General features: G+C 63.6%; 58 protein-coding genes (2 of these 58 only partly in view). 24 read left to right on the forward strand and 34 right to left on the reverse strand.

The window, feature by feature from the left end; translation table 11 throughout:
* The 6 genes from pmbA to KSS90_RS05265 form a co-directional block, all read left to right on the forward strand.
* A protein-coding gene (gene pmbA, locus KSS90_RS05240) for a metalloprotease PmbA (protein ID WP_217868475.1) crosses the window boundary here: on the forward strand, positions 1 to 337 show its final stretch. 1,010 nt of this gene lie to the left of the window's left edge; 337 of the gene's 1,347 nt are visible here — the last part of the coding sequence; its start codon lies beyond the left edge, outside the window; its stop codon occupies positions 335 to 337.
* 191 nt (positions 338 to 528) lie between these two features.
* Positions 529 to 930, forward strand: a complete 402-nt coding sequence (locus KSS90_RS05245) for a FagA protein (RefSeq protein WP_217868476.1) — start codon at positions 529 to 531, stop codon at positions 928 to 930.
* Positions 923 to 2,299: a class II fumarate hydratase gene (locus KSS90_RS05250; protein WP_217868477.1), complete on the forward strand. Its 1,377-nt coding sequence runs from the start codon at positions 923 to 925 to the stop codon at positions 2,297 to 2,299. The genes KSS90_RS05245 and KSS90_RS05250 overlap by 8 nt, the downstream gene beginning before the upstream one ends.
* A gap of 25 nt (positions 2,300 to 2,324) precedes the next feature.
* Positions 2,325 to 2,786 carry a DUF2753 family protein gene (locus tag KSS90_RS05255; protein ID WP_217868478.1) on the forward strand — a complete coding sequence of 154 codons (462 nt, stop codon included), beginning with the start codon at positions 2,325 to 2,327 and terminating at the stop codon, positions 2,784 to 2,786.
* Between the two features lies 1 nt (position 2,787).
* On the forward strand, positions 2,788 to 3,405 hold the full coding sequence (locus tag KSS90_RS05260; RefSeq protein WP_217868479.1) for a superoxide dismutase: 618 nt from the start codon (positions 2,788 to 2,790) through the stop codon (positions 3,403 to 3,405).
* A 5-nt stretch (positions 3,406 to 3,410) separates the two neighbouring features.
* Positions 3,411 to 4,304 (forward strand): ZIP family metal transporter, encoded by an 894-nt coding sequence (locus KSS90_RS05265; protein WP_217868480.1) that lies wholly within the window; start codon positions 3,411 to 3,413, stop codon positions 4,302 to 4,304.
* A 32-nt stretch (positions 4,305 to 4,336) separates the two neighbouring features.
* Here the strand turns inward: KSS90_RS05265 and KSS90_RS05270 are convergent, their stop codons facing one another.
* The 10 genes from KSS90_RS05270 to KSS90_RS05315 all read right to left on the reverse strand — a co-directional run bounded on the left by KSS90_RS05270 (position 4,337) and on the right by KSS90_RS05315 (position 11,339).
* Positions 4,337 to 4,609, reverse strand: a complete 273-nt coding sequence (locus KSS90_RS05270; RefSeq protein WP_217868481.1) for an HPr family phosphocarrier protein — start codon at positions 4,607 to 4,609, stop codon at positions 4,337 to 4,339.
* A gap of 20 nt (positions 4,610 to 4,629) precedes the next feature.
* Positions 4,630 to 5,484 (reverse strand): RNase adapter RapZ, encoded by an 855-nt coding sequence (gene rapZ, locus KSS90_RS05275; protein ID WP_217868482.1) that lies wholly within the window; start codon positions 5,482 to 5,484, stop codon positions 4,630 to 4,632.
* A 2-nt stretch (positions 5,485 to 5,486) separates the two neighbouring features.
* On the reverse strand, positions 5,487 to 5,951 hold the full coding sequence (ptsN, locus tag KSS90_RS05280; protein WP_217868483.1) for a PTS IIA-like nitrogen regulatory protein PtsN: 465 nt from the start codon (positions 5,949 to 5,951) through the stop codon (positions 5,487 to 5,489).
* 12 nt (positions 5,952 to 5,963) lie between these two features.
* Complete coding sequence (gene hpf / locus KSS90_RS05285; RefSeq protein WP_023629086.1) at positions 5,964 to 6,272, reverse strand: ribosome hibernation-promoting factor, HPF/YfiA family; 309 nt, start codon at positions 6,270 to 6,272, stop codon at positions 5,964 to 5,966.
* Between the two features lie 78 nt (positions 6,273 to 6,350).
* Positions 6,351 to 7,847, reverse strand: a complete 1,497-nt coding sequence (locus tag KSS90_RS05290; protein ID WP_217868484.1) for an RNA polymerase factor sigma-54 — start codon at positions 7,845 to 7,847, stop codon at positions 6,351 to 6,353.
* A gap of 174 nt (positions 7,848 to 8,021) precedes the next feature.
* Entirely contained in the window at positions 8,022 to 8,747 is a 726-nt protein-coding gene (gene lptB, locus KSS90_RS05295) for an LPS export ABC transporter ATP-binding protein (protein ID WP_023629084.1), read from the reverse strand.
* Positions 8,748 to 9,272, reverse strand: a complete 525-nt coding sequence (gene lptA, locus KSS90_RS05300; protein WP_023629083.1) for a lipopolysaccharide transport periplasmic protein LptA — start codon at positions 9,270 to 9,272, stop codon at positions 8,748 to 8,750.
* Positions 9,259 to 9,831, reverse strand: a complete 573-nt coding sequence (gene lptC, locus KSS90_RS05305) for an LPS export ABC transporter periplasmic protein LptC (protein WP_102682719.1) — start codon at positions 9,829 to 9,831, stop codon at positions 9,259 to 9,261. Before lptC ends, lptA begins: the two co-directional genes overlap by 14 nt.
* An 8-nt stretch (positions 9,832 to 9,839) precedes the next feature.
* Positions 9,840 to 10,364, reverse strand: coding sequence for a KdsC family phosphatase (locus KSS90_RS05310; RefSeq protein WP_217868485.1), 525 nt, complete (start codon positions 10,362 to 10,364; stop codon positions 9,840 to 9,842).
* Positions 10,365 to 11,339 (reverse strand): KpsF/GutQ family sugar-phosphate isomerase, encoded by a 975-nt coding sequence (locus KSS90_RS05315; RefSeq protein WP_217868486.1) that lies wholly within the window; start codon positions 11,337 to 11,339, stop codon positions 10,365 to 10,367.
* 245 nt (positions 11,340 to 11,584) lie between these two features.
* On the opposite strand from KSS90_RS05315, the gene KSS90_RS05320 reads away from it, so the two are divergent.
* The 14 genes from KSS90_RS05320 to KSS90_RS05385 all read left to right on the forward strand — a co-directional run bounded on the left by KSS90_RS05320 (position 11,585) and on the right by KSS90_RS05385 (position 22,589).
* Positions 11,585 to 12,394 carry an ATP-binding cassette domain-containing protein gene (locus KSS90_RS05320; RefSeq protein ID WP_217868487.1) on the forward strand — a complete coding sequence of 270 codons (810 nt, stop codon included), beginning with the start codon at positions 11,585 to 11,587 and terminating at the stop codon, positions 12,392 to 12,394.
* Positions 12,394 to 13,191, forward strand: a complete 798-nt coding sequence (gene mlaE, locus KSS90_RS05325) for a lipid asymmetry maintenance ABC transporter permease subunit MlaE (RefSeq protein WP_031315029.1) — start codon at positions 12,394 to 12,396, stop codon at positions 13,189 to 13,191. Before KSS90_RS05320 ends, mlaE begins: the two co-directional genes overlap by 1 nt.
* A complete protein-coding gene (gene mlaD, locus KSS90_RS05330) occupies positions 13,191 to 13,676 on the forward strand; it encodes an outer membrane lipid asymmetry maintenance protein MlaD (RefSeq protein ID WP_217868488.1) in 486 nt (161 codons plus the stop codon). The genes mlaE and mlaD overlap by 1 nt, the downstream gene beginning before the upstream one ends.
* Positions 13,677 to 13,685: 9 nt before the next feature.
* On the forward strand, positions 13,686 to 14,339 hold the full coding sequence (locus KSS90_RS05335; RefSeq protein WP_104444469.1) for an MlaC/ttg2D family ABC transporter substrate-binding protein: 654 nt from the start codon (positions 13,686 to 13,688) through the stop codon (positions 14,337 to 14,339).
* Positions 14,336 to 14,638 carry an STAS domain-containing protein gene (locus KSS90_RS05340; protein ID WP_217868489.1) on the forward strand — a complete coding sequence of 101 codons (303 nt, stop codon included), beginning with the start codon at positions 14,336 to 14,338 and terminating at the stop codon, positions 14,636 to 14,638. Before KSS90_RS05335 ends, KSS90_RS05340 begins: the two co-directional genes overlap by 4 nt.
* Before the next feature lie 118 nt (positions 14,639 to 14,756).
* Positions 14,757 to 14,996: a BolA family protein gene (locus KSS90_RS05345; RefSeq protein WP_023630425.1), complete on the forward strand. Its 240-nt coding sequence runs from the start codon at positions 14,757 to 14,759 to the stop codon at positions 14,994 to 14,996.
* Positions 14,997 to 15,019: 23 nt separating this feature from the next.
* Positions 15,020 to 16,285, forward strand: coding sequence for a UDP-N-acetylglucosamine 1-carboxyvinyltransferase (gene murA / locus KSS90_RS05350; protein ID WP_046856963.1), 1,266 nt, complete (start codon positions 15,020 to 15,022; stop codon positions 16,283 to 16,285).
* A gap of 93 nt (positions 16,286 to 16,378) precedes the next feature.
* Positions 16,379 to 17,014 (forward strand): ATP phosphoribosyltransferase, encoded by a 636-nt coding sequence (gene hisG, locus KSS90_RS05355; protein WP_023630427.1) that lies wholly within the window; start codon positions 16,379 to 16,381, stop codon positions 17,012 to 17,014.
* Between the two features lie 126 nt (positions 17,015 to 17,140).
* The gene (gene hisD, locus KSS90_RS05360) at positions 17,141 to 18,463 is read left to right on the forward strand and encodes a histidinol dehydrogenase (RefSeq protein ID WP_217868490.1); all 1,323 of its coding nucleotides are present in this window, start codon (positions 17,141 to 17,143) and stop codon (positions 18,461 to 18,463) included.
* A 2-nt stretch (positions 18,464 to 18,465) separates the two neighbouring features.
* Entirely contained in the window at positions 18,466 to 19,515 is a 1,050-nt protein-coding gene (gene hisC, locus KSS90_RS05365; RefSeq protein WP_217868491.1) for a histidinol-phosphate transaminase, read from the forward strand.
* A gap of 191 nt (positions 19,516 to 19,706) precedes the next feature.
* Complete coding sequence (locus KSS90_RS05370; RefSeq protein WP_217868492.1) at positions 19,707 to 20,375, forward strand: FadR/GntR family transcriptional regulator; 669 nt, start codon at positions 19,707 to 19,709, stop codon at positions 20,373 to 20,375.
* Between the two features lie 13 nt (positions 20,376 to 20,388).
* Positions 20,389 to 21,669, forward strand: a complete 1,281-nt coding sequence (locus KSS90_RS05375; RefSeq protein WP_217868493.1) for a CynX/NimT family MFS transporter — start codon at positions 20,389 to 20,391, stop codon at positions 21,667 to 21,669.
* Positions 21,670 to 21,784: 115 nt separating this feature from the next.
* Positions 21,785 to 22,255, forward strand: a complete 471-nt coding sequence (locus KSS90_RS05380; protein ID WP_217868494.1) for a nuclear transport factor 2 family protein — start codon at positions 21,785 to 21,787, stop codon at positions 22,253 to 22,255.
* Between the two features lie 43 nt (positions 22,256 to 22,298).
* On the forward strand, positions 22,299 to 22,589 hold the full coding sequence (locus KSS90_RS05385) for a GIY-YIG nuclease family protein (protein WP_217868495.1): 291 nt from the start codon (positions 22,299 to 22,301) through the stop codon (positions 22,587 to 22,589).
* Between the two features lie 44 nt (positions 22,590 to 22,633).
* Here the strand turns inward: KSS90_RS05385 and yejK are convergent, their stop codons facing one another.
* Positions 22,634 to 23,641, reverse strand: a complete 1,008-nt coding sequence (yejK, locus tag KSS90_RS05390) for a nucleoid-associated protein YejK (RefSeq protein ID WP_046854292.1) — start codon at positions 23,639 to 23,641, stop codon at positions 22,634 to 22,636.
* 391 nt (positions 23,642 to 24,032) lie between these two features.
* Here yejK and KSS90_RS05395 point away from each other — a divergent pair, with 391 nt between their 5' ends.
* Positions 24,033 to 24,314: an HU family DNA-binding protein gene (locus tag KSS90_RS05395; protein WP_217868496.1), complete on the forward strand. Its 282-nt coding sequence runs from the start codon at positions 24,033 to 24,035 to the stop codon at positions 24,312 to 24,314.
* Positions 24,315 to 24,361: 47 nt separating this feature from the next.
* Here the strand turns inward: KSS90_RS05395 and rlmF are convergent, their stop codons facing one another.
* The 5 genes from rlmF to KSS90_RS05420 all read right to left on the reverse strand — a co-directional run bounded on the left by rlmF (position 24,362) and on the right by KSS90_RS05420 (position 30,756).
* Complete coding sequence (gene rlmF, locus KSS90_RS05400; RefSeq protein ID WP_217868497.1) at positions 24,362 to 25,312, reverse strand: 23S rRNA (adenine(1618)-N(6))-methyltransferase RlmF; 951 nt, start codon at positions 25,310 to 25,312, stop codon at positions 24,362 to 24,364.
* 119 nt (positions 25,313 to 25,431) lie between these two features.
* Complete coding sequence (locus tag KSS90_RS05405; protein ID WP_217868498.1) at positions 25,432 to 28,278, reverse strand: valine--tRNA ligase; 2,847 nt, start codon at positions 28,276 to 28,278, stop codon at positions 25,432 to 25,434.
* A 128-nt stretch (positions 28,279 to 28,406) separates the two neighbouring features.
* On the reverse strand, positions 28,407 to 28,778 hold the full coding sequence (locus KSS90_RS05410) for a hypothetical protein (RefSeq protein WP_046854295.1): 372 nt from the start codon (positions 28,776 to 28,778) through the stop codon (positions 28,407 to 28,409).
* Between the two features lie 5 nt (positions 28,779 to 28,783).
* Positions 28,784 to 29,212 carry a DNA polymerase III subunit chi gene (locus KSS90_RS05415; protein ID WP_023629112.1) on the reverse strand — a complete coding sequence of 143 codons (429 nt, stop codon included), beginning with the start codon at positions 29,210 to 29,212 and terminating at the stop codon, positions 28,784 to 28,786.
* A 50-nt stretch (positions 29,213 to 29,262) separates the two neighbouring features.
* On the reverse strand, positions 29,263 to 30,756 hold the full coding sequence (locus KSS90_RS05420) for a leucyl aminopeptidase (RefSeq protein WP_217868499.1): 1,494 nt from the start codon (positions 30,754 to 30,756) through the stop codon (positions 29,263 to 29,265).
* 290 nt (positions 30,757 to 31,046) lie between these two features.
* On the opposite strand from KSS90_RS05420, the gene lptF reads away from it, so the two are divergent.
* Both lptF and lptG read left to right on the forward strand, forming a co-directional pair.
* Positions 31,047 to 32,162 (forward strand): LPS export ABC transporter permease LptF, encoded by a 1,116-nt coding sequence (gene lptF / locus KSS90_RS05425; RefSeq protein WP_217868500.1) that lies wholly within the window; start codon positions 31,047 to 31,049, stop codon positions 32,160 to 32,162.
* Positions 32,155 to 33,216, forward strand: coding sequence for an LPS export ABC transporter permease LptG (gene lptG / locus KSS90_RS05430; protein WP_217868501.1), 1,062 nt, complete (start codon positions 32,155 to 32,157; stop codon positions 33,214 to 33,216). The genes lptF and lptG overlap by 8 nt, the downstream gene beginning before the upstream one ends.
* Positions 33,217 to 33,296: 80 nt before the next feature.
* Here lptG and KSS90_RS05435 read toward each other — a convergent pair whose 3' ends face one another.
* The 12 genes from KSS90_RS05435 to arcD (KSS90_RS05490) form a co-directional block, all read right to left on the reverse strand.
* On the reverse strand, positions 33,297 to 33,785 hold the full coding sequence (locus KSS90_RS05435; protein WP_046854298.1) for an RDD family protein: 489 nt from the start codon (positions 33,783 to 33,785) through the stop codon (positions 33,297 to 33,299).
* A gap of 93 nt (positions 33,786 to 33,878) precedes the next feature.
* Positions 33,879 to 34,091, reverse strand: coding sequence for a cold-shock protein (locus tag KSS90_RS05440; protein WP_046854299.1), 213 nt, complete (start codon positions 34,089 to 34,091; stop codon positions 33,879 to 33,881).
* 348 nt (positions 34,092 to 34,439) lie between these two features.
* Positions 34,440 to 35,561 (reverse strand): glycine cleavage system aminomethyltransferase GcvT, encoded by a 1,122-nt coding sequence (gcvT, locus tag KSS90_RS05445; protein ID WP_217868502.1) that lies wholly within the window; start codon positions 35,559 to 35,561, stop codon positions 34,440 to 34,442.
* Between the two features lie 26 nt (positions 35,562 to 35,587).
* A complete protein-coding gene (locus KSS90_RS05450; protein ID WP_217868503.1) occupies positions 35,588 to 36,964 on the reverse strand; it encodes an L-serine ammonia-lyase in 1,377 nt (458 codons plus the stop codon).
* A 140-nt stretch (positions 36,965 to 37,104) separates the two neighbouring features.
* Complete coding sequence (gene gcvP / locus KSS90_RS05455) at positions 37,105 to 39,960, reverse strand: aminomethyl-transferring glycine dehydrogenase (RefSeq protein ID WP_217868504.1); 2,856 nt, start codon at positions 39,958 to 39,960, stop codon at positions 37,105 to 37,107.
* A 9-nt stretch (positions 39,961 to 39,969) separates the two neighbouring features.
* Positions 39,970 to 40,353 carry a glycine cleavage system protein GcvH gene (gene gcvH / locus KSS90_RS05460; protein WP_217868505.1) on the reverse strand — a complete coding sequence of 128 codons (384 nt, stop codon included), beginning with the start codon at positions 40,351 to 40,353 and terminating at the stop codon, positions 39,970 to 39,972.
* Positions 40,354 to 40,633: 280 nt separating this feature from the next.
* Positions 40,634 to 42,142, reverse strand: coding sequence for a transcriptional regulator GcsR (gene gcsR, locus KSS90_RS05465; RefSeq protein ID WP_217868506.1), 1,509 nt, complete (start codon positions 42,140 to 42,142; stop codon positions 40,634 to 40,636).
* A 105-nt stretch (positions 42,143 to 42,247) separates the two neighbouring features.
* A complete protein-coding gene (locus KSS90_RS05470; protein ID WP_031315061.1) occupies positions 42,248 to 42,616 on the reverse strand; it encodes a DUF5064 family protein in 369 nt (122 codons plus the stop codon).
* Positions 42,617 to 42,672: 56 nt separating this feature from the next.
* Complete coding sequence (gene arcC, locus KSS90_RS05475) at positions 42,673 to 43,602, reverse strand: carbamate kinase (protein ID WP_217868507.1); 930 nt, start codon at positions 43,600 to 43,602, stop codon at positions 42,673 to 42,675.
* Between the two features lie 84 nt (positions 43,603 to 43,686).
* Positions 43,687 to 44,697: an ornithine carbamoyltransferase gene (locus tag KSS90_RS05480; protein ID WP_046854307.1), complete on the reverse strand. Its 1,011-nt coding sequence runs from the start codon at positions 44,695 to 44,697 to the stop codon at positions 43,687 to 43,689.
* Between the two features lie 68 nt (positions 44,698 to 44,765).
* Positions 44,766 to 46,022, reverse strand: a complete 1,257-nt coding sequence (gene arcA, locus KSS90_RS05485) for an arginine deiminase (RefSeq protein WP_217868508.1) — start codon at positions 46,020 to 46,022, stop codon at positions 44,766 to 44,768.
* Between the two features lie 32 nt (positions 46,023 to 46,054).
* On the reverse strand, positions 46,055 to 47,482 hold the full coding sequence (arcD, locus tag KSS90_RS05490; RefSeq protein ID WP_217868509.1) for an arginine-ornithine antiporter: 1,428 nt from the start codon (positions 47,480 to 47,482) through the stop codon (positions 46,055 to 46,057).
* Positions 47,483 to 47,908: 426 nt separating this feature from the next.
* Here arcD (KSS90_RS05490) and arcD (KSS90_RS05495) point away from each other — a divergent pair, with 426 nt between their 5' ends.
* On the forward strand, positions 47,909 to 49,336 hold the full coding sequence (gene arcD / locus KSS90_RS05495; protein ID WP_217868510.1) for an arginine-ornithine antiporter: 1,428 nt from the start codon (positions 47,909 to 47,911) through the stop codon (positions 49,334 to 49,336).
* A 24-nt stretch (positions 49,337 to 49,360) separates the two neighbouring features.
* On the opposite strand, the gene KSS90_RS05500 is transcribed toward arcD (KSS90_RS05495), so the two are convergent.
* From KSS90_RS05500 to gap, 6 genes are all read right to left on the reverse strand, one after another.
* Positions 49,361 to 49,774, reverse strand: a complete 414-nt coding sequence (locus KSS90_RS05500) for a YbaN family protein (protein ID WP_217868511.1) — start codon at positions 49,772 to 49,774, stop codon at positions 49,361 to 49,363.
* Positions 49,775 to 49,822: 48 nt separating this feature from the next.
* Positions 49,823 to 50,428 carry a biliverdin-producing heme oxygenase gene (locus tag KSS90_RS05505; RefSeq protein WP_217868512.1) on the reverse strand — a complete coding sequence of 202 codons (606 nt, stop codon included), beginning with the start codon at positions 50,426 to 50,428 and terminating at the stop codon, positions 49,823 to 49,825.
* Positions 50,429 to 50,575: 147 nt separating this feature from the next.
* A complete protein-coding gene (locus KSS90_RS05510) occupies positions 50,576 to 53,185 on the reverse strand; it encodes a TonB-dependent receptor (RefSeq protein WP_217868513.1) in 2,610 nt (869 codons plus the stop codon).
* Positions 53,186 to 53,310: 125 nt separating this feature from the next.
* On the reverse strand, positions 53,311 to 54,273 hold the full coding sequence (locus KSS90_RS05515; protein ID WP_217868514.1) for a FecR family protein: 963 nt from the start codon (positions 54,271 to 54,273) through the stop codon (positions 53,311 to 53,313).
* Between the two features lie 93 nt (positions 54,274 to 54,366).
* Positions 54,367 to 54,879 (reverse strand): RNA polymerase sigma factor, encoded by a 513-nt coding sequence (locus KSS90_RS05520; protein WP_217868515.1) that lies wholly within the window; start codon positions 54,877 to 54,879, stop codon positions 54,367 to 54,369.
* Between the two features lie 149 nt (positions 54,880 to 55,028).
* On the reverse strand, positions 55,029 to 55,178 hold the 3' end of the coding sequence (gene gap / locus KSS90_RS05525; protein WP_217868516.1) for a type I glyceraldehyde-3-phosphate dehydrogenase. Its footprint extends 852 nt past the window's final position; 150 of the gene's 1,002 nt are visible here — the last part of the coding sequence; its start codon lies beyond the right edge, outside the window; the stop codon is at positions 55,029 to 55,031.

The following is a 55,178-nucleotide window of genomic DNA, read 5'->3' on the forward strand; positions in this document are numbered from 1 at the left end:
GCCGAGCACCGCCAACTCAGGTGGCGTGCATAACCTGTTCGTGACCCACGGCGTGGAAGACCAGGCCGCACTGATCCGGCGCATGGGCCGTGGCCTACTGGTCACCGAATTGATGGGGCATGGCCTGAACATGGTCACGGGTGACTATTCCCGTGGCGCGGCGGGCTTCTGGGTCGAGAACGGCGAGATCCAGTTCCCGGTTCAAGAGGTCACCATCGCCGGCAACATGAAGGACATGTTCCAGCAGATCGTGGCGGTCGGCAGCGATATCGAGACCCGTAGCAACATCCACAGTGGTTCGGTGCTGATCGAGCGGATGACCGTCGCAGGGAGTTGAGGGTTGTGGGCGCGGGTTTGCCCCGCGATTTTCCTTGAGATCATCGCGGGGCAAGCCCACTCCCACGCCACCCATCGCTGCTGTCACGCAAACGACCCGGCCATCGCGCCGGGTTTGTTTTGCCTATCGTCTCACTTGAACTGATTCTATTTATCACTTAATAATGAATATCATTATCCAGTAACCCGGCGATGATGTTCATGAAACCCGTCCTCCACGAACTGCCCTACCTGGAAAACTGGCGCTGGCTCAGCCGGCGCATCCGTTGCGCGCTCGAACCCGACGAGCCGCGCCTGATCGAGCACTACCTGGCCGAAGGCCGCTACCTGGTGTGCTGCACCGAAACCTCGCCGTGGACGGTGGCGCTGACCGCCTTCCGTCTGCTGCTGGATACCGCTAACGATCGCATGTTGCCTTGGCATTGGCGCTGCCTGTGCCTGGATCAGGCTTGGCGGCCCTTGCTGGACCTGCGCAACCTCGATCGGCGCGAACAGAACCAGCGCTGGCAGCCCTATGCAATGCAGCTCGCCAACAGCGTGCTGCTGCCGTCGATTTCTCCCGAAGAACTGATGCAAGGACTTGAAGATGAGTGATACCCGTATCGAGCGTGACAGCATGGGCGAACTGCAGGTGCCGGCCCAGGCCCTGTACGGTGCCCAGACCCAGCGCGCGGTCGACAACTTTCCGGTCAGCGGCAAGCCGATGCCCGCCCAGTTCATCCGCGCCTTGCTGCTGGCCAAAGCCGCTGCGGCCAAGGCCAACGTCGAGCTGGAACAGCTCAGCGCAGGGCAGGGCGAGGCCATCGTCAAGGCGGTGGAGCAACTGCTGGCCGGGGATTTCATCCAGCACTTCCCGGTGGACGTGTTCCAGACCGGCTCCGGCACCAGCTCGAATATGAACGCCAACGAGGTCATCGCGACCCTGGCCAGCCATGTGCTGGGCGAGCCGGTCAATGCCAATGACCACGTCAACTGTGGCCAGAGCAGCAACGACATCATCCCCACCACCATCCACGTTAGCGCCGCCCTGGCCTTGCACGAGCAGTTGCTGCCGGCCTTGCGCCACCTCACCCAGGTGATCGAGGCCAAGGCAGTCGAGGTGCATAAGCATGTGAAGACTGGCCGCACCCATTTGATGGACGCGATGCCGGTACGCATGAGCCAGGTGCTCGGTGGCTGGGCCGCCCAGATCAAGGGTGCCCAGGCGCATATCGAAGCCACGTTGCCGAGCCTGCAAGCGCTGGCCCAGGGCGGCACGGCCGTGGGCACCGGGATCAATGCCCACCCACAGTTCGCCGCAGGCTTTGCCCGCCAGTTGAGTGGCTTGACCCAGGTCGAGTTCACCCCCGGCGAGAACCTGTTTGCCCTGATCGGCTCCCAGGACACCGCGGTGGCGCTGTCGGGCCAGCTCAAGACGGCTGCCGTGGCGCTGATGAAGATCGCCAACGACTTGCGCTGGATGAACTCCGGCCCGCTCGCCGGCCTTGGTGAAATCGAGCTGCAGGGTCTGCAACCAGGCTCTTCGATCATGCCGGGCAAGGTCAACCCGGTGATCCCGGAGGCCACCGCGATGGTCGCCGCCCAGGTGATCGGCAACGACGCGACCATCGCCGTGGCCGGCCAGTCGGGCAACTTCGAGCTCAACGTGATGTTGCCGGTAATCGCCCGCAACCTGCTGGAGAGCATCGAGCTGATGGCCAACGTCAGCCGTTTGCTGGCCGACAAGGCGATTGCCAGCTTCAAGGTCAATGAGGCCAAGCTCAAGGAAGCGCTGTCGCGCAACCCGATCCTGGTCACCGCGCTCAACCCGATCATCGGCTACCTCAAGGCCGCCGAGATCGCCAAGACCGCCTACAAGCAAGGGCGTCCGATCATCGATGTGGCGCTGGAGCACACCGACCTGTCGCGTGACCAGCTCGAAGCGCTGCTGGATCCGGAAAAACTCACCGCTGGCGGCATCTGAGCCCGGGCCGCCCAGGAGGCACGTCATGCAGCATTGGAAACGCACCACCCAAGATGCAAACCGCCTGTTCGAGCAGGGTGAGCTGGTCGACGCCCGGGAACACTACCTGCAAGCGCTGGCCTTGGCCCAGGTGCTGTTCGAACGCTGGCATGACGTCGACGAGGCGGTGGCCGCACTGGTCATCGCCCATCACAACCTGGCCGACCTGCACCTGCGCCTGAACCAGCCGCATGAAAGCGCCGACTACCTGTGCGCGGCGCACCAGCGGCTGCTTCAGGCCAGCCAGGATCCGCGTCTGCCCCAGACACTGCGCGACGCGGCCTTGCGCCACAGCGGGCGCACCTACACCGAACTGCTGAGTTTCATCGCCGAGTACGGCCAATACCCGCGTACCGAGCGCCTGCTGAACCGCCAGGCGCCCGCGGCCAGCGAGCTGGTCGCGCGCACGGAAATCACGGATCGCAAACCTGCCTACGGAATCCACTGAAATGTCACATACCTTGCCTGCATTGCCCTATGCCTACGATGCGCTGGAACCGCACATCGATACCCAGACCATGGAGATCCATCACAGCAAGCATCACCAGACTTACATCAACAACCTCAATGCGGCCATCGAGGGTACCGAATGGGCCGAATGGCCGGTGGAACGACTGGTGGGTGAGGTCAAGCAACTGCCTGAGAAGCTGCAGGGGGCGGTGGTCAACCAGGGCGGTGGCCATGCCAACCACACGTTGTTCTGGACCGTCATGTCGCCTAAGGGCGGCGGACAACCAGAGGGCCAGGTAGCCAAGGCCATCGATGAGCAGCTTGGTGGCTTCGACGCCTTCAAGGAGGCCTTCACCAAGGCCGCGCTGACGCGTTTCGGCAGTGGCTGGGCTTGGCTGAGCGTGACCCCGCAGAACACGCTGGTGGTGGAGAGCAGCGGCAACCAGGACAGCCCGCTGATGCATGGCAACACGCCGATCCTCGGGCTGGATGTCTGGGAGCATGCCTATTACCTGAAGTACCAGAACCGTCGTCCTGAATACATTGGCGCCTTCTACAACGTGGTCGACTGGGCCGAAGTGGAACGTCGCTACCTTGAAGCCCTGAAACGAGTCTGACCGGTATGCGCTCCGAGGTGATGTCTGTCAGCAGTGTGCGCCTGTTCCGCCTGGCGCTTGGGACCGTGCTGTTGCTGGTCGGCACCGCGTTGCTGGTGGCGCGGGGCATCGCCTGGCTGGACCTGGAACCGCGCATGTTACGCGCCCTGGAGGGCGGCGCATTGTGCGCACTGGGGACGGCGTTGGGCGCGGTACCGGTGCTGGTGATTCGCAACATGCCGGTGGCCGTCGCCGACACCTTGCTCGGCTTCGGCGCCGGGGTGATGCTGGCGGCCACCGCATTCTCGCTGATCATTCCCGGGCTGGATGCGGCCCAGGCCATCGGCTTCAGCCCATGGGGCGCTGGTGGGGTGATCAGCAGCGGCCTGTTGTTCGGCGCCTTGTGCCTGTTTCTGGTCGACCTCAAGGTCTCCGGTGCTTCGCCGGAGGCTTTGGTCGGTAGCGATCAGCAGCCGGTGATCGCCGCCAGGATCTGGTTGTTCGTCATTGCCATCATCGCCCACAACATCCCCGAAGGCATGGCGATCGGTGTATCCGCCGGTGGCGGGATGCCCGATGCCGACAGTCTTGCCATGGGCATCGCGTTGCAGGATGTGCCGGAAGGTTTGGTGATCGCGCTGGTGCTGGCTGGGGCGGGCATGCCGCGCTTCAAGGCGTTCCTGATCGGTGCGGCGTCCGGGCTGGTCGAACCGCTGGCGGCGGTGATCTGCGCCTGGCTGGTGAACATCGCCGAATTGCTGCTGCCGCTGGGCCTGGCCTGCGCGGCGGGGGCGATGCTGCTGGTGGTGACCCAGGAGATCATTCCCGAGTCGCGCAGCAACGGGCATCACCGTCTGGCGAGCCTGGGGTTGTGTGTCGGGTTCTGTCTGATGATGGTGATGGACACGGCGATGTCGTGAATTGGCTGCCAAGCCGGCAGCCTCCAGCGAAATTACTCGCCTTCGTCGAAGAAGTTGTTGATCAGCTCTACCAGCGCATCCATGGCTTCGTTGTCCTGATCACCCTCGGTGTGCAGATGCACCGGCGTGCCCTTGCCGGCGGCGAGCATCATCACCGCCATGATGCTCTTGCCGTCCACCAGCTTGTCCGGCGCACGGCCGACCCGTACCTGGCAAGGGAAGCGCCCGGCCACGCCGACGAACTTAGCGGCCGCTCGCGCATGCAGGCCCAGCTTGTTGATGATGGTGATTTCGCGGGCGGGCATCGTGGGGCGGATCCTGTGGGCTAGAGGTCGCGGTGGCGGACCTGGACGTTTTTCAAGGATTGCTGGAGCAGTTGACCAAGCCGTTCGGTGATGTACACCGAGCGGTGATGGCCGCCGGTACAGCCGATGGCGATAGTGACATAGGCGCGGTTGCTGGCGGCGAAGCGTGGCAACCATTTGAGCAAGTAGCTGGAAATGTCCTGGAACATTTCTTCTACATCGGGTTGCGCGGCCAAGTAGTCGATCACCGGCTGTTCGAGGCCTGAATGGTCGCGAAGTTCCGGCTTCCAGTACGGATTGGGTAGGCAACGTACATCGAACACCAGGTCGGCGTCCACCGGCATGCCGCGCTTGAAGCCGAACGATTCCACCAGAAACGCGGTACCGGGTTCGGGCTGATTGAGCAGGCGCAACTTGATCGAGTCACGCAACTGGTACAGGTTCAGGTTGGTGGTGTCGATCTTCAGGTCGGCAAGGTCGGCGATCGGCCCCAACAGCTCGCTCTCCACCCGGATTGCTTCAGCCAGCGAGCGACTGTCGTTGGTCAGCGGGTGGCGGCGGCGGGTTTCCGAAAACCGCTTGAGCAGGGTGTCTTCGTCGGCGTCCAGGTACAACACATCGCACTGGATATGCCGGGCGCGTGCCTCTTCCAGCAACTGTGGGAAGCGAGACAAATGGCTAGGCAAGTTGCGTGCATCGATCGAGACTGCAACCTTGGGTTGCAACAGCTCCGTGTTGATCAAGGCGTTTTCCGCCAACTGCGGTAGCAGCCCGGCGGGCAGGTTGTCGATGCAGTAGTAGCCGTTGTCTTCCAGCACGTCGAGGGCGGTGCTCTTACCGGAGCCGGAGCGTCCGCTGACGATGATCAGGCGCATGTTCAGCCCTCGTTCTGCACGTCCAGAACCACCTGGTAGAGCGCTTCGTTGCTGGCGGCAGCACGCAGGCGCTTACGCACCTCCTCGCGGTCGAGCATGCTGGCGATCTGGCGCAGCAGTTCAAGGTGGGCATCAGTGGCGGCTTCCGGGACCAGCAGGACGAACAGCAGGTCGACCGGGGCGCCATCGATGGCATCGTAATCGATGGGGGCATCCAGGTGCAGCAGGGCACTCACTGGCGCGGTGCAGCCCACAAGCCGGCAGTGGGGAATGGCGATGCCATTGCCGAAACCGGTGGAGCCCAGTTTTTCCCGAGCGATGAGCTTGTCGAAGACGTCTTGCATCTCCAGCTCGGGTACTTGCTCGGCGATCAGGTTGGCGACCTTTTCCAGGGCGCGCTTCTTGCTGCCGCCCGGCACGTTCACAAGGGAACGGCCGGGGGTCAGGATGGTTTCAAGTCGGATCATGGATGAGGGGGATCAGCGGGCGGCTGCGCCTTGCAGCAGGCTTTGCTGTTTTTCCTTGTGTTTTTTCAGTTGGCGGTCGAGCTTGTCGGCCAAGGCGTCGATCGCTGCATACATGTCTTGGTGTTCGGCGTTAGCAACCACCTCACCGCCGGGAATCTGGAGTGTGGCTTCGATCTTCTGCTGAAGCTTCTCGACTTTCATGATCACCGTCACGTTGGTGATCTTGTCGAAATGACCCTCCACGCGGGCGAGCTTCTCAAGCACGTAATCGCGCAGTGGTTGGGTGACTTCTACATGCTGTCCACTGATGTTGACTTGCATACAGCTTCTCCTTTGTTGCCCGTGCATAAAGAGGCAGGTGTTGCACCTGCCACTGAAACGCTGTGGCACATCCGGGGGCTACATCAGCCGCTTGCGCTCGCTCGAAGGGGCGATCCCCAATGACTCGCGATACTTGGCGACGGTGCGACGGGCTACCTGGATGCCTTGTGCCTCCAGTAAACCAGCGATCTTGCTGTCACTCAATGGCTTTTTCTGATTTTCCGCCGCCACCAGTTTCTTGATGATCGCACGGATTGCCGTGGACGAGCATTCGCCGCCTTCGGCGGTGCTCACGTGGCTCGAGAAAAAGTATTTCAGTTCGTAGATGCCGCGCGGGGTGTGCATGTATTTCTGCGTGGTCACCCGGGAAATGGTCGATTCGTGCATGCCCACCGCTTCGGCGATGTCATGCAGGACCAGCGGCTTCATGGCCTCGTCACCATGGTCGAGGAAGCCACGCTGATGCTCGACGATTTGCGTCGCCACTTTCATCAGCGTCTCGTTGCGGCTCTGCAGGCTCTTGATGAACCAGCGCGCTTCCTGCAGCTGGTTGCGCATGAAGGTGTTGTCGGCGCTGGTGTCGGCACGGCGGACGAAGCCGGCGTACTGCGGGTTGACGCGCAGGCGCGGCACGGCCTCTTGATTGAGCTCGACTAGCCAGCGCTCGCTGTCCTTGCGCACGATGACATCGGGCACGACGTATTCGGGTTCGCTGGACTCGATCTGCGAACCTGGGCGCGGGTTGAGGCTCTGCACCAGTTCGATGACCTGGCGCAGCTCGTCTTCCTTGAGCTTCATGCGGCGCATCAGCTGGCTGTAGTCGCGGCTGCCGAGCAGGTCGATGAAGTCGGTGACCAGGCGCTGTGCCTCGCTCATCCAGGGTGTCGAGGCCGGCAGCTGGCGCAGTTGCAGCAGCAGGCATTCGCCGAGGGTGCGGGCGCCAATGCCGGCAGGCTCGAACTGCTGGATGCGATGCAGGACTGCTTCGACTTCGTCCAGCTCGATATCGAGCTCCGGATCGAAGCCTGCGCAGATTTCTTCGAGGGTGTCTTCCAGGTAGCCCTGGGCGTTGATGCTGTCGATCAGGGTGACGGCGATCAGGCGGTCGGTGTCGGACATCGGCGCCAGGTTCAGTTGCCACAGCAGGTGGCTTTGCAGGCTCTCGCCCACCGACGTACGGGTGGTGAAGTCCCATTCGTCGTCATCGTTGCTGGGCAGGCTGCTGGCGCTGGTCTGGTAGATGTCTTCCCAGGCGGTGTCGACCGGCAACTCGTTGGGGATCCGCTCGGCCCACTCGCCGTCCTCCAGGTTCTCCGCAGTGCTGCTGGAGGTTTCCTGGAAGCTGTTGTCCTGGACTTCGGCGACCGGTTTGTTCTCGGCGTTGTCCGCCATGGGGTCGCTGTTGTCGAAGTCTTCGCCGTCTTCCTGACGTTCGAGCATCGGGTTGGACTCCAGCGCTTCCTGGATTTCCTGCTGGAGGTCCAGGGTGGAGAGCTGAAGCAGGCGGATGGCCTGTTGCAACTGAGGAGTCATCGTCAGTTGCTGGCCCATTTTTAGGACGAGCGATGGTTTCATGGCTGGGGCTTAATACCTTGTTGCCGGCGCGCATGCGCCATCCACTACACGTAGGGCGCTTGGGCGCCGACTTTAAGCAAGTTATATGCCTGAAATTGCAGCGTTTGCCTAGAGCACTGTAACAACTTAAGCCCCGATCAGGCGCATTCGCCAGTGCTCCGGGCAGGCCTGCGGTCAGAGTCGGAACTCGTGCCCCAGGTAAACTTCCTTGACCAACTGGTTGGCCAGGATGGTCTCGGCATCGCCTTCGGCGATCAGCTGGCCATCGTTGACGATGTAGGCCGTCTCGCAGATGTCCAGGGTCTCGCGAACGTTGTGGTCGGTGATCAGTACGCCGATGCCCTTGTTCTTGAGGTGGTGGATGATCTGCTTGATGTCGCCGACGGAAATCGGGTCGACACCGGCGAACGGTTCGTCCAGCAGGATGAACTTGGGTGCGGTGGCCAGGGCGCGGGCAATCTCGACCCGGCGACGTTCGCCACCGGACAGGCTCATGCCCAGGTTGTCGCGGATGTGGCTGATGTGGAATTCCTGCAGTAGGCTTTCCAGCTCTTTGCGCCGGCCTTCGCGGTCGAGGTCCTTGCGGGTCTCGAGGATGGCCATGATGTTGTCGGCCACCGACAGCTTGCGGAAGATCGAGGCTTCCTGCGGCAGGTAGCCGATACCGGCCTGGGCACGCCCGTGCATCGGCTGGTGGCTGACGTCGAGGCTGTCGATCAGCACACGGCCCTGGTCGGCCTGGACCAGGCCGACGATCATGTAGAAGCAGGTGGTCTTGCCGGCGCCGTTGGGGCCGAGCAGGCCGACGATCTGGCCGCTGTCGATGGACAGGCTGACGTCGCGCACGACTTGCCTGCCCTTGTAGCTCTTGGCCAGGTGCTGGGCTTTGAGGGTTGCCATTTACTCGGCCTTTTTCTTCGGTTGAATGACCATGTCGATACGCTGACGCGGTGCAGTCACGTTGCCACCGCGCCCGGCGGTAGCCACCTGGGTCTTGGTGTTGTAGACGATCTTCTCGCCTTCGGTGGTGTTGCCTTCGTTCTCGACCTTGGCGCGGTCGGTGAGGATCACCACGTCTTTCTGCGCCTGGTACTGGATGGTCACGGCCCAGCCTTTCATCTTGTCGGGCTTGGCGGCGCTCTGCTGCTGCTCGAAGTAGGCCAGGTTGCCCACCGAGGTGACCACGTCGATATCGCCGTTGGCGGCGCGGGTCATGGTCACGGTGTTGCCTTTGATCATCATCGAACCCTGGGTGATGATCACATCGCCCGTGTAGGTGGCGACGCCCTGCTTGTCGTCCAGGTGGGCGTTGTCCGCCTGGATGCGGATCGGCTGGTCACGGTCGTTCGGCAGGGCGAAGGCGCTCGCGCTTCCCAGTGCTACGCCCAGGCTGAGCAGAAGGGGGATGGTTTTAACGAGCCTCATACTGTCCTCTTACGTTAGAGAGCAGGTCCATCCTGCCTTCTTTCAAATACGCTTTCATTCCTTTGCCCGTAGTCGTGCCACCGGCGCCGTCGATTCTAACGGCTTGCTCGGTCTGCGCATATTGCTTCTGCGGGAACACGGTCATGCGTGTGCTGGTGATGATGGTTTCGCGTTGCTTCTCGTCAGTGCGTGCCACACGCACGTCGTCGATCAACTCGACCTCGGTGCCGTCCGGATTGACCTCGGCGCGCTTGCTCTGCACATGCCAGGGGTATTCGGTGCCACGGTACATATGCAGGTCGGGGGTGGTCACCAGGGTGACCTCGCTGGCCTTGAGGTGCTCGACCTTGGCGGCGGTCATCTCGTACTGCAGCTTGCCGTCGGGCAGGAACTGCAGGCTGTGGGCGTTGATCGCGTAGTAGTCGATGGCGCTCTGGTCGACCTGGGCCTGGGGCTGTTCGAGGAAGCTTTCCGGGCTGATGTTCCAGTAGCCTACCGCAACCAGCACGGCGGCGATCCCGCCTAGCAGCGCGACATTTCTGATCTTCTTGCTGAGCATGGGCAGCCTTACAGGTAATGGGCGTTGGCAGCGTCCAGGGTGCCCTGGGCCTGCATGATCAGTTCACAGAACTCGCGGGCGGCACCTTCACCGCCGCGGGCCTGGGTGACGCCGTGGGCGTGCTGACGAACGAAGGCCGCGGCATTCTGCACCGCCATGCCCAGGCCGACGCGTCGGATCACCGGCAGGTCGGGCAGGTCGTCGCCGAGGTAGGCGACCTGCTCATAGCTTAGATTGAGTTCGGCGAGCAGGCCGTCCAGCACCACCAGTTTATCCTCGCGGCCCTGGAACAGGTGCGGGATGCCGAGGTTCTTCGCCCGGCGCTCGACTACCGGGGTTTTGCGCCCGCTGATGATCGCGGTGGTCACGCCCGCGGCCATGAGCATCTTGATGCCATGGCCGTCGAGGGTGTTGAAGGTCTTGAACTCGCTGCCGTCCTCGAGGAAGTACAGGCGGCCGTCGGTGAGAACGCCGTCGACGTCGAACACTGCCAGCTTGATGGCCTTGGCGCGTTGCATGAGGTCCTGGTTCATTTACATCACTCCGGCGCGCAGCAGGTCATGCATGTTCAGGGCGCCGGTCGGGCGGTCGTCCTGATCGACAACCACCAGCGCGCTGATCTTGTGGTCTTCCATGATTTTCAGTGCCTCGGCGGCGAGCATCTCGGCGCGGGCAGTCTTGCCATGCACGGTCATGACTTCGTCGATGAGCGTCTTATGCACGTCGATGTTGCGGTCCAGGCTGCGGCGCAGGTCACCGTCGGTGAAGACCCCGGCCAGCTTGCCGTCGTTACCCAGCACCACGGTCATGCCCAAACCTTTGCGAGACATTTCAAGCAGCGCGTCCTTGAGCAGGGTGCCGCTCTTTACCACGGGCAACTCTTCGCCGGCATGCATGACGTTCTCGACCTTCAGCAGCAGGCGACGGCCCAGCGCGCCGCCCGGGTGGGAGAAGGCGAAGTCTTCGGCGGTGAAACCACGAGCTTCCAGCAGAGCGATAGCCAGTGCATCGCCCAGTGCCAGTGCCGCGGTAGTGGAGGAGGTTGGTGCCAGGTTGAGCGGGCAGGCTTCCTGGGCGACGCTGGCGTCGAGGTTGACCTCGGCGGCCTGGGCCAGGGGCGAGTCCGGTTTGCCGGTGAGGCTGATCATCTGGATGCCCAGGCGCTTGATCAAGGGCAGCAGGGTGACGATCTCGGCGGTGCTGCCGGAGTTGGACAGGGCAAGAATGACATCGTCACGGGTGATCATGCCCATGTCGCCATGGCTGGCTTCGGCAGGATGCACGAAGAACGCCGGGGTGCCGGTGCTGGCCAGGGTGGCGGCGATCTTGTTGCCGATGTGCCCCGACTTGCCCATGCCTACCACCACGACCCGTCCCTTGCTGGCCAGGATCAGTTCGCAGGCCTTGACGAAGTCCCCGTCGATGCGGGCCAGCAGGGCCTCAACGGCCTCGAGTTCGAGGCGCAGGGTGCGCTGGGCGGATTGGATCAGCTCGCTGGATTGGGTCATGTCGAAACGCAATGCCTGATGAAAAGGCGGCGATTATAGCCGCAATGTGTGAAACGCTCATCCTTCGAATGTCATATGGATGCCGCGCCAGCCTGTCTGTGCCCTGAACGAGTGGGGTGACGGCCTTGGGGCGGGCCTATCAGCGGTGCTATAGTTCGCCGCTATTCGGCCCGCCGGGGACCTGTGTGCCTTCAAGATGAAGGCAGGCGTCCACTATGACGAGGCTGCACTAGCAAGGAGTCTAGATGAGTGTGGATAGCGCCTACGCGGTCGAGTTGAAGGGTGTTACCTTCAAGCGCGGTTCGCGCAGCATTTTCAGCAATGTGGACATACGCATTCCCCGTGGCAAGGTCACCGGCATCATGGGGCCTTCGGGATGCGGCAAGACCACCTTGCTGCGCCTGATGGGCGCGCAATTGCGCCCGTCAGGTGGCGAGGTCTGGGTCAACGGGCAGAACCTGCCGGCATTGTCACGCAGCGACCTGTTCGATGCGCGCAAGCAGATGGGCGTGCTGTTCCAGAGCGGTGCGCTGTTCACCGACCTGGATGTGTTCGAGAACGTGGCCTTCCCGCTGCGGGTGCATACGCAGCTGTCGGACGAGATGATCCGCGACATCGTGCTGATGAAGCTGCAGGCCGTGGGTCTGCGCGGCGCCATCGACCTGATGCCCGACGAGCTGTCCGGCGGCATGAAGCGCCGTGTGGCGCTGGCCCGCGCGATCGCCCTGGACCCGCAGATCCTCATGTACGACGAGCCGTTCGTCGGCCAGGACCCGATCGCCATGGGCGTGCTGGTGCGCCTGATCCGCCTGCTCAACGATGCCCTGGGCATCACCAGCATCGTGGTGTCCCATGACCTTGCGGAAACCGCGAGCATTGCCGACTACATCTATGTGGTCGGTGATGGCCAGGTGTTGGGGCAGGGCACGCCGGCCGAACTGATGGGCTCGGACAACCCGCGCATCCGCCAGTTCATGAAAGGCGACCCGGATGGTCCGGTACCCTTCCACTTCCCTGCGCCTGACTACCGCGCCGATCTGCTGGGGACGCGTTGATGCGCAGAAAATCCTTACTCGAACGTATCCGTCTGTTCGGCCGTTCGGCCATCGATGTACTGGCTGTGCTGGGACGCTCGTGCCTGTTCCTCGGCCATTCGCTGGGTGGCCGCAGTGGCATCGGCGGTGGCTTCCAGCTGCTGGTCAAACAACTTTATTCGGTGGGCGTGTTGTCGCTGGCGATCATCGTCGTGTCCGGCGTGTTCATCGGCATGGTGCTGGCCCTGCAGGGCTACAGCATTCTCAACAAGTACGGTTCGGAGCAGGCGGTGGGGCAGATGGTTGCCCTGACCCTGCTGCGCGAGCTGGGGCCGGTGGTCACCGCGTTGCTGTTCGCTGGTCGTGCAGGTTCCGCGCTGACCGCCGAAATCGGCAACATGAAATCCACCGAGCAGCTGTCGAGCCTGGAAATGATCGGCGTCGACCCGCTCAAGTACATCGTGGCGCCACGCCTGTGGGCCGGGTTCATTTCGCTGCCGCTGCTGGCGCTGATCTTCAGCGTGGTGGGTATCTGGGGTGGCTCGTGGGTCGCCGTTGATTGGCTGGGCGTCTACGAAGGCTCGTTCTGGGGCAACATGCAGAACAGCGTCTCTTTCAGCGACGACGTGCTCAACGGGCTGATCAAGAGCCTGGTGTTCGCCTTCGTCGTCACCTGGATCGCCGTATTCCAGGGGTACGACTGTGAGCCCACTTCAGAAGGGATCAGCCGTGCCACCACCAAGACCGTGGTCTATGCCTCGTTGGCAGTCCTGGGTCTGGACTTTATTCTGACCGCCTTGATGTTTGGAGATTTCTGATGCAAAACCGCACCCTGGAAATCGGTGTCGGCCTGTTCCTCCTGGCCGGGATCCTGGCGCTGCTGCTGCTGGCCCTGCGTGTCAGCGGGCTGTCGGCCAGCCCGAGCAGCGACACGTACAAAGTTTATGCGTACTTCGACAATATCGCCGGTTTGACGGTCAGAGCTAAAGTGACCATGGCCGGTGTGACCATCGGCAAGGTCACGGCCATCGATCTGGACCGTGATTCGTACACCGGTCGGGTGACATTGCAGCTGGACAAGAACGTCGACAACCTGCCGACCGACTCCACTGCCTCGATCCTGACCGCCGGCCTGCTGGGCGAGAAGTACATCGGCATCAGCGTGGGCGGCGAGGACGTGGTTCTCAAGGATGGCAGCACCATCCACGACACGCAGTCGGCGCTGGTGCTGGAAGATCTGATCGGCAAGTTCCTGCTCAACTCGGTGGGCAAGGAACCGAAAGAAGCTCAACCGGCTAATTAAGGAGTTTCCATGATTTCGATCCTGCGACGTGGCCTGCTGGTTCTGCTGGCGGCTTTCCCCCTGCTGGCCCTGGCGGCGCCGGGGCAGTCTGCCCGTGATGTGATCCAGGGCACCACCACCCAGTTGCTCAGCGACCTGAAGAGCAACAAGGAGCAGTACAAGGCCGACCCCAATGCGTTCTACAACGCGCTCAACGCCAACCTTGGCCCGGTGGTCGATGCCGACGGCATCTCCAAGAGCATCATGACGGTCAAGTATTCGCGCAAGGCCTCGCCCGAGCAGATGCAGCGCTTCCAGGAGAACTTCAAGCGCAGCCTGATGCAGTTCTATGGCAACGCCTTGCTGGAGTACAACAACCAGGGCATCACCGTCGACCCGGCCAAGGCCGAGGCTGACGATCGCACCAGCGTCGGCATGAAGATCACCGGCACCAACGGCGCGGTCTATCCGGTGCAGTACACCATGGTCAAGCTGGACGGCGAGTGGAAGGTGCGTAACGTCATCGTCAACGGCATCAACATCGGCAAGTTGTTCCGCGACCAGTTCCAGGATGCCATGCAGCGTAATGGCAACAACCTGGACAAGACCATCGACGGTTGGGCCGGTGAAGTGGCCAAGGCCAAGGAAACGGCCGACAGCTCGCCGGATAAGGAAGTCAAATGAGTGACGCCGCCGTGAGCATGGCCGCGCCGGGCGTTATTGCCCTGGCCGGCGTGCTGGATTACCGCAGCGGCCCGGCCCTGCGCAAACAGGGCAAGGCGTTGATCGCCGCCAGTGGCGAGGCGCGTCTGGTGTTCGATTGCACCGCCGTGGAGAAGTCGAGCAGTGTCGGCCTGTCGTTACTGCTGGGTTTCATGCGCGATGCCCAGGCAGCCGGTAAAACCTGGGAACTGCGCGGTATCCCGGAGAACATGCAGGAAATCGCCGGGGTCTACGACCTCGATGAAGTGCTGGCAGGTTGATGCCCTGCCGTTGGTGAAAGGCCCCTCGGTCAGCGTGTCCCTTCATGGGCTTCGCAGGCGAGGGGCTTTTTTGTATGATGGCCGACCCGCGCGCGTTGGGCGCCGATCGAGGTTGAGCATGCAGGCCGTAGAAGTTAAAAGCTTTCTGGAAGAGAAATTGCCGGGAACCCAGGTCGAAGTTGAAGGCGAAGGCTGCAACTTCCAGTTGAACGTGATCAGCGACGAGCTGGCCGGCCAGAGCCCGGTCAAGCGTCAGCAGGCGATCTATGCTCACCTCAATCCGTGGATCGCCAACGGCAGCATTCACGCGGTAACCATGAAATTCTTCAGCAGCGCAGCCTGGGCTGAGCGCACCTGAGCCTACTTGGCGGCGAGATACGTATGGACAAACTGATTATCACTGGTGGCGCGCGTCTCGATGGCGAGATCCGCATTTCCGGCGCAAAGAACTCCGCCCTGCCGATCCTTTCGGCCACCCTGCTGTGCGATGGCCCGGTCACGGTCGGCAACCTGCCGCACCTGCACGACATCACCACCATGATCGAGCTGTTCGGCCGCATGGGCATCGAGCCTGTGATCGACGAAAAGCTCTCGGTGGAGATCGACCCGCGTACCATCAAGACCCTGGTCGCCCCCTACGAGCTGGTCAAGACCATGCGCGCCTCGATCCTGGTACTCGGCCCGATGGTCGCCCGTTTCGGTGAGGCCGAAGTGGCCCTGCCGGGTGGCTGCGCCATCGGTTCCCGTCCGGTCGACCTGCACATCCGCGGCCTCGAGGCCATGGGCGCGAAGATCGACGTCGAAGGCGGCTACATCAAGGCCAAGGCCCCAGAAGGCGGCCTGCGTGGCGCGCACTTCTTCTTCGACACCGTCAGCGTCACCGGCACCGAGAACATCATGATGGCCGCCGCCCTGGCCAAGGGCCGCAGCGTGCTGCAGAACGCTGCCCGTGAGCCGGAGGTGGTCGACCTGGCCAACTTCCTGATCGCCATGGGGGCGAAGATCCAGGGCGCCGGTACCGACACCATCACCATCGATGGCGTCGAGCGCCTGCACTCGGCCAACTACCGGGTCATGCCCGACCGTATCGAGACCGGCACCTACCTGGTCGCTGCTGCCGTCACTGGTGGCCGCGTCAAGGTCAAGGATACCGACCCGACCATCCTCGAAGCTGTCCTCGAGAAGCTCAAGGAAGCCGGCGCCGACATCACCACCGGCGAAGACTGGATCGAGCTGGACATGCACGGCAAGCGGCCGAAGGCCGTTAACCTGCGTACCGCGCCGTACCCGGCGTTCCCGACCGACATGCAGGCGCAGTTCATTTCGCTCAACGCCATCGCCGAAGGCACTGGCGCGGTGATCGAGACCATCTTCGAAAACCGCTTCATGCACGTGTATGAAATGCACCGCATGGGCGCGCAGATCCAAGTCGAGGGCAACACCGCCATCGTCACTGGCGTCAAAGCGCTCAAAGGTGCTCCGGTGATGGCCACCGACCTGCGTGCTTCCGCCAGCCTGGTGCTGTCGGCGCTGGTCGCCGAAGGCGACACCCTGATCGATCGCATCTACCACATCGACCGTGGCTACGAGTGCATCGAGGAGAAACTGCAGATGCTGGGCGCGAAGATCCGTCGCGTACCGGGCTAGCAGTTATCGTGGCGCAGGGACGCGCCAGCCGAATCGTATGCGGTCGGGCTCAAGGGCCCGACCGGCAGTAGACGCTTAAGGACCGACGTTCCAATGTTGACCATCGCGCTATCCAAAGGCCGTATTCTCGACGATACCCTGCCACTGCTGGCCGAGGCCGGTATCGTGCCGACCGAGAATCCGGACAAGAGTCGCAAGCTGATCATCCCCACCACGCAGGATGATGTGCGTCTGCTCATCGTGCGTGCCACCGATGTGCCGACCTATGTCGAGCATGGCGCCGCCGACCTCGGTGTGGCCGGCAAGGACGTGCTGATGGAATACGGCGGCCAGGGCCTGTACGAGCCCCTGGACCTGCAGATCGCCCAGTGCAAGCTGATGACCGCTGGCGTAACCGGCGCACCAGAGCCCAAAGGCCGCCTGCGCGTGGCTACCAAGTTCGTCAACGTAGCCAAGCGCTACTACGCCGAACAGGGCCGCCAGGTCGACATCATCAAGCTGTACGGCTCCATGGAGCTGGCGCCGCTGATCAACCTTGCCGACAAGATCATCGACGTGGTCGACACCGGCAATACCCTGCGCGCCAACGGCCTCGAGCCCCAGGACCTGATCGCCACGATCAGCTCGCGCCTGGTGGTCAACAAGGCCTCCATGAAGATGCAGCACGCCCGTATCCAGAGCCTGATCGACACCCTGCGCAACGCCGTCGAATCGCGACACCGCGGCTGACCTCTGCGCGCGACCTCCGCTGTCGCGCCCGTCTATCCGCGTCATAGCCTTTTTTCTCAGGTGCCCGCGCGGATGGAGTGGTAGCTTTAGGGCGCCTGAACATCCGCTAATAACGAGGCCCTCGCCATGACCGTGTCCACTGCAATTGCCCGTCTCAACGCCGCTGACCAGGATTTCGCCCGACATCTGGATCATCTGCTGAGCTGGGAAAGCGTGTCCGATGACGCGGTCAACCAGCGCGTGCTCGACATCATCAAGGCCGTGCGTGAGCGCGGCGATGCGGCGTTGGTGGAGTTCACCCAGCGCTTCGACGGTGTCGATGCCAAGGGCATCAGTGACCTGATCCTCGACCGCGCCCGCCTGGAGCTGGCGCTGACGCGCATTACCCCGGTACAGCGCGAGGCCCTGGAAAAGGCCGCCAACCGCGTGCGTATCTACCATGAGCGGCAGAAGCAGGACTCGTGGCAGTACACCGAGGCTGACGGGACCGTCCTCGGTCAGAAGGTCACGCCGCTGGACCGCGCCGGGCTGTATGTGCCTGGTGGCAAGGCGTCGTACCCGTCGTCGGTGCTGATGAATGCCATTCCGGCCAAGGTCGCGGGCGTCAGCGAGGTGGTGATGGTAGTGCCGACTCCGCGTGGCGAGGTCAACGAACTGGTGCTCGCCGCCGCCTGCATCGCCGGGGTCGACCGCGTATTCACCGTCGGTGGCGCGCAGGCCGTGGCCGCCCTGGCCTACGGTACCGAGAGCGTGCCGCAGGTGGACAAGATCGTCGGCCCGGGCAACATCTATGTGGCTACCGCCAAGCGCCATGTGTTCGGCCAGGTCGGTATCGACATGATCGCCGGCCCTTCGGAGATCCTAGTGGTGTGCGACGGCCAGACCGATCCGGACTGGATTGCCATGGACCTGTTCTCCCAGGCCGAGCACGACGAGGATGCCCAGGCGATTCTGGTCAGCCCGGACGCCGAGTTTCTCGATCGTGTGGCCGCCAGCATCGACAAACTGCTGCCGACCATGGAGCGTGCCGAGATCATCGAGAAGTCGATCAATGGCCGTGGCGCGCTGATCCAGGTGCGTGACATGCAGCAGGCCATCGAAGTGGCCAACCGCATCGCTCCGGAGCACCTGGAACTGTCGGTGGCCGACCCGCAGGCCTGGTTGCCGCAGATCCGCCATGCCGGCGCGATCTTCATGGGTCGCCACACCAGCGAGGCGCTGGGCGACTACTGCGCCGGCCCCAACCACGTGCTGCCGACTTCCGGCACTGCGCGCTTCTCTTCGCCACTGGGCGTGTATGACTTCCAGAAGCGTTCGTCGATCATCTTCTGCTCCGAGCAGGGCGCGTCCGAGCTGGGTCACACCGCTTCCGTGCTGGCCCGTGGCGAATCGCTGACCGCCCACGCGCGAAGCGCCGAATACCGCATCCTCAACGAGAAGGGGAACTGAGCATGAGTCGATTCTGGAGTCCCTTCGTCAAGGACCTGGTGCCTTACGTGCCGGGCGAGCAGCCAAAGCTGGCGCGGCTGGTCAAGCTGAACACCAACGAGAACCCCTATGGCCCGTCGCCCAAGGCGCTGGAAGCCATGCGTGGCGAGCTCAACGACAACCTGCGCCTGTATCCGGACCCGAACGGTGACCGGCTCAAGCAGGCGGTGGCCGAGTATTACGGCGTGACGCCGGCCCAGGTATTTGTCGGCAATGGCTCGGACGAGGTGCTTGCGCACATCTTCCACGGCCTGTTCCAGCATGACCGTGGGCCGCTGCTGTTCCCGGACGTCAGCTACAGCTTCTACCCGGTGTATTGCGGCTTGTACGGTATCGCGTTCGAGCAGGTGGCGCTGGATGAGCAGTTCCAGATCCGGGTTTCGGACTACAGCAAGCCCAATGCCGGGATCATCTTCCCCAACCCCAATGCGCCGACTGGCTGCCTGTTGCCGCTTGAGGCGGTCGAGCAACTGCTGCAGGCCAACCGGGATTCGGTGGTGGTGGTCGATGAGGCCTACATCGATTTCGGTGGCGAGACGGCCATCAGCCTGGTCGATCGCTACGACAACTTGCTGGTGACTCAGACCTTGTCCAAGTCACGTTCGCTGGCGGGGCTCAGGGTGGGTCTGGCGGTTGGGCATCCAGACCTGATCGAGGCGTTGGAGCGGATCAAGAACAGCTTCAACTCCTACCCGCTGGATCGCATGGCGATTGTCGGGGCGGCGGCGGCGTTCGATGACCGTGAGTATTTCGAGCAGACCTGCCGGCAGGTGATCGAGAGCCGCGAGGTTTTGGTCGAGGCGCTGACCGCGCGCGGGTTCGAGGTGTTGCCTTCGGCGGCGAACTTCATCTTTGCCCGCCATCCCGGCCAGGATGCTGCCGGGATCGCGGCGCGCTTGCGCGAACAGGGGGTGATTGTTCGGCACTTCAAGCAGGAGCGGATTGCGCAATTCCTGCGGATTACCATCGGGACGCCGGAGATGAACCAGGCTTTGCTTGATGCTTTGAATTGATTCCAGGGGTTTGACCGGGGGCGGATTGGAGTTGGTTGTTCCGACTTCTGATTCGCCCCTTGTTGTTTGTGGTGGTTTTGCAAGTTGCGTGCGCATTCATTGGTGATGTCGACGCCTATTCACCTTTGCGCCCGAACCCTTGCCCAATCCCCCATCAACCGTTATCGTCCAACCCCACACAAATTCATCCGATGACTGGACGAGCCCATCCCGTGACCCCGCTCATCAAACGCTCCCTGGTAGAACAAGCTGTAGACCAGCTCCGCGAGCGCATCGCCCAGGGCACTTGGTCGGTAGGCCAGCGCTTGCCCACCGAACCGGAGCTGGCCAGCGACCTGGGCATCAGCCGTAACACCGTGCGCGAGGCCATGCGCGTCCTGGCCTTCAGCGGCCTGGTGGAAGTCCGCCAGGGCGACGGCAGCTACCTGCGCACCGCCGTAGACCCGCTGCAGGCCGTGCAGGTGATGTCGCGCTGCGCCGTCGAACATGCCCGCGAAACCCGCCATATCCTTGAAACACAAGCCATCGGCCTGGCCGCGTTACGCCGCACCGAAGCCGACCTGCAGGCACTGCGCGACGCCCTGCAACACAGCGCGCAGCACTACCACGGCGATGTGGATGCCTATGTCGAATGCGACCTGATCTTCCACCAGCGCCTGGTGGACGCCGCCCACAACCCGGCCTTGAGCGAGCTGTACCGCTACTTTTCCGGCGTGGTCGGCGCGGCCCTGCAGCACAACATGACAACAGTCCCCCGTTGCCAGGCCGTGTTCGACCTGCACGGGCAGATCCTCGACGCCCTCGAACAACGCGATCCGGAGCGGGCCAAGCACCTGAGCCGGACCCTCATCGAATCCTGACCACGAGAAGGCCATGGCCGAACAACTGACCCGCAACACCGCGCCCCGCGAGGCGGACCTCGAAGAACTGCTGATCGACGCCGAGGCCGACGATGAGCAAGTCCAGCAACAGCCCGTGGTGCTGCGCCGGCCCTGGCTGTTGTTGCTGGGCCTGGTACTGGTGGCGCTGAACCTGCGTCCGGCGTTGTCGAGCATGTCACCCGTACTCGGGCAGGTGTCCGAAGGGCTGGGGCTCAGTGCATCGCAGGCGGGGCTGCTGACCACCTTGCCGGTGCTGTGCCTGGGGCTTTTCGCGCCGCTGGCACCGATCCTGGCACGACGTTTCGGCAGCGAACGGGTCATCCTCGGCATCTTGCTGACTCTGGCGCTGGGCATCCTGGTGCGCAGTGCCCTGGGCGCCACCGGCGTGTTCATCGGCAGCCTGATGGCGGGTGCGAGCATCGGCATCATCGGCGTGCTGTTGCCCGGCATCGTCAAGCGCGATTTCCCACAACATGCAGGCACCCTGACCGGCGTCTACACCATGGCGCTGTGTCTGGGCGCGGCAATGGCCGCCGGTGCCACGGTGCCCTTGACCCAGCACTTCGATGACAGCTGGGCGCTGGGGCTGGGCTTCTGGGTGCTGCCGGCGCTGCTGGCGATGCTGGTGTGGCTACCGCAGTCCCGTCAGGGCCATGGCGTTCACAAGGTGGCCTACCGGGTGCAGGGCCTGTGGCGTGATCCGCTGGCATGGCAGGTGACCCTGTACATGGGCCTGCAGTCGTCGCTGGCCTACATCGTGTTCGGCTGGTTGCCGTCGATTTTGATCGGCCGTGGGCTGAGCCCGACCGAGGCGGGGCTGGTGCTGTCCGGCTCGGTGATCGTGCAACTGGTCAGTTCGCTAAGCGCGCCATGGCTGGCGACGCGCGGCAAGGAGCAGCGCCTGGCCATCGTGGTGGTGATGCTGGTGACCCTGGGCGGACTGTTCGGCTGCCTGTACGCACCGCTGGAAGGGCTGTGGGGCTGGGCGATCCTGTTGGGGCTGGGCCAGGGCGGCACCTTTGCCCTGGCGTTGACCTTGATCGTGCTGCGCTCCAAGGACGCCCATGTGGCGGCCAACCTGTCGAGCATGGCCCAGGGGGTCGGCTACACGCTGGCCTCCATGGGGCCGTTCGCGGTAGGGCTGGTACATGACCTGACCGGGGGCTGGGGCGCGGTGGGCTGGATCTTCGCGGTACTGGGGATCGGCGCCATTGCGTTCGGCTTGGGGGCCGGGCGTGCGTTGCATGTGGGTGTGGTCAGCGAGCGGGTCTGAGGTCTGCTGGCACCTGGTTCGGGCTTCGGCACCATTCATGGCGCAAATGACTGTGGCGCCAAAGCCGGGCCCGGACTATCGTGCGCTTCTCGAGCCCAAGCACGGATAACCGCCAATGAGCGACGCCAACAGCGCCCTGATCACCCGTTTCTACCAGGCCTTCCAGCGCCTGGACGCCGAGGCCATGGTGGCCTGCTACAGCGATGACATCGTTTTCAGCGATCCGGCCTTCGGCACCTTGCGCGGGCAGGATGCCGGGGACATGTGGCGCATGCTCACCCGCCGTGCCAAGGACTTCACCCTGACCTTCGACAACGTGCGCAGCGACGAACGCGGCGGCGGTGCGCATTGGGTGGCGACCTATCTGTTCAGCCAGACCGGGCGGGTGGTGGTCAACGATATCCAGGCGCGCTTCGTGATTCGTGATGGGCTGATCTGCCAGCACGACGACAGCTTCGACCTATGGCGCTGGGCGCGGCAGGCCCTGGGCATGCCGGGCGTGCTGTTGGGCTGGTCGCCGATGCTGCAGAACAAGGTGCGCCAGCAGGCGTTCAAAGGCTTGCGCGCATTCCAGCAGGGCCGTTGAACGGTTAAGCTGGCGCGCATCTTCAGTGCTATCGAATCGAGACGTGAGCGAAACACCTGCAACCGCCCAGAGCAAACCCTGGTATGTCTACCTGGTGCGCGCCGCCAACGGCTCGCTGTACTGCGGTATCAGCGACGACCCGCAGCGGCGTTTCATCAAGCACCAGAGAGGGCAGGGCGCTCGATATTTCAAGACCAGCCCGGCGCAGGCGCTGGTCTATGTGGAGCAGTGGCCGGACAAAGGCGAGGCGCTGCGTCAGGAACGCTTGGTGAAGAAGCTGCGCAAGGCGGCGAAGGAGGCACTGGTGGCGTCCTATGTAGAAAGCATCGTCTGAGCGGTTGGAGCGGGCTTGTCCCGCTCCCGTGGTGGCCCGCGCCGTCAGTCCTTGCGGCGTTTCAGCTGATCGATCAGTTGGGTCGGCAGCCCTTTGATGACCAAGGTTCCGGCTTCTTCGTCATATTCGACCTTCGAGCCGAGCAGGTGCGCCTCGAAGCTGATCGACAACCCTTCGGCACGTCCGGTGAAGCGGCGGAACTGGTTGAGGGTGCGTTTGTCGGCCGGGATCTCCGGCGACAGCCCATAGTCGCTGTTGCGGATATGGTCGAAGAACGCCTCGGGGCGGTCTTCGTCGATCAGGCTGGAGAGCTCTTCAAGCGTTACCGGCTCGCCCAGCTTGGTCTGGGTGGTGGCGTAGTCGACCAGGGTCTGGGTCTTCTCGCGGGCGGACTCTTCCGGCAGGTCTTCTTTCTCGACGAAGTCGCTGAAGGCCTTGAGCAGGGTGCGAGTCTCGCCCGGGCCATCAACACCTTCCTGGCAGCCGATGAAATCGCGGAAGTAATCCGAGACTTTCTTGCCGTTCTTGCCCTTGATGAACGAGATGTACTGCTTGGAGTTCTGGTTGTTCTTCCACTCGGACAGGTTGACCCGCGCCGCCAGGTGCAATTGCCCCAGGTCCAGGTGGCGCGAGGGGGTCACGTCGAGCTCGGCGTTGACTGCCACGCCTTCGCTGTGGTGCAGCAGGGCGATGGCCAGGTATTCGGTCATGCCTTGCTGGTAATGGGCGAACAGCACGTGGCCGCCGGTGGACAGGTTGGATTCTTCCATCAGCTTCTGCAGGTGCTCGACGGCAACACGGCTGAAGGTGGCGAAGTCTTTCTCCTCGTCCTGGTACTGCTTGAGCCAGCCGCTGAATGGATAGGCGCCGGACTCGCCGTGGAAGAAGCCCCAGGCTTTGCCTTGCTTGGCGTTGTAGCTGTCGTTGAGGTCGGCAAGCAGGTTCTCGATGGCGTCGGAGGCCGCCAGTTCGCTGTCGCGAGCATGGAGCACGGCGGGGCTGCCATCGGGCTTCTTGTCGATCAGGTGAACGATGCAATGACGGATTGGCATGGAATTCTCGGTGATAGGAGCGGTGAAAAGCCGGGCTGCAAAAGGCGTTCAGTTTAACCCAGGGCGAGGGTGATGCAGTGGCCAGATGTTGGCGTATATGCCGGTTGTTCGTTTTTTGTTCAAATATTTGCGATTTTTCTGAAAGCCCCCGAAAAACCTGAACAAAAACGCGGTGGGCAGCGGATATTTATCGATTCCTGTGGTAGCTTTGCGCGGTCTTGCGCCCCTTGGGTGGCGCATTGCTGGCAGATCGCTTGCGCGGTGTCGAACCAAACGCCGATTTGCGTATCTACATACGCGATCGACGCGGCCTCTGGATTGTCCCGGGCTGGCCCGACCACCGACCAAGCACGCTGCACAACCTCTGATTTGATAGGGAAGGAACACCACCATGGCACTGACCAAAGACCAACTGATTGCCGAAATCGCTGACTCCATCGATGCGCCGAAAACCACCGCGCGTAATGCCCTGGAGCAACTGGGCCAGATCGTCGCCGACCAACTGGAAAATGGCGTTGAAATCACCCTGCCAGGCATCGGCAAACTGAAAGTCTCCGAGCGTCCTGCCCGTACCGGCCGCAACCCTTCGACTGGCGCTGCCATCGAAATCGCTGCCAAGAAAGTCGTCAAGTTCGTTCCAGCCAAAGTGCTGACCGACTCGATCAACAAGTAATTGTTGATTTGACGAAACCGCGCCCGGCTTGCCCGGGCGCGGTTTTTTCATGCCCGTGATTTACGCAGGGCGTGCCATTGCTGGCGTGCGCCATCGTCCTGGAAGCTCCAGGCGACCATGCGGCTCTGCTTCTGCCCCTGGCCCATCTCGATGATGCGCAGGGCCTTCACCCCGGCCTTTTTCAAGGCTGCCTCGATACCCGGCAGGTTGCTGGCCTTGGACACCAGGCTGGTGAACCACAGCACCTGGGCGGCGTACTGCGCGCTTTCGGCGACCAACTGGGAGACGAAGCGGATCTCGCCACCTTCGCACCACAGTTCATTGTTCTGCCCGCCGAAGTTCAGCACTGGCAGCTTGCGCTTGGGGTCCTGCTTGCCGAGGTTCTTCCATTTGCGCTGGCTGCCGCGGGTGGCTTCCTCGCGCGAGGCGTGGAAGGGCGGGTTGCATAGGGTCAGGTCGAAGCGCTCGTCGGCCTGCAGCAGGCCGCTGAGGATGTGCTTGCGATTCGCTTGCAGGCGCAGGCCGATGGCCTTGTCGAGCTTGTTGGCCTGGACGATGGCCTTGGCCGAGGCCAGGGCTACGCCGTCGATATCGGAGCCGGTGAAGCGCCAGCGGTAGTCGCTGTGCCCGAGCAGGGGGTAGATACAGTTGGCGCCGACGCCGATATCCAGAGCATGCACCTGGGCGCCGCGAGGGATTTCACCACCGTTGTCCTCGCCCAGCAGGTCGGCCAGCACGTGGATGTAGTCGGCGCGGCCGGGGATCGGTGGGCACAGGTAGTCGGCGGGGATGTCCCAGTGCTGGATGCCGTACTGGGCCTTGAGCAGGGTGCGGTTGAACACCCGCACGGCCTCGGGGTTGGCGAAGTCGATGCTGGGCTTGCCGTAGGGGTTGGTGATGGTGAAGCGGGCCAGGTCCGGATGTGCCTTGATCAGGGCGGGGAAGTCGTAGCGGCCCTGGTGGCGGTTGCGCGGGTGCAGGGTGGGTTTCTGGGTCATGGTGGAGTCCTGAAAAAGCATCGCCGGCAAGCTGGCTCCCACAGGACAGTGCAGTACCTGTGGAAGCCGGCTTGCCGGCGATGGGCTGCGAAGCAGCCCCCTATGGCTTCACGTTTGAATTACAGCGCAGCAATCCGCGCATGCTGTTCGGTGAAGTTGGCCAGGGCCTGCTCCGACTCGGCCAGCTTGGCACGTTCCTTCTCGATCACCGCAGGCGGGGCCTTGTCGACGAAGGCGGCGTTGGACAGCTTGCCGCCAACGCGCTGGACTTCGCCCTGCAGGCGCTGGATCTCCTTGCTCAGGCGCGCAAGCTCGGCATCTTTGTCGATCAGGCCGGCCATCGGCACCAGCACCTGCAGGTCACCCACCAGTGCGGTGGCCGACAGTGGCGCTTCGTCCTGCTCGCCGAGCACGGTGAACGACTCGACCTTGGCCAGCTTCTTCAGCAGGGCTTCGTTTTCCTGCAGGCGACGCTGATCGTCGGCGTTGGCGTTCTTCAGGAACAGTGGCAGCGGCTTGCCCGGGCCGATGTTCATCTCGGCGCGGATGTTGCGCAGGCCGACCATCAGCTCCTTGAGCCATTCGATGTCGCCTTCGGCGGCGGCGTCGATGCGGCTCTCGTTCGCTTCAGGCCACGGCTGCAGCATGATGGTCTTGCCTTCGATGCCGGCCAGCGGCGCGATGCGCTGCCAGATCTCTTCGGTGATGAACGGCATGAACGGGTGCGCCAGGCGCAGGGCGACTTCCAGCACGCGCACCAGGGTACGACGGGTGCCACGGGCGCGCTCGACCGGGGCGTTCTCGTCCCATAGCACCGGCTTGGACAGTTCCAGGTACCAGTCGCAGTACTGGTTCCAGATGAACTCGTACAGCGCCTGGCTGGCCAGGTCGAAGCGGAACTGCTCGAGCTGGCGGGTCACCTCGGCTTCGGTACGCTGCAGCTGCGAGATGATCCAGCGGTCGGCCAGCGACAGCTCGTAGGCTTCGCCGTTCTGGCCGCAGTCCTCGCCCTTGTCCAGCACGTAGCGGGCGGCGTTCCAGATCTTGTTGCAGAAGTTGCGGTAGCCTTCGACGCGGCCCATGTCGAACTTGATGTCACGACCGGTGGAAGCCAGCGAGCAGAAGGTGAAGCGCAGGGCGTCGGTGCCGTAGCTGGCGATGCCTTCGGGGAACTCGGCCTTGGTCTGCTTGGCGATTTTCTCGGCCAGCTTCGGTTGCATCATGCCGCTGGTGCGTTTTTCCAGCAGGGCGTCGAGGGTGATGCCGTCGACGATGTCCAGCGGATCGAGGACGTTGCCCTTGGACTTGGACATCTTCTGCCCCTGGCCGTCGCGCACCAGGCCGTGTACGTACACGGTCTTGAACGGCACTTGCGGGGTGCCGTCCTCGTTCTTGATCAGGTGCATGGTCAGCATGATCATCCGGGCGACCCAGAAGAAGATGATGTCGAAGCCCGTGACCAGCACGTCGGTGGAGTGGAATTTCTTCAGGAACTCGGTCTGTTCCGGCCAGCCCAGGGTGGAGAAGGTCCACAGGCCCGAGCTGAACCAGGTGTCGAGCACGTCGTCGTCCTGGCGCAGTTTCACATCGCTGCCCAGGTTGTGCTTGGCGCGCACTTCGGCCTCGTCGCGGCCGACATAGACCTGGCCGGCCTCGTCGTACCAGGCCGGGATGCGGTGGCCCCACCACAGCTGGCGGCTGATGCACCAGTCCTGGATGTCGCGCATCCAGGAGAAGTACATGTTCTCGTACTGCTTGGGCACGAACTGGATGCGGCCGTCTTCCACTGCAGCGATGGCAGGTTCGGCCAGCGGCTTGGTGGAGACGTACCACTGGTCGGTCAGCCATGGCTCGATGACGGTGCCGGAGCGGTCGCCTTTCGGCACCTTCAGGGCGTGGTCGTCGATGCTGACCAGCAGGCCTTGGGCGTCCAGGTCGGCGACCATCTGCTTGCGCGCGACGAAGCGGTCGAGGCCGGCGTACTGGGCCGGCAGCGAGGTGTCGAGCTGGTCGTTGACGCTGCCGTCGAGGTTGAACGCCTGCACCGCGGCCAGCACGGTGGCGTTCTTGTCGAAGATATTGAGCAGCGGCAGGTTGTGGCGCTTGCCGACTTCGTAGTCGTTGAAATCGTGGGCCGGGGTGATCTTCACACAGCCGGTGCCGAATTCGGGGTCGCAGTAGTCATCGGCGACGATCGGGATCAGGCGGCCGACCAGCGGCAGTTCGACGAACTTGCCGATCAGGGCCTGGTAGCGCTCGTCGGTCGGGTTGACGGCAACGGCGACGTCACCGAGCAGGGTTTCCGGACGGGTGGTGGCGACCACCAGGTGGTCCTTGCCGTCGGCGGTCTTGGCGCCGTCGGCCAGCGGATAGCGCAGGTTCCACAGGTGGCCCTTCTCGTCGTGGTTTTCCACTTCGAGGTCGGAGATTGCCGTGTGCAGCTTGGTATCCCAGTTGACCAGGCGCTTGCCGCGGTAGATCAGGCCATCTTCGTGCAGGCGCACGAAGGCTTCCTTGACCGCCTCGGAGAGGCCGTCGTCCATGGTGAAGCGCTCGCGGCTCCAGTCCACCGACGAGCCCAGGCGGCGGATCTGGCGGCTGATGTTACCGCCCGATTGATCCTTCCACTCCCAGACCTTCTCCAGGAACTGCTCACGGCCCAGGTCATGGCGATTCTGGCCTTTGGCCTCGAGCTGGCGCTCGACCAGCATCTGGGTGGCGATACCGGCGTGGTCGGTACCCGGCTGCCACAGGGTGTCGCGCCCTTGCATGCGGCGGAAACGGATCAGGGCGTCCATGATCGCGTTGTTGAAGCCGTGGCCCATGTGCAGGCTGCCGGTCACGTTCGGCGGCGGGATCATGATGGTGTAGGACTCGCCTGCACCTTGTGGGGCGAAATAGTTCTCGGACTCCCAGGTGTTGTACCAGGAAGTTTCGATGGCGTGCGGCTGGTAGGTCTTATCCATGCGCGGCGGGACCCTTAGGCATTAATTCGGGAAAGCCGGGAAGTATAACCAAGCTGCGCGTTTCAAGACAGGTGTAGCGGGCAAGCCCGCTTGTGGGAGCGGGCTTGCCCCGCGATGTGGACGAAGGGTTACTCGGAACGCTTGAGCAACCGCTCCAGCCGCGCATCGAGGCGGCGCTTGATCTCGGTCTCGATGTGCGGGGTGAAGTCGTTGATCACGTCCTGCATGATCGACTGCGCCGCGGCGCGCAGTTCGGCGTCCAGATGCAGCAGGGTGTCCTGGCGGCGGGTCTGGGCATCCTCTTCAGGTGCCGGAGTCGGTGCAGGCGCTGCGGCGGCGGGCGCTTCGGCACTCGGCTCGTCGAGCAGCAGGGGGATCTGCTCCACGGTTTCGGTCAGCAGGGGCGGTTGCAGGTCGGCGTCACCCAGCAGCTCGCGGATCGACTCGAGGTCGTCGAGCAGGTGGGCGGAATGGGTCAGGGAGTTCAGCTGCTTGTCCATCGTCGTCAGAGTCGCTGTAAGCGGTGGTCTTGCAGAGCATAGCCCTGTTCGCGGTAGAAACGGAATCGCTCGCGAGCGGCCAGGCGGATGGCCGGCTCCTCGACGACGATTTCGGCGACCCGTTCGAACTGGCCGACAAAGGCCGGAACCTCGCCGCCCAGGTTGATCAGCAGGTCGCGGTGTTGGCCGGCATCGGCGCCGACACCCAGCGCGACAACGGCGTCCGGGTGTTGTTCGGCATGGTCGTGGGGCAAGAAGGCCTCGCCCTTGAACTGCCACAGGCGCAGGTCGAGTTCGCTGCGCTGGGCCTCGTCCTGGCAGTGCAGGTAGACCCGGTGGCCGAGGCGCCAGGCCTTTTCGCACAGCTTGCAGGCGAAATCCAGGCGCACCGACAGCGAGTCGCTGGGCAGGATGTAGAAATCGACTTTGCTCATGATCGTTCAGTGCCGGCCGGTGGCGCAGGGGCGCCACCGGCCATGTGCCATCAGGCGCCGGCGCGGTCCAGCAGGTACTGGGTGAGCAGCGGAACCGGGCGGCCCGAGGCGCCCTTGTCCTTGCCACCGCTGATCCAGGCGGTGCCGGCGATGTCCAGGTGCGCCCAGTGGTAGGCCTTGGCGAAGCGCGACAGGAAGCAGCCGGCGGTGATGGTGCCGGCCTTCGGGCCACCGATGTTGGCGATGTCGGCGAACGGGCTGTCCAGTTGCTCCTGGTACTCGTCGAACAGCGGCAGCTGCCAGGCACGGTCGTCGGCACGCTTGCCGGCGTCCAGCAACTGGCCGACCAGCTCGTCGTCGTTGCCCATCAGGCCCGAAGTGTGGCTGCCCAGGGCAACGATGCAGGCGCCGGTCAGGGTGGCGATGTCGATCACTGCTTGCGGCTTGAAGCGTTCGGCGTAGGTGAGGGTGTCGCACAGCACCAGGCGGCCTTCGGCGTCGGTGTTGAGGATCTCGACGGTCTGCCCGCTCATGGTGGTGACGATGTCGCCGGGACGGGTGGCGCCGCCGCTCGGCATGTTTTCGGCGCAGGCCAGCAGGCACACCAGGTTGATCGGCAGCTGCAGCTCGAGCACGGCGCGCAGGGTGCCGAACACGCTGGCGGCGCCACACATGTCGTACTTCATCTCGTCCATGCCGGCGCCGGGCTTGAGGCTGATGCCGCCGGTGTCGAAGGTGATGCCCTTGCCGACCAGCACGAACGGCTTCTCGCTCTTCTTGCCGCCCTGGTACTGCATGACGATCAGGCGCGGCGGTTGGTCGCTGCCCTGGCCTACGGCATAGAACGCGCCCATGCCCAGGTCCTTGATCTTCTTCTCGTCCAACACCTCGACCTTGAGGCCCTTGTGTACCTTGCCCAGGTCCTTGGCCTGCTCGGCGAGGAAGCTCGGGTGGCAGACGTTCGGCGGCAGGTTGCCCAGGTCGCGGGTGAAGGCCATGCCGGTGGCGATGGCGCTGGCATGCTTGACCGCGCGCTCGGCCTCGGCCTGGCCGGCCTTGGCGGTAAGCAGGGTGACTTTTTTCAGGGCGCGCGGTTCGGCCTTCTGGCTCTTGTAACGGTCGAACACGTAGGTGCCGTCGAGCAGGGTCTCGGCCAGCAGGCGATATTTGCCGTAGTGGCCATCGCGACCGGTGACGGCGATGTCGTCCAGGGCCAGCACGGCATCGCCGCCACCCAGGCCCTTGAGCACGCCGGCGACGCTGGCCACCAGTTTGCGCCAGGCGCGGTCGCCGAGGGCTTCGTCCTTGCCGCTGCCGACCAGCAGCACGCGCTCGGCCTTCAGGCCCGGCAGGCTGTGCAGCAGCAGGGTCTGGCCCGGCTTGCCGGCCAGGTCGCCACGCTTGAGCAGCGCGCTGATGGCGCCTTCGGTGGCCTGGTCGACGGCCTTGGCGGTGGCGCCGAGCTTGCGGCCTTCACCTACGGGTACGACCAAGGTTGCGGTCTTGACGGATACAGCGGCTACGCTTTTTACAACCAATTCCATGTCTGGGGTCCCCGAATGATCTGTCAGTGGGCGCTGTCTTTCGCAGGCGCTCGGAAAACGCGGCTGGCGGGCGCTGCCTGCCAGCGGAAAAGCTGCCAGTTTGAGCCTGCCGCGACCACGATGACAACCCCGATATGCGCCATGCTGCGTGGCCAAGTGACAGGCGCCGTCAATCACAGGATAATGCGCGCACTTTTACATGGAGGTTCGCCTTGGCGAACCGGCATTGGTCTTGGCTGTCCGAATCGTTCGTTTGGCTTTCCGCCCCTGACAACCCAGGAGTGTCTGGTTTGATCGTCTTTCGTTATCTGTCCCGCGAGGTCCTGGTGACCTTGAGCGCCGTCAGCGCTGTGCTGCTGGTGATCATCATGAGCGGTCGCTTCATCAAGTACCTGGCCCAGGCGGCCCAGGGCGCGCTCGATCCGAGCGTGCTGTTCATGATCATGGGGTTCCGTCTGCCGGGCTTCCTGCAATTGATCCTGCCGCTCGGGCTGTTCCTTGGCATCCTGCTCGCCTATGGCCGGCTGTATCTCGAAAGCGAGATGACCGTGCTCTCGGCCACCGGCATGAGCCAGCAGCGCCTGCTGACCGTGACCATGGTGCCGGCGGCGCTGGTCGCCCTGTTGGTCGCCTGGCTGAGCTTGAGCCTGGCGCCCCTGGGGGTTTCCCAGGTGCAGAAAATCATCGCCCAGCAGGATGCCCTGACCGAGTTCGATACCCTGGTGCCGGGCCGCTTCCAGACCCTGCGCGACGGCTCCCGGGTGACCTACACCGAGCAGCTGTCCGATGACCGCATCAAGTTGGGTGGGGTGTTCATCTCCGAGAAGCGCTTCAACCAGGACAAGACCAAGGACCGTGCGCCTTCGGTGCTGGTCGCCGAGAAGGGCCACCAGGAAGTGCAGGCCGACGGCAACCGCTACCTGGTGCTGGAGAACGGCTATCGCTATGACGGCAACCCGGGCCAGGCCGACTACCGGGCGATCAAGTACGACACCTATGGCGTGCTGTTGCCCAAGCCGGAAGTCGCCGAGGAAGTCACCGAGCGCGAAGCGATTCCGACGTCCGAACTGTTCGGGCATGAAGGTATTCGCGAGCGGGCCGAGCTGCAATGGCGCCTGTCGCTGCCACTGCTGGTGTTTGTCGTGACGTTGCTGGCGGTGCCGCTGTCGCGCGTCAATCCACGCCAGGGCCGCTTCCTCAAGCTGCTGCCGGCGATCCTTTTGTACATGGCCTATCTGACGATGCTGATTTCCGTGCGTAGCGCCCTGGAGAAGGGCAAGCTGCCTATCTCGCTGGGTATGTGGTGGGTCCATGGCCTGTTCTTGCTGATCGGCCTGGCGCTGATGTACTGGGAGCCGCTGCGCCTCAAGCGCGCCGCTCGTCGTGCGGAGGTGGCCCGTGGTTAAACTGGACCGCTACATCGGCAAGAGCGTGCTGCTGGCGATCGCCGCCGTGCTGGGCATCATCCTTGGCCTGGCCTCGCTGTTCGCCCTGATCGACGAACTGAACGACCTGAGCGCTACCTACACCTTCCTGGACGCCGGCAGTTTCGTCCTGCTGACCGCGCCGCGTCGGCTCTACGACATGCTGCCGATGGCGGCGCTGATCGGCTGTCTGATCGGCCTGGGCAGCCTGGCCAGCAGCAGCGAGCTGACCATCATGCGCGCCGCCGGCGTATCCATCGGCCGCATCGTCTGGGCGGTGATGAAGCCGATGCTGGTGCTGATGCTGGTCGGCCTGCTGATCGGCGAGTACGTGGCCCCGGTGACCGAGAACAAGGCCCAGGCCGACCGTTCGCTGGCCCAGGGCGGTGGCGAGGCGCAAAGCTCCAAGCGCGGCATGTGGCACCGCCAGGGCGAGGAATTCGTGCATATCAACTCGGTGCAGCCCAATGGCCTGTTGCTGGGTGTGACCCGCTACCGCTTCGACGCCGAGCGCAAGATCCAGACTTCCAGCTTCGCCCGCCGGGCGCAGTACGTTGAAGGCAAGTGGATGCTCAACGATGTGTCCACCACCTACTTCCGCGGCGATCACACCGAAGTGGTCAAGAGCCCTGAAGAGGTCTGGGACGTCTCGGTAACCCCGGAGCTGCTCAACACCGTGGTGCTGGCGCCGGAGTCGCTGTCGATCACCGGTCTGTGGGATTACATCCACTACCTGGCCGACCAGGGGCTGAACAACTCGCGCTACTGGCTGGCGTTCTGGACCAAGGTCCTGCAGCCTGCGGTCACCGCGGCCCTGGTATTGATGGCGATCTCGTTCATCTTCGGCCCGCTGCGCTCGGTGACCCTGGGTCAACGCGTGTTCACCGGTGTGCTGGTGGGCTTCGTGTTCCGCATCGCTGGGGACTTGCTGGGGCCATCGAGCCAGGTGTTCGGCTTCCCGCCGTTGCTGGCGGTGGTGATCCCTGCGGGTATCTGTGCGCTGGCGGGCTTGTGGTTGATGCGCCGGGCCGGCTGATAGCCCGGAGCGCATGAAAAAGCCGACCTCAGGGTCGGCTTTTTTGCACTCGCTTTTCGCAGGTCTGATGCCCGCGAAGCTCACTTCTTGCGCTTGGGCAGGCGTACCAGCTGGGTCTCGGAATAGATGTCATGCCAACTGCGTTTACGTTTGTCGAACAACGACCAGATGAAGCCCAGCCCCAGGCACAGCCACGATGCGATCGACACCACGAAACGCAGCAACGCCTGCCAGAGGCTGATGGCGCTGCCATCGGCGTTCTGCACGCGCATGCCCCACACCTGCATGCCGAGGGTCTGGCCGCCGTGGGTCCAGAACTTGGCGAAGAAGCCGAACAGGGCGAACAGCAGGATAGTCGACAGCAGCGGGTCGCCGTCCAGGGCACCGGCCTCGGTCAGCTCGCGCATGCGCGCCTCGCCGATGATCGCCATCTGGATCATCTTGTAGGCGCCGGCGGTGACGATCAGCAGCGCGGTGCATAGCAGGAAGTCGTAGAACATCGCGGCCAGGCGACGGCCCAGGCCGACCGGCGGAAAATCACCCTGGGGGTTGAGCAATGGCTTGGACATGCATGACAGCTCCAGATGGCAAAGGCCCATTCTATGGAATTGCGCGCACAAAAAAGCCCCTGTGCGTCAACACAGGGGCTTTTTATCGGAAGATCAGCCTTCGGCCTGGACTTCGTCAGCCTGCATGCCTTTTTGGCCTTGAACGGCAACGAAGGTCACTTTCTGGCCTTCTTTCAGGCTCTTGAAGCCGTTGCCTTGGATGGCGCGGAAGTGCACGAACAGATCCGGACCGCTTTCTGGGGTGATGAAGCCGTAACCTTTCTCGTCATTGAACCACTTGACGGTACCGTTCTGACGCTCAGCCATTGTCTTATTTCCTATGAAACTTAAATATTGATGACAGTTTCTTTCACACTTTTTGTAAGTGAAAGACTACTGGGCTGGGTTGCAGGAAAGTAAGAGACGTCGAACGGGTTGTAGCAGATTGCGGCTACTGGCCCAGGTCACGAACTGTTGCGACCCATGCAAACACAGTGCAATGACTCTACGCCAACTGCCGAACGAAAAACAAGCCCTCGCGACGGGTGAAAAGCAGGCTTTTCCCGATCACCGAACGATTTGTCGGAAACGCCGTGGCGCCTGGCCTGGCGCTATGTTCAGAAGTTATTGGACAGGTTCGAAAACGAATATGTCGAACCCGTCCAATCCACTCATTCAGCCACGGTAGTAACGTTGCGCCACGAAAGGCATTTTGCTGACTTTCATGGCAACTTGCTTGCCACGCACCATTGCAAACAGCGCGGTATCCAGCGTGGCGTGTTCGTTATCGACATAGCCCATTGTGACCGGCGCGCCGAGCGTCGGGCCGAAGCCGCCGCTGCACACCTCGCCGACCACCTTGCCTGCCGCGTCGACGATCTGCGCGCCTTCACGCACCGGGGTACGCTCCTGGGGCAGCAGGCCTACGCGCTTGCGCGCCACGCCAGCCTGTTGCTGGGCAAACACGGTATCGGCACCCGGGAAACCACCGGCACGTGCGCCGTCGGCGCGGCGCACCTTGGAGATGGCCCACAGCAGGCTGGCCTCGATCGGCGTGGTGGTGGTGTCCATGTCGTGGCCGTACAGGCACAGGCCGGCCTCCAGGCGCAGCGAGTCGCGTGCGCCCAGGCCGATTGGCTGTACCTCTGGCTCGGCCAGCAGCCGGCGCGCCAGCGCTTCGGCCTTGTCGGCCGGCACGGAAATCTCGAAACCGTCCTCACCGGTGTAGCCCGAGCGGCTGACATAGCAGTCGGCGCCGAGCAGTTGAACAGGCTGGAACTGCATGAACGTCATCTTCGCCACCGCAGGCGCCAGGCGCTCCAGCACCTTGACCGCCGCCGGACCTTGCAAGGCCAGCAGGGCGCGTTCCTCGAACAGTGGCTGGATCTCGCAGCGGCTGCCGATGTGCTGGCGCAGGTGGGCCAGGTCCTGCTCCTTGCAGGCGGCGTTGACCACCAGGAACAGGGTGTCGTCACCGAGGTTGGCGACCATCAGGTCGTCGAGGATGCCACCCTCGGCATTGGTGAACATGGCATAGCGCTGCATGCCCACCGGCAGGTCGATGATGTCCACCGGCACCAGGGTTTCCAGGGCCTTGGCGGCGTCGTTGCCGCGCAGGATGATCTGGCCCATGTGCGAAACGTCGAACAGGCCGGCCTGCTCGCGGGTGTGCAGGTGCTCCTTGAGCACGCCCAAGGGATATTGCACGGGCATGTCGTAGCCGGCGAACGGCACCATGCGCGCGCCCAGTTCCAGGTGCAGGGCGTGCAGCGGGGTCTTGTGCAGTGTTTCGGACATCGGTGACTCCTCGGTTTTTATTCGGGTCAACATTCGATGATGTTGACGGCCAGACCGCCGCGGGCGGTCTCCTTGTATTTGCTTTTCATGTCGGCGCCGGTCTGGCGCATGGTGCGGATGACCTTGTCTAGGGAAACGTAGTGCTGCCCGTCGCCGCGCAGGGCCATGCGCACCGCGTTGATCGCCTTCACCGAGCCCATGGCGTTGCGCTCGATGCAGGGCACCTGGACCAGCCCGCCAATGGGGTCGCAGGTCAGGCCCAGATTGTGTTCCATGCCGATCTCGGCGGCGTTCTCCACCTGTTGCGGGGTACCGCCCATCACTTCGCACAGGGCGCCTGCGGCCATGGAGCAGGCCACGCCGACCTCGCCCTGGCAGCCCACCTCGGCCCCGGAGATCGATGCGTTCTCCTTGTAGAGAATGCCGATCGCCGCGGCAGTGAGCAGGAAGCGCACTACCCCGTCCTCGTTGGCGCCGGGCACGAAGCGCATGTAGTAGTGCAGCACCGCCGGAACGATGCCGGCCGCGCCATTGGTCGGTGCCGTGACCACACGACCGCCATAGGCGTTCTCCTCGTTCACCGCCAGGGCGTAGAGGTTGACCCAGTCGAGCACCGACAGCGCATCGCGCAGGCTGGCTTCCGGGTGGCGGCTGAGCTGGCGGTACAGCGCCGGAGCCCGGCGCTTGACCTTCAGCCCGCCAGGCAGGATGCCTTCGTGCCGGCAACCGGCTTCGACGCAGTCCTGCATCACCTGCCAGATGCGCAGCAGGCCGGCACGGGTCTCGGCTTCGGGGCGCCAGGCGGCTTCGTTGGCCAGCATCACCTGGCTGAACGACAGGTGCTGCGCGGTGCAGTGGCCGAGCAGTTCCTTGCCGGTCTTGAAAGGGTAGGGCAGCACGGTGCTGTCCTCGACGATGCGGTCATGGCCCGCTGCGTCCTCATCAACCACGAAACCGCCGCCCACCGAGTAGTACTCGCGGCTACGGATCTGCAGGCCGGCGGCATCGAAGGCGCGGAAGATCATGCCGTTGGGGTGGTAGGCCAGCGGTTTGCGGATCATCGCCAGGTGCTGCTTTTCGACGAAGTCGATGTCGTGTTCGCCGAGCAGGCTGAGCCGACCGCTTTCACGGATGGCTTGCAGACGGGCGGGGATGGTTTCGGTATCGACGCTGTCCGGATGCTCGCCTTCCAGGCCAAGCAACACGGCCTTGTCGCTGCCGTGGCCCTTGCCGGTGGCGCCGAGCGAGCCGTACAGCTCGGCCTTGACCGTGGCCGTGCCGGCCAGCAGGCCATCACGGCGCAGCCCTTCGGCGAAGCGCGCGGCGGCGCGCATCGGCCCGACCGTGTGCGAGCTGGAGGGGCCGATGCCGATCTTGAACAGGTCGAAGACGCTCAAAGACATGCTGCTTCCTCCTGATGATGGCCAGTAAGCCCATTGGGGCTGCTACGCAGCCCATCGCCGGCAAACCGGCTCCCACAGATTAGCGCTGAACCTGTGGGAGCCGGCTTGCCGGCGATGGGACGCGCAGCGGCCCCATCCGATCAGACGTCCTGGTAGCTCTCGATCGACGGGCAGGCGCAGACCAGGTTGCGGTCGCCGAACACGTTGTCGACGCGACCGACCGGCGGCCAGTACTTGCCTTCCACCAGGCTCGGCAGCGGGTACACCGCCTGCTCGCGGCTGTAGCCGTGGGCCCATTCGCCGGCCAGCTCCGCCGCAGTGTGCGGGGCGTTCTTCAGCGGGTTGTCGTCCTTGTCCAGGCTGCCGTTCTCCACTGCGCGAATCTCTTCGCGGATCTGGATCATGGCGTTGCAGAAGCGATCCAGTTCCTCTTTCGACTCGCTTTCGGTCGGTTCGATCATCAGCGTGCCGGCCACCGGGAAGGACATGGTCGGGGCGTGGAAGCCGAAGTCGATCAGACGCTTGGCGACGTCGTCGACGCTGATGCCGCTGGTGTCCTTGAGCGGACGCAGGTCGAGGATGCATTCGTGCGCCACCAGGCCGTTGCCGCCGGTGTACAGCACAGGATAGTGCTCTTCCAGGCGACGGGCGATGTAGTTGGCGTTGAGGATCGCCATCTGCGAGGCGCGCTTGAGGCCAGCGCCACCCATCATGCGAATGTACATCCAGGTGATCGGCAGGATGCTGGCGCTGCCGAATGGCGCGGCGCATACCGCGCCCTGGGTGTTTTCCAGCTGGGCATGGCCCGGCAGGAATGGCGCCAGGTGCGATTTGACGCCGATCGGGCCGACGCCCGGACCGCCGCCGCCGTGGGGGATGCAGAAGGTCTTGTGCAGGTTCAGGTGCGAGACGTCGCCGCCGAACTTGCCCGGGGCGCACAGGCCGACCATGGCGTTCATGTTGGCGCCGTCGATGTACACCTGGCCGCCGTTGTCGTGGATGATCGCGCAGATCTCGCCGATGGCTTCCTCGAATACGCCGTGGGTGGACGGGTAGGTGATCATGATCGCCGCCAGGCGCTCGCGGTGCTCGATGGCCTTGGCGCGCAGGTCGTCGATATCGACGTTGCCGCGCGCGTCGCAGGCGGTCACCACCACGCGCATGCCGGCCATGTGCGCGGTGGCCGGGTTGGTGCCGTGGGCCGAGGACGGGATCAGGCAGATGTCACGGTGGCTGTCGCCACGACTGCGGTGGTAGGCGCGGATCGCCAGCAGGCCGGCGTACTCGCCCTGGGAGCCGGCGTTGGGCTGCAGCGACACGGCGTCATAGCCGGTGGCGGCGCAGAGCATGGCCTCCAGCTCAGTGGTCATCTGCAGGTAGCCCTGGCTTTGCGCGGCTGGGGCGAACGGGTGCAGGTTGCCGAACTCGGCCCAGGTCACTGGGATCATTTCGCTGGCGGCGTTGAGCTTCATGGTGCACGAGCCCAGCGGGATCATGGTGCGGTCCAGGGCCAGGTCCTTGTCGGCCAGGCGGCGCAGGTAGCGCATCAGCTCGGTTTCGCTGTGGTAGCGGTTGAACACCGGGTGCTCGAGGATGGCCGACTGGCGCAGCAGGCCGGCTGGCAGGCGCACGGCGACCGTGTTGGCCAGGGCGGCGAAGTCAGGGCAGGCCTGGCCGTCGGCGAACAGCTGCCACAGGGCCTCGACATCGGCCTGGGTGCTGGTTTCGTCCAGCGACAGGCCCAGCTGGGCGGCGTCGACCTGGCGCAGGTTGATGCCCTGGGCGCGGGCCTTGTCGTGCAGCGCGCCGGTGCTGTCACCGGTGGCCAGGGTCAGGGTGTCGAAGAAATCGCCGGTGACGACCTTGATTCCCAGCTTGGTCAGGCCGGTAGCGAGGATCGCGGTCAGCGCATGGGTGCGCTCGGCAATGCGCTTGAGGCCGGCTGGGCCGTGGTACACGGCGTACATGCTGGCGATGTTGGCCAGCAGCACCTGGGCGGTGCAGATGTTGCTGGTGGCCTTCTCGCGGCGGATGTGCTGCTCGCGGGTCTGCATGGCCAGGCGCAGGGCCGGTTTGCCGAAGCGGTCGATCGATACGCCGACCAGACGGCCAGGCATGTCACGCTTGAAGGCGTCGCGGGTGGCGAAGTAGGCCGCGTGCGGGCCACCGAAGCCCAGCGGCACGCCGAAGCGCTGGGCGCTGCCGATGGCCACGTCGGCGTCGAACTCGCCGGGTGGCGTCAGCAGCGTCAGTGCCAGCAGGTCGGCGGCCACGGCCACCAGGGCGCCTGCGCCGTGGAAGCGCTGCACCAGGTCGCGATAGTCGAACACGTCACCGTTGCTGGCCGGGTACTGCAGCAGGGCGCCAAAGAAGGCGCTGGCGTCGCCCAGTTCGCGCTCGTCGCCCACCACCACCTCGATGCCCAGCGGTTCGGCGCGGGTGCGCAGCACGTCGAGGGTTTGCGGGTGGCAATGCACGGAGGCGAAGAAGGCATGGCTGGCCTTGTTCTTCGACAGGCGTTTGCAGAAGGTCATCGCTTCGGCGGCGGCGGTGGCCTCGTCGAGCAGCGAGGCGTTGGCGATCGGCAGGCCAGTGAGGTCGCTGATCAGGGTCTGGAAGTTCAGCAGCGCTTCCAGGCGGCCCTGGGAAATCTCCGGTTGGTACGGGGTGTAGGCGGTGTACCAGGCCGGGTTCTCCAGCAGGTTGCGCAGGATCGGCGCCGGGGTGTGGGTGTTGTAGTAGCCCTGGCCGATGTAGCTCTTGAACAGCTGGTTCTTGCCGGCGATGGCTTTCAATGCGGCGAGGGCATCGGCCTCGCTCTGCCCTTCGTGGCTGCCGAGCACGCTGGTACCCTTGATGCTGTCGGGGATGACGGCGGCGGTCATCGCGTCCAGCGAGTCGAAGCCCAGGGTCGTGAGCATGGCCTGCTCGTCAGCGGCGCGTGGGCCGATGTGGCGGGCGATGAATTCGTTGGCGGTACCGAGGTTGATGGTCATGGTCATTCCTCAGGCGTCGTCGTTGGCTTTGAGCAGGCGGTCGTAGGCATCCTGGTCGAGCAGGGCATGCACTTCGCTCATGTCGGCAGGCTTGAAGCGGAAGAACCAGCCTTCGCCCAGTGGGTCTTCGTTGACCAGCTCAGGGCTGTCGTTGAGGTCTTCGTTGACCGCGACCACTTCACCGGTCAGTGGCATGTACACGCCGCTGGCGGCCTTGACCGACTCCACGGTGGAGGCTTCGGCGCCCTTGTCGTACTGCTGCAGCTCCGGCAGTTGCACATAGACCACATCACCCAAGGCGTTCTGGGCGTAGGCGGTGATGCCCACGGTGACGCTGCCATCGGCTTCGACGCGCAGCCATTCGTGATCTTCGGTGAAACGCAACTCGCTCATGGGAATTCCTCGGGAAGCAGGGGCGTTGGGCGCGGTAGGTTCCGCGCTCTTAAGGTTGGAATTCCCTTAGCAATAATGCGGCCAGATAATAAAAGTCCTTATTAATCAATTACTTAATTTTGCCCTGTAAGTTTTCTGACATTCGCCTGGAACGAAATCGATACAGATGGGCCGGGAATCAAAAGCGTTGCGGGATCAAACCCTTGCAAAGGCGCAGGCAAATGAGTGCGTATCGATATCGATACATCGTAGCGAAATCGCTACACGGGAGTTGCCTGATTCAACCTTTGGTTGGAATTCCATACTTGCGCAAGCGCTGGGCAATGGCCGTGTGCGAAGTCTGCAGACGCCCCGCCAGTTGCCGGGTCGAGGGGTAGCTGGCATACAGGCGCTGCAACAGTTCGCGCTCGAAATCCCCCACGGCCTGTTCCAGGCTCGCTACCTCGCCATCCTGTCCGCGGGCCACCGAGGTGCCGGCGATGTCCAGGTCGCCGATGTCCACTACATTGCTTTCGCAGATCGCCGCAGCGCGGAAAATCACGTTCTGCAACTGGCGCACGTTGCCCGGCCAGGGGTTGGCCAGCAGCGCCGGGTGGGTGGCGGGCGCCAGACGGCAGGGCGGGCGCTGGATCTGGGTGCAGGCCTGCTGCATGAAGTATTGCGCCAGGGACAGGATGTCCTGGCCGCGATCACGCAGTGGCGGCACCTGCAGGTTGAGCACGTTGAGGCGGTAGAACAGGTCTTCACGGAAGGTGCCTTCGCCGACCATGCGCTCGAGGTCGCGGTGGGTGGCGCTGATGATGCGCACATCCACCTTCACTTCGCGGTCGCCGCCGACGCGGCGGAAGCTGCCGTCGCTGAGGAAACGCAGGAGTTTGGCCTGCAGGTACGGCGACATCTCGCCGATCTCGTCGAGGAACACCGTACCCTGGTTGGCCAACTCCATCAGCCCGGGCTTGCCACCACGTTGCGCGCCGGTGAAAGCGCCCGGGGCGTAGCCGAACAGCTCGCTCTCGGCCAGGCTCTCGGGCAGTGCCGCGCAGTTGAGTGCCAGGAAAGGGGCTGCGTGGCGGCTGCTGATGGCGTGGCAGGCGCGGGCCACCAGTTCCTTGCCGGTGCCGGTTTCGCCATGCACCAGCAGCGGCGCGTCGAGAGCCGCCACGCGCAGGGCGCGGGCCTTGAGGGTGCGAATCGCCGGGGAATCGCCGAGCATGGCGTCGAAGCCTTCGGCGTGGTCGTGGTGCAGGGCCGACAGGCGCTCGCCCATGCGGTTCGGTGGGTACAGCGTCAGCAGGCCGCCGGCATGGGTGATCGGCGTGGCGTCGAGCAGCAGGCTCTGGCCGTTCAACTGCATTTCGCGCATGGGCAGGTGGAAATTGTTGTCCAGCAGGGCCTGCAGCAGGTCGGGGTCGCCGAACAGCTCGCCCACCGAGCGCCCGGCGGACTCACGCCCGCACAGGGCGATCAGCGCCGGGTTGGCCAGCAGCACCTTGCCTGCGCTGTCCACCGCCAGCACCGGGTCGCTCATGGCGGCGAGCAGGGCGTCGAGCTGCAGGTGCCGGCGTTGGCCGGGAAGGATGTCGACCACTTCCACCGATTGCACGCCGCGCACCTCGAACAGCGCGTCGTGCAACTCCTCGAGCACGGCGGGGCTCAGGGTCGGAGCATCGATGTAGACGTTCGGCGGGACCATCTCCACGGCATCGAGATTGAGGTTGCGGGCGCCGAGCAGGGCCAGGACTTCCTGGGTGATGCCGACGCGGTCGATGAAGCTGACGTGGATGCGCATGGGGAGATCGGGGCAGTGGCCAAGCGAGTGCGCCAGTATGCCTTGGGAAGGGCTCTAAACCCAATCGCGGGGCAAGCCCGCTGCCACGAAGCCCCGCGATTGCGCTCAGCCCAGATGCTCAGGCTTGATCGAATCGCCCGATTTCACATCGAGCTTCTGGCGAATGTCTTCGAACATGTAGTCGTAGAGCTTGTGCGGCGAACCGAGGCTCTCGAACTTCTTCGGCGCTGGCAGGTACGACTGGGCCTTGCGGCTCAACTGCATCAGAAAGCTGGGCAGCACCTGGTCCTTGGCCAGGAAGAACTTCTCATCGACGGCCTTGCCCTCGATGTGGCCATGCATGCGGAACTGGATGCCGCGGCCTTCGCTGGGATCCGACACGGCCTCGTAGTCGATGCACAGGTCGTAGCTGTGGTCGTTGGTGTTCAGCGCAGTGCGCTCGATATGCACGTGACCGGGTTGATACTGGGCCATGGCGAGGTCCTCCGGAAGGTTGAAAACGGCCGGTGCCAGGCACCGGCCAACTGCGTTCAACGGTAGCTGATTCCCGGCTTGGCGGTGGAAACGCGGGTACCGGCGGTGCCTTTGACGATGTCCTCGATGTTTTCCAGCGAGCTGATTACCGCGACCTTGCCGGTATTCCGGGCGAAATCGCAGGCGGCCTGCACCTTCGGCCCCATGGAGCCGGCGGCAAAGCCCAGCTTCTCGAGCTCGTCGGGGTGGGCCTGGGCGATGGCTTTTTGTGTCGGCTTGCCGAAATCGATGTACGCAGCGTCGACGTCGGTGGCGATGATCAGCAGGTCGGCATCCAGCTGTTCGGCCAGCAGCGCCGAGCACAGATCCTTGTCGATCACCGCCTCGATACCCTTGAGCTTGCGGTTTTCGTCGTACATGGTAGGGATGCCGCCGCCGCCGGCGCAGATCACGATGCTGCTTTTTTCCAGCAGCCATTTGATGGGGCGGATCTCGAAGATGCGCTTGGGTTTCGGGCTGGCCACCACCCGGCGGTACTTGTCGCCGTCGGGCTTGACCACCCAGCCTTTTTCCTTGGCCAGGCGCTCGGCTTCGTCCTTGGCGTACACGGGGCCAATGAACTTGGTCGGATCCTTGAACGCCGGGTCGTTGGCGTCCACTTCAACCTGGGTGAGCAGCGTGGCGAACGGCACCTCGAAGTCCAGCAGGTTGCCCAGTTCCTGTTCGATCATGTAGCCGATCATGCCTTCGGTTTCGGCACCGAGCACGTCCAGCGGATAGGCCTCATCAGGTTTGTACGACAGGCTTTGCAGCGACAGCAGGCCGACCTGCGGCCCGTTGCCGTGGGCAATGACCAGTTCGTTGCCGGGGTGGATCTTGGCGATCTGTTCGGTGGCGGTGCGGATATTGGCGCGCTGGTTGTCGGCGGTCATCGGCTCGCCGCGGCGCAGCAGGGCGTTGCCGCCCAATGCAACAACGATACGCATGGGGAATGTCCTTTGCGGATTTAGGGTGCGCCTCGTTCCTTTGTGGGAGCCGGCAAGCCGGCTCCCACAGAGTCAAGGCCGCTGTCAGAGATCAGCCAGGGTCGACACCAGAATCGCCTTGATCGTATGCATGCGGTTTTCCGCCTGCTCGAAGGCGATGCACGCCGGCGACTCGAACACGTCATCGGTCACTTCGATGCCGTTGGCCAGGTGCGGGTACTGTTCGGCGATCTGCTTGCCGACCTTGGTGTCGGAGTTGTGGAACGCCGGCAGGCAGTGCATGAACTTGGTGCGCGGGTTGCCGGTGGACTTCATCAGCTCCTTGTTCACCTGGTAAGGCAGCAGTTGCTGGATACGCTCGCCCCAGGCCTCGACCGGTTCACCCATCGATACCCACACGTCGGTGTGGACGAAGTCCACGCCCTTGACCGCGGCTTTCGGGTCTTCGGTGAGGGTGATGCGCGCGCCGCTTTCTTCTGCGTACTTCTTGCAACGCTCGACCAGGTCGTCATGCGGCCACAGGGCCTTGGGTGCGGCGATGCGCACGTCCATGCCGAGCTTGGCGCCGATCAGCAGCAGCGAGTTGCCCATGTTGTTGCGGGCATCGCCCAGGTAGGCGTAGCTGATGTCGTGCAGCGGCTTGTCGCTGTTCTCGCGCATGGTCAGCACGTCGGCGATCATCTGGGTCGGGTGGTACTCGTCGGTCAGGCCGTTGAACACCGGCACGCCGGCGAACTTGGCCAGTTCCTCGACGATCTCCTGCTTGAAGCCGCGATACTCGATGGCGTCGTACATGCGCCCGAGCACGCGGGCGGTGTCCTTCATGCTTTCCTTGTGGCCGATCTGCGAGGAATTGGGGTCGATGTAGGTGACGTTGGCGCCTTGGTCGTAGGCGGCGACTTCGAAGGCGCAGCGGGTGCGGGTCGAGGTCTTCTCGAAGATCAGCGCGATGTTGTTGCCCTTCAGGTGCTGCTGCTCGGTGCCGGTGTACTTGGCGCGCTTGAGGTCGCGGGACAGGTCCAGCAGGTAACGCAGCTCGCGGGTGGTGTGATGTTCGAGGCTGAGCAGGTTACGGTTGTGGATGTTGAACGCCATGATGATTCTCCTTGAGTTCGGTAATCCCCCGGCCGCCGCTGGGTGAGCACGGCCGGGGTGATGGACGTTTAGTAGTCGATAGGGTCGCGCACGATCGGGCAGGTCATGCAGTGACCGCCGCCGCGGCCCCGACCCAGTTCGCCGGCGCTGATGGTGATGACTTCGACCCCGGCCTTGCGCAGCAGGGTGTTGGTATAGGTGTTGCGGTCGTAGCCGATGACCACGCCGGGCTCCACGGCCACCACGTTGTTGCCGTCATCCCACTGTTCGCGCTCGGCGGCGAAGCTGTTGCCACCGGTCTCGACCACACGCAGCTGCTTGAGGTTGAGCGATTCGGCCACCACCTCGATGAACGATTTGTTCTCGCGACGCACGTCCATGCCGTAAGGCTTGCTGCTATCCGGACGGATCACGAACGGCACGATTTCCTTGACCACTTCGGGGAAGACGGTGACCAGGTCGCGGTCGCAGAAGCTGAACACGGTGTCCAGGTGCATGGCGGCACGGGATTTCGGCAGCCCGGCGACCACCACTTTCTCTACCGCACCCTTGGCGAACAGCGATTGCGCCAGTTGGCCGATCGCTTGGCGCGAGCTGCGCTCACCCATGCCGATCAGCACCACACCATTGCCGATTGGCATCACATCGCCACCTTCAAGGGTGGCCTTGCCATGGTCCTTGTCCGGGTCGCCGTACCAGACTTGAAAGTCGGCATTGGTGAACTCAGGGTGGAACTTGTAGATGGCGCTGGTCAGCAGTGTCTCTTGGCGTCGCGCCGGCCAGTACATCGGGTTGAGTGTGACGCCACCATAGATCCAGCAAGTGGTGTCACGGGTGAACTGGGTATTGGGCAGCGGATCGAGCAGGAAGCTGGAGTGGCCGAGGTAGTCGCGATACATCTTGATCACGCTCGCGCCTTCGCTGTCGGGCAGGTCTTCGCCTGCCACGCCGCCGATCAGGAACTCGGCCAGCTTGCGCGGCTCAAGGCTTTCGAGCCAGCTGCGCACTTCATTCTTCAGGCCGATGCCAACGGTGTCGTCGGTGATCTTGCGGTCGAGGATCCATTTCAGGGCTTCGGGATTCTGGATGGTTTCGGTCAGCAGGTTGTGCATTTCCAGTACTTCGATGCCGCGTTCACGCATTTTGGTGACGAAGTCGAAGTGGTCGCGCTTGGCCTGGTTGACCCAGATGACATCGTCGAACAGCAGCTCGTCGCAGTTGCTCGGGGTCAGCCGTTGGTGCGCCAGGCCCGGGCTGCAGACCATCACTTTGCGCAGCTTGCCAGCTTCAGAATGAACGCCGTATTTCTGTTTCTCAGTGGACATGGTGAATCCTCCTGTAATGCGAAGACATGGGTTCAGAGCGTCAGGAAGCCGTCATACAGGCCGTAGGCAGCCACCAGGGCGCCCGCGACCACGGCGGCGAAGATCAGTTTTTCCACGCTGGTGAAGATCGGTTGACCTACCTCGCGCTTGGCCTTGGCGAACAGGATCGCGCCGGGGGCATAGAGCAGCGCCGAGAGCAGCAGGTACTTGACGCCGCCGGCGTACAGCAGCCAGATCGCGTAGATCAAAGCGATGCCGCCGATGATCAGGTCTTTCTTGCGTTCGGCCAGGGCTTGTTCGTAGGTCTCGCTGCGCCAGGCGAGCAGGAAGGCATAGGCCGCCGACCACAGGTAAGGCACCAGGATCATCGAGGTGGCGAGATAGATCAGCGACAGGTAGGTGCTGTTGGAGAACAGCGTGATGACCAGGAATATCTGCACCATGGCGTTGGTCAGCCACAGCGCGTTGGCCGGCACATGGTTGGCGTTCTCGCGGCGCAGGAACTCCGGCATGGTGTGGTCCTTGGCGGCGGCGAACATGATCTCGGCGCACAGCAGCACCCATGACAGCAGGGCCCCCAGCAGCGAGATGATCAGGCCGACGCTGATCAGCACCGCGCCCCAGTGGCCCACCACATGCTCAAGCACGGCGGCCATCGACGGGTTCTGCAGCTTGGCCAGCTCGGGTTGGGTCATCACGCCCAGCGACAGCACGTTGACCAGCACCAGGAACAGCAGCACGGTGACGAAGCCGATGACCGTGGCCTTGCCGACGTCGGAGCGTTTTTCCGCACGAGAAGAGAAGATGCTCGCGCCCTCGATGCCGATGAACACCCACACGGTGACCAGCATCATGTTGCGCACCTGGTTCATCACGCTGCCCAGCTCCGGCGTACCCACGGCCCAGATATCCGCGGTGAATACATCGAGCTTGAAGGCGAACAGGCAGATCAGGGCGAACAGGGCTAGCGGAACGACCTTGGCCACGGTGGTGACCAGGTTGATGAACGCCGCTTCCTTGATGCCACGTAGCACCAGGAAGTGTACCGCCCATAGCAGGATCGACGCGCCGATTACCGCTGCCGGGGTGTTGCCCTCGCCGAAGATCGGGAAGAAATACCCCAAGGTGCTGAACAGCAGCACGAAGTAGCCGACGTTGCCCAACCAGGCACTGATCCAGTAGCCCCAGGCCGAAGAAAAGCCCATGTAGTCGCCGAAGCCGGCCTTGGCGTAGGCGTACACACCGCCGTCGAGGTCAGGTTTGCGGTTGGCCAGGGTCTGGAAGACGAAAGCGAGGGTGAGCATGCCCACCGCGGTGATGGCCCAGCCGATCAGCACGGCGCCGACACCGGCACTGGCGGCCATGTTTTGCGGCAACGAGAAGATCCCGCCGCCGATCATCGAACCCACTACAAGTGCAACAAGCGCACCCAGTTTTAGTTTTCCGGGAGAATCAGACATTTATCGACTCCGTACCAGGAGAAAGTTGACCTCAGAATAAATCTGACGCCTGGATCATTCGCTGACTTAGATCAGTTCATGCTCGCATCGAAGGTAAGAAAAATCCTTCTTGCGTCTCCTGGAGGATGCCTACAGCTTCTGCGCAGGCCTTGTGCGCTGGCACCTCCATGTTTTTGTGGAGCAAACGCTCCGTTTTGCCTGCGAACCATGAAGTTAGTCTCTTTTAGGGGTTTCGCAAATTTTTCACAGTAAATAGCGACGTATTTAGGTGAGGGGTGAGATACTTCGCAACTGTCACTTTTATCAGGTGCGCGCTATAGACATTTCGGTTATGAGTGCTATAGGTTTAATGGCTAGTTTCAATAAAAAACTTGTAACATTTATGTTGGTTAATACGTTCACGCGCCTGCGCGCACGAGGAGCCCCATGAGCGAACCGGGACAGAAGCTGCGCCTGGGCGCATTGATCGCGTTGGTGGTTGGCTCGATGATCGGCGGCGGAATCTTCTCGTTGCCGCAGAACATGGCGGCGCGGGCCGATGTCGGTGCCGTGCTGATCGGTTGGGGCATCACGGCGGTGGGCATGCTGGCGCTGGCCTTCGTGTTCCAGACGCTGGCCAACCGCAAGCCCGAGCTGGATTCCGGGGTATATGCCTATGCCAAGGCCGGTTTCGGCGACTACATGGGCTTTTCCTCGGCCTGGGGCTACTGGATCAGCGCCTGGTTGGGCAACGTCGGCTACTTCGTGCTGCTGTTCAGTACCCTCGGCTTCTACTTCCCGGTGTTCGGCCAGGGCAACACGCCGGTGGCCATCGGCTGTGCCTCGTTGCTGCTGTGGGCGGTGCATTTCCTGGTGTTGCGCGGGATCAAGGAAGCGGCGTTCATCAACCAGGTGACCACAGTGGCCAAGGTGGTGCCGTTGTTGATGTTCATCGTGATCGCCGCATTCGCCTTTCGTGCCGATATCTTTACCCGTGACATCTGGGGGTTGGGCAATCCGCAGTTCGGCAGCGTGCTGGAGCAGGTACGCAACATGATGCTGGTGACAGTGTTCGTGTTCATCGGCATCGAAGGGGCGAGCGTCTATTCGGGGCGAGCGCTGCACCGCTCGGACGTGGGCAAGGCCACGGTGATCGGCTTTCTTGGCGTGTTGGCCCTGCTGGTACTGGTCAATGTGTTGTCGTTGGGGGTTATGACCCAGCCGGAACTGGCGGGGCTGCAGAACCCATCTTTGGCATCAGTGCTGGAGCATATCGTCGGGCCCTGGGGCGCATTGCTGATCAGCATCGGCCTGGCGGTGTCGCTGATCGGGGCGTTGCTGTCGTGGGCGCTGCTGTGTGCCGAGATTCTCTTCGCCACTGCTCGCGACAAGACCATGCCGCGCTTCCTGGCGCGGGAGAATGCCAACCAGGTGCCGGCTAACGCGCTGTGGCTGACCAATGTGATGATCCAGGGCTTCCTGCTGATCACCCTGTTTTCGGCGGGTACCTACACCAGCCTGATCTACCTGGCGTCGTCGATGATTCTGGTGCCGTACTTCTGGTCGGCAGCTTATGCGGTGTTGCTGACCGTACGTGGCGAGAGCTACCAGGGGCAGGCGGGGCTGCGGCGCAAGGACATGCTGGTCGCAGTGATCGCGCTGTTATATGCGGTGTGGTTGCTGTATGCCGGTGGGCTCAAATACATCCTGCTGTCGGCGTTGCTCTATGCGCCAGGGGTGATCCTGTTCGCCCGGGCCAAGCGCGAGCAGGGGCAGGTGCTGTTCACCACGTGGGAGAAGCTGATCTTCGCGGCGGTGCTGGTGGGCGCCGGGTTGGCGGCGTACGCCTTGTTCTCGGGGTTGCTTAGCCTCTGACTGCTCATGCCGGGCGCGATTGAATCAATTTTGCAGTTCGACGCTACCTTGGGGGATAGGCCGTTCCGGCCGCGACCAGATCCACAGGTTGCCCATGGCCATGCCGCCAATGGCGAGGAACACGGGCCAGTGATGCTCGAGGACGATCAGCATGAAGCTCGCGCACAGCAGCATGCTGATGGTGGCGCTGACCTTGGCACGGCGCTGGATCACTTTGCCGTTGCGCCAGTTGAAAAGGATCGGGCCGAACAGCCGGTGGTTCTCCAGCCAGGCAGACAGGCGCGGCGAGCTGCGGGTGGCGGCCCAGGCGGCGAGGAGGATGAACTCGGTGGTGGGCAGGCCGGGAATGACGATGGCCACCAGGCCAATCCCCAGGCTGACGTAGGCCAGGATCGCGTAGAGCAGGCGGGACAGTTTCGAGCGGGCGATTCGGGTCATGGTCTCACTGCAACGGTGTGGCCGCCCGCAGGCGGCCGGTAAAGCGTGTCAGGCCAGCGCGGCGTCGGCAGCGTAGGCGTGCTTGAGCAGCTCGGTGAAGCGCTCGAAGGCAGCCACCGCGCCACGCTCGGCGGCGGCGTCTTCCTCGGGCGACAGTTCCAGGCTGTCGAGGATACGGGTGAACTGCTTCCAGCCTTCGGCGCGCCCGCCCGCTGGTTCGCCCAGGTGGCGGGCGCCGAAGGTTTCGGACAGTTCCAGGGCCACGGCACGCTTGATCAGGAACGCGGCGCCCAGTTTGGAGCCTTCGGAAACGAAGATCCAGCCCAGTGCTTCGCCCAGGCTTGGCTTGCCCAGGGCGCCGGCGAAAGGCGCGGGCACTTCGGTGTCGAGGTCGGCCAGGTCCAGGCGGGCCTGCTCGGCGCGGCAACGCTCGGCCAGGTCGGGAACGATGGCGATCAGTTGCGGGTCGGTGTACAGCGCCTGCAACTCGGACTGGAACAGGTACTGGGCGACCACGAAGCGGGCGAAGCTCTCGCGGCTGTCGAACGGCTTGTGCGACTTGACCAGGGCGTCCAGCTCGGTGTGCGGGGCATGGGTGACCTGGTTCAGGCGCTGGGAGCGCAGATTGGCGCGTTCGGTGGACGGGGCGGTCATGGGGGCATCCTTGGAAAATGGGGCGTCTAAGTGACAAGACGAAGGAGAAGACGCAGGACAGTAAAAAAACCTCACCTGCGAAGTGAAATCATTCTCATGGCTTGAAAGGGCGGCACCTGCATCGCGGGCACCGCCGATTTGAGCCGATCAGATATCCCACACCAGGTTGATGGCGAAGTTGCGCCCCGGCGCGGTCAGGCGGTCAAGATTGGCCGGTTGGGTGACGGCGGCCTCGCTCACGCCTGTGTTGTTGCCGACGCTGGCGTACTTGCGCACATCGTCCCACTGCCAGTATTTCTTGTCGGTCAGGTTGTACAGGCCACCGTTGATGGTCAGGTCGTCGGTGATCCGGTAGAACCCGGTCAGGTCGAGCACGCCGTAGCCCGGTGTGCGGAACTCCGAGCTGGAGCCATCGGGGGCGAAGAACGTGGTGTCGTCCACGCGGTTTTTGCGTTTGACCAGGGTCCAGCTCAACTGAGTGCCGTAGTCGACTTGTTCGTAGCCCAGGCCGAACACGCCCGTCAGCGGGTTCACGCTGTTGAGCGGCTGGCCGGTGTCGTCGTTGCGACCGTAGGCATAGGCAACCGAGGCAACCGAGTAGAGGCCTTCCGGTGCTCCGAAGCGGTCCAGGTTGAGGCGCCCCTTGATTTCCGCACCCTTGATGGTGGCGTGCTTGATGTTGTTGGCCTGGAAGGTCGACCCGAGCTTGCCGGACTGGACGGCGTCCTCGTTGATGAAGTCGCGATACTTGTTGTAGAACACCGCCACATCGAAGTTGCCGGCGTCGAAGTTACCACGCAGGCCGGTTTCATAGCTCTTGCTCTTTTCCGGCTCCAGTCCCGAGTTGGGCTCGACCACATAGCCGCCGGCCAGGTTTTCGAAGCGCCCATACAGGGCTTTCGCCGTCGGCGTGCGGAAACCTTCGGCGTACTGGCCGTACCAGGTGTAGTGATCATCGAAGGCATAGGTCACGCCGAGTTTCGGCGACAGACGGTGCCAATTTTTCTGCGAGTCGTCCACGCCGGTCGACTGCCCCGGCGCGGCGCTCTGCAGGCCGAGCAGGTATTCGTCGGTCATGCGTGGATCGAGGCGGGTGTAGTCGTAGCGCAGACCGGGCAGGAAGGTCCACTGGTTCCAGCGAATTTCATCCTGGGCGAACAGGCTGTAGGTATCCACGGTCGGATCCGGGAAATCGCTGACGCGCGGCTGGGTGTCGTCCGTGCTGATCTGGCCGATCGCGCGGCACGACCCGCCAATGTTGAGGCAGGTGCCAGTGCCACTGCGCGAGCCGGTGATCTTCTCGTGCTTGATCGTGGTGCCGTAGGTCAGCAGGTGGTCGGTGGCACCAATGCTGAAGGCTTTATCCAGCTGAGCGTCGAGTACCCATTGCCGGTCCTTGTAGGTGGTCTGGCGGTCACGGGCTACCTGGCGGCCACGGGCGAAATAGAGTTCGTCGGTGGTCTGGTTGGTTTTGGCGACCTGGTAGTTCAGGCTCCACTTCATGTTGTCGGCGAACAGGCTGTCGAGGCCGAACTCGTGATTGATGCCGAAGCGTTCGCGGGTGACAGTGTCGTTGCCCTGGCGCATGCGATACGAGTTCATGGCCGGCATGCCTGGAATGAACGGTCCACCCACCGCGCTGAGGATGTTCTGGTCGCGGTCATCCTTATAGCGCTCGTAGGTCAGTCCCAGTCGTGCGTCGTCGGCGTAGTTCCAGCCCAGCTTGGCCAGCACGTTGGTGGTGCGCACGTCCTCGGGGTTGGCGGCGGTGCGTGACAGGCCGGTACCGCCGTGTTCTGCATACGATTCGGTTTCGTGGCCGTTGCGCTGGCTCAGGTGCAGCAGGCCGTCGAAATCACCTTGGCGTCCCGCGACGGTGGCGGAGGTCAGCCAGCTTTCATCGGCCGAGCTGTAGCCGGTTTTCAGACGGGCGCCGACATCCTTGCCGGGTTTGATGATGTCGTCGGGGTCGAGGGTGAAGTAGCTCACCGCGCCGCCGATGGCGTTGCTGCCGTACAGGACCGAGGCCGGGCCACGGAGGATCTCCACGCGCTTGACGATTTCCGGGTCGACGTAGTTGCGCTGGGTCTGGGCATAGGGGCCGTAGAAGAAACTGTCCGGAATCGACACGCCGTCCACCTGGGTCAGCACCCGGTCACCATCGATGCCACGAATGTTGTAGCCGTTCAGGCCACTGCGCTGCCCGGTGCCGGACACCGACACGCCAGGCTCATAGCGCACCAGTTGCTTGATGTCGTTGACGTTCTGCCGGTCCAGTTGCTCGCGGGTCTGCACGCTGACGGTGCTCGGCACCTGGCTGACGTCCTGGGCGCTGCGGGTGGCGCTGACGGTCACCTGCTGCAGGGCGATGGCGTTGCCGGCGGCCTGGCGTTCCAGCACCACGTTGCCGTTGCCGATCTTGCGGTAGCCCAGGCCAGTGCCGCGCAGCAGGCGCTGCAGCGCCGCTTCCGGGGCCAGCGAGCCCTGTACGCCCGGCGAGGCCACGCCGTCAGCCAGCTCGGCGCTGAAGCCGACCTGCCAGCCGGTGACCTGGCTGAAGGCATTGATGGCCTCGACCAGTGGTTGCTGGGCAATGGCGAAACGGTAGTCGCCCATGCGCGGGCTGCTCGCCTGGGCCGGTTCCACGGCCAGCGCGGGCAGGCTGCAGGCGCCGCTGGCGAGCAGGGCCAAGGTCAACAGGGACAATTGCCCGCGGCGGCGGGAAGAAGTGGACGGGCGGGTTTGACCTGTGGGCATCGAAAGCGCTCCCTGTCGCGCGTGAGTCATAGACAGTGTTTGTTCTCGTTTTCGAACGAGAATCAATCGTATTGGCTATAACGAGACGGGCGAGGTGTGGCGATCGCGTAAAAAAACTTGCAAGGTCAGTTGAGGATTACCACGGCTGGGTATTCATGCAGTTGCGCCGAGGTGATGTGGGCCAGGGCACGCAGCGTTTCCAGCGGCTGGTCGAGGCGGTAGTTGCCGGTGACCGCGACCTGTTCCAGGTGCGCGTTGCGGTTGATGATCCAGCCTGGGTAGTAGCGGCGGACTTCTGCAAGCACCTGGCTCAGCGGGCAGTTCTCGAACACCAGGCGGCCTTCGATCCAGGCCAGGTCCTTGCTCATGTCGGGACGCTGGCGCTGGCCGAAGCCTGTGGGGCCGACGCTGATGCTGTCGCCGGCACTCAGGCGGATGCGCTGGTCGCTCGCGGCCTGCAGGTCGACATCGCCGCGCTGCACCCGCACCTGGGCCTCGCCATCGAGGTAGCGCACGGCGAAATCGGTGTCGCGCACGCTGGCGCGCAGCGGGCCGGCCTGGACTTCCAGCGGCGGCTGGCTGGCGTTGGACACCTGGAAATACGCCTCGCCCTGCAGCAGGCGGGCAACCTTGCGGCCTTCTCGCTCGTCGCTGGCAAAGGCCGAATTGGTGTTGAGCAGTACCTTGGCGCCGTGGTCCAGCTCCAGGCGTTGGCGCTCACCGACCACGGTCAGGTGGTCGGCCTGCAGGCGCACCGGCAGGTTGCCGAAGGTGAACAGTCCGACCAGCAACATGGCGGCGGTGGCCAGCGGTTTCCAGTGGCTGCGCAGGCGCCCGGCAAGCGAGCGCTTGCGCCTGTGCTGCAGTTGCCCGGCCACCTGGCGCAGCGATGCGCCGTTCCACATCGCCTCGGCTTCGACATAGGCCTCGGCGTTTTCCGGTTCGGCGCCCAGCCAGTGCTCGAAAGCGCGGGTGTCGTCTTCGCTGGCGCATTGCAGGCGGATCAACCAGTCCAGCGCCTCTTCGCGGGCACGGGCGCGGGCATCAGGCTCGGCGGGTGACGGGCGAGGGGCGGGGTGGTCGGTCACGGGGGATCCTTGCATCGGGCATTTTTTGCGCATGATCGGTGCAGACCTTGCCCATGGCAAGGGTTTTGCGCCGGCCAGCGGCGAGCGGTCGGGTCACTGGTGACGATCGGCCACGCCCATGCAGATGGCCATGATCAGCTTCAGCTCCTTCTGCACGGTGCTGGCCGAGACGCTCAACTGCTCGGCGATTTCCAGGTAGCTGGCGCCGTGCAGGCGGCTGAGGATGAAGATGCGTTGCTGGCGTTCGGTCAGTTGGCCGAGGCTGACGCTCAGGTGCTTGAGCAGTTGTTCGGCGTGAGCGGCATCCTCGCTGCTGCCCAGGGGCGCGGCGACATTGTGCAGGACCTGCTCTGGCACGTCGTCCACCAGGGTGCGGGCCTGTACCCGGCGGGCGCGCAGGTGGTCCAGGGCCAGGTTGCGTGCGGTCTGGAACACGAAGGGCTCGAGGTGTTCGATCGGTCGTTCGCCCAGGGCGCGGGTGACCCGCAGGTAGGTTTCCTGCAGCAGGTCCTCGGCGGTGCTGGGGTTGCCCACCATGCGCTGCAGCGTGCGCAGCAAAGTTAGACGCTGGGTGAGGAACACTGAGTTGAACCGGGACTGACTCACGGGGGAACCTGGGCGCTTTGGGGTGAATGATAATGCTTATCATCACTAGCCAAGGTCAAGCTTGAAAATGTCACGGATGAGTAAAGCGTGTGGGAGCAGGGTTGCCCCGCTCCCACTCAGTCGGGTTCAGCCAAGGCGTGGTCCCTGCCTCAGCGTGCGTTGAACAGCGCCAGGCAGTTGTCCAGCATACGGTTGGAGAAGCCCCACTCGTTGTCGTACCAGGCAAGCACCTTGAGCATCCGGCCGTTGGCGCGGGTGTGGTTGGCGTCGAAGATCGACGACAGCGGGTTGTGGTTGAA

It is taken from the genome of Pseudomonas maumuensis (assembly GCF_019139675.1).
In the GTDB taxonomy this organism is placed as follows: domain Bacteria; phylum Pseudomonadota; class Gammaproteobacteria; order Pseudomonadales; family Pseudomonadaceae; genus Aquipseudomonas; species Aquipseudomonas maumuensis.

Bases quoted from the DNA above. Each gene is read 5' to 3' on its own strand.
- KSS90_RS05310 (WP_217868485.1), bottom strand. From the start codon at position 10,364: ATGAACCAGGACCTCATGCAACGCGCCAAGGCCATCAAGCTGGCAGTG.
- arcD (WP_217868510.1), top strand. From the start codon at position 47,909: ATGAGCGAACCGGGACAGAAGCTGCGCCTGGGCGCATTGATCGCGTTG.
- hisG (WP_023630427.1), top strand. From the start codon at position 16,379: ATGTTGACCATCGCGCTATCCAAAGGCCGTATTCTCGACGATACCCTG.
- KSS90_RS05450 (WP_217868503.1), bottom strand. From the start codon at position 36,964: ATGTCTTTGAGCGTCTTCGACCTGTTCAAGATCGGCATCGGCCCCTCC.
- lptB (WP_023629084.1), bottom strand. From the start codon at position 8,747: ATGGCAACCCTCAAAGCCCAGCACCTGGCCAAGAGCTACAAGGGCAGG.
- KSS90_RS05335 (WP_104444469.1), top strand. From the start codon at position 13,686: ATGATTTCGATCCTGCGACGTGGCCTGCTGGTTCTGCTGGCGGCTTTC.
- KSS90_RS05340 (WP_217868489.1), top strand. From the start codon at position 14,336: ATGAGTGACGCCGCCGTGAGCATGGCCGCGCCGGGCGTTATTGCCCTG.
- rapZ (WP_217868482.1), bottom strand. From the start codon at position 5,484: ATGCGCCTGATCATCGTCAGCGGACGCTCCGGCTCCGGTAAGAGCACC.
- KSS90_RS05395 (WP_217868496.1), top strand. From the start codon at position 24,033: ATGGCACTGACCAAAGACCAACTGATTGCCGAAATCGCTGACTCCATC.
- KSS90_RS05380 (WP_217868494.1), top strand. From the start codon at position 21,785: ATGAGCGACGCCAACAGCGCCCTGATCACCCGTTTCTACCAGGCCTTC.
- arcC (WP_217868507.1), bottom strand. From the start codon at position 43,602: ATGCGTATCGTTGTTGCATTGGGCGGCAACGCCCTGCTGCGCCGCGGC.
- gcvH (WP_217868505.1), bottom strand. From the start codon at position 40,353: ATGAGCGAGTTGCGTTTCACCGAAGATCACGAATGGCTGCGCGTCGAA.
- KSS90_RS05470 (WP_031315061.1), bottom strand. From the start codon at position 42,616: ATGGCCCAGTATCAACCCGGTCACGTGCATATCGAGCGCACTGCGCTG.
- KSS90_RS05315 (WP_217868486.1), bottom strand. From the start codon at position 11,339: ATGACCCAATCCAGCGAGCTGATCCAATCCGCCCAGCGCACCCTGCGC.
- KSS90_RS05345 (WP_023630425.1), top strand. From the start codon at position 14,757: ATGCAGGCCGTAGAAGTTAAAAGCTTTCTGGAAGAGAAATTGCCGGGA.
- KSS90_RS05420 (WP_217868499.1), bottom strand. From the start codon at position 30,756: ATGGAATTGGTTGTAAAAAGCGTAGCCGCTGTATCCGTCAAGACCGCA.
- lptC (WP_102682719.1), bottom strand. From the start codon at position 9,831: ATGCTCAGCAAGAAGATCAGAAATGTCGCGCTGCTAGGCGGGATCGCC.
- yejK (WP_046854292.1), bottom strand. From the start codon at position 23,641: ATGCCAATCCGTCATTGCATCGTTCACCTGATCGACAAGAAGCCCGAT.
- mlaE (WP_031315029.1), top strand. From the start codon at position 12,394: ATGCGCAGAAAATCCTTACTCGAACGTATCCGTCTGTTCGGCCGTTCG.
- murA (WP_046856963.1), top strand. From the start codon at position 15,020: ATGGACAAACTGATTATCACTGGTGGCGCGCGTCTCGATGGCGAGATC.
- KSS90_RS05410 (WP_046854295.1), bottom strand. From the start codon at position 28,778: ATGGACAAGCAGCTGAACTCCCTGACCCATTCCGCCCACCTGCTCGAC.
- arcA (WP_217868508.1), bottom strand. From the start codon at position 46,022: ATGTCCACTGAGAAACAGAAATACGGCGTTCATTCTGAAGCTGGCAAG.
- KSS90_RS05245 (WP_217868476.1), top strand. From the start codon at position 529: ATGATGTTCATGAAACCCGTCCTCCACGAACTGCCCTACCTGGAAAAC.
- gcvT (WP_217868502.1), bottom strand. From the start codon at position 35,561: ATGTCCGAAACACTGCACAAGACCCCGCTGCACGCCCTGCACCTGGAA.
- lptA (WP_023629083.1), bottom strand. From the start codon at position 9,272: ATGAGGCTCGTTAAAACCATCCCCCTTCTGCTCAGCCTGGGCGTAGCA.
- KSS90_RS05250 (WP_217868477.1), top strand. From the start codon at position 923: ATGAGTGATACCCGTATCGAGCGTGACAGCATGGGCGAACTGCAGGTG.
- arcD (WP_217868509.1), bottom strand. From the start codon at position 47,482: ATGTCTGATTCTCCCGGAAAACTAAAACTGGGTGCGCTTGTTGCACTT.
- KSS90_RS05375 (WP_217868493.1), top strand. From the start codon at position 20,389: ATGGCCGAACAACTGACCCGCAACACCGCGCCCCGCGAGGCGGACCTC.
- ptsN (WP_217868483.1), bottom strand. From the start codon at position 5,951: ATGATCCGACTTGAAACCATCCTGACCCCCGGCCGTTCCCTTGTGAAC.
- KSS90_RS05320 (WP_217868487.1), top strand. From the start codon at position 11,585: ATGAGTGTGGATAGCGCCTACGCGGTCGAGTTGAAGGGTGTTACCTTC.
- KSS90_RS05260 (WP_217868479.1), top strand. From the start codon at position 2,788: ATGTCACATACCTTGCCTGCATTGCCCTATGCCTACGATGCGCTGGAA.
- hisD (WP_217868490.1), top strand. From the start codon at position 17,141: ATGACCGTGTCCACTGCAATTGCCCGTCTCAACGCCGCTGACCAGGAT.
- KSS90_RS05440 (WP_046854299.1), bottom strand. From the start codon at position 34,091: ATGGCTGAGCGTCAGAACGGTACCGTCAAGTGGTTCAATGACGAGAAA.
- KSS90_RS05435 (WP_046854298.1), bottom strand. From the start codon at position 33,785: ATGTCCAAGCCATTGCTCAACCCCCAGGGTGATTTTCCGCCGGTCGGC.
- gcsR (WP_217868506.1), bottom strand. From the start codon at position 42,142: ATGCGCATCCACGTCAGCTTCATCGACCGCGTCGGCATCACCCAGGAA.
- hpf (WP_023629086.1), bottom strand. From the start codon at position 6,272: ATGCAAGTCAACATCAGTGGACAGCATGTAGAAGTCACCCAACCACTG.
- KSS90_RS05415 (WP_023629112.1), bottom strand. From the start codon at position 29,212: ATGAGCAAAGTCGATTTCTACATCCTGCCCAGCGACTCGCTGTCGGTG.
- KSS90_RS05510 (WP_217868513.1), bottom strand. From the start codon at position 53,185: ATGCCCACAGGTCAAACCCGCCCGTCCACTTCTTCCCGCCGCCGCGGG.
- KSS90_RS05405 (WP_217868498.1), bottom strand. From the start codon at position 28,278: ATGGATAAGACCTACCAGCCGCACGCCATCGAAACTTCCTGGTACAAC.
- KSS90_RS05265 (WP_217868480.1), top strand. From the start codon at position 3,411: ATGCGCTCCGAGGTGATGTCTGTCAGCAGTGTGCGCCTGTTCCGCCTG.
- KSS90_RS05505 (WP_217868512.1), bottom strand. From the start codon at position 50,428: ATGACCGCCCCGTCCACCGAACGCGCCAATCTGCGCTCCCAGCGCCTG.
- KSS90_RS05255 (WP_217868478.1), top strand. From the start codon at position 2,325: ATGCAGCATTGGAAACGCACCACCCAAGATGCAAACCGCCTGTTCGAG.
- mlaD (WP_217868488.1), top strand. From the start codon at position 13,191: ATGCAAAACCGCACCCTGGAAATCGGTGTCGGCCTGTTCCTCCTGGCC.
- gcvP (WP_217868504.1), bottom strand. From the start codon at position 39,960: ATGACCATCAACCTCGGTACCGCCAACGAATTCATCGCCCGCCACATC.
- KSS90_RS05370 (WP_217868492.1), top strand. From the start codon at position 19,707: ATGACTGGACGAGCCCATCCCGTGACCCCGCTCATCAAACGCTCCCTG.
- KSS90_RS05290 (WP_217868484.1), bottom strand. From the start codon at position 7,847: ATGAAACCATCGCTCGTCCTAAAAATGGGCCAGCAACTGACGATGACT.
- KSS90_RS05270 (WP_217868481.1), bottom strand. From the start codon at position 4,609: ATGCCCGCCCGCGAAATCACCATCATCAACAAGCTGGGCCTGCATGCG.
- rlmF (WP_217868497.1), bottom strand. From the start codon at position 25,312: ATGACCCAGAAACCCACCCTGCACCCGCGCAACCGCCACCAGGGCCGC.
- hisC (WP_217868491.1), top strand. From the start codon at position 18,466: ATGAGTCGATTCTGGAGTCCCTTCGTCAAGGACCTGGTGCCTTACGTG.
- KSS90_RS05500 (WP_217868511.1), bottom strand. From the start codon at position 49,774: ATGACCCGAATCGCCCGCTCGAAACTGTCCCGCCTGCTCTACGCGATC.
- KSS90_RS05480 (WP_046854307.1), bottom strand. From the start codon at position 44,697: ATGGCGTTCAACATCCACAACCGTAACCTGCTCAGCCTCGAACATCAC.